This window comes from Paenarthrobacter sp. 10N417, assembly GCF_056394745.1.
In genome coordinates this window covers 56,197-113,867 of the sequence record NZ_JBFTIL010000006.1, presented here as the reverse complement: position 1 = coordinate 113,867, position 57,671 = coordinate 56,197, and the positions used below count along the sequence as shown (strand labels likewise).

Sequence of the window (57,671 nt, the reverse complement as noted above, 5' to 3'; positions counted from 1 at the left end):
CCCGTGCAAGCCCTTGCCACGTTTGACCTCTACGCAGATCTTCGGGGCGATTCCGTCCCGCCCACGCCGGATGAACTGGTGAGCCAGATTGCCACCATGGATTTGCTGCGCGCGGTAGTGGAACGCAGTGAACCGGGGTCCGTCTCCGTCACAGGACTGTCGCCAACACCGCACCCCACCGCGGTTCGCAACTGGGTGGATGCAATCGACGACGGCGAGTTGCGGCACCGGGTCAGCGAAGCCACCGGCATCGCGCCACAGAACTTCTCCGCCCACCTGACCGCCAACAGGCTTCCTCCCGAGTTGGCCATCGCGACGTCGCGGGCTGCCGGCGTCGGACCAGTGGGCGGGCTGGTTGCTGGAGGGCTGATCACGGAGGCGGAGGCCGGTTGGTCCCCCAACGGGCGGCAGGAGGCCCTTGACCGGATGACCTTGGGCGAGCTGGTGACCCTGGCCGGTGAGAGGCTTCAGGCGCTGGGCAAGACCTTGCGCCGCCAAGAACAAGACCACGAACGAACTGAACGAATTTGGGAGAATCTCGGATGACGGCTGTCCTGCCTTGGGCAACGCTGCTGGTGTGCCTGGCGATTACCATCGCGCGGATTCCGAGCCTGCTCAGGGGTGAGAACCGGGTGGTCTTCTACATTTTCGCGCTGATCACCCTGGATATCCTTCTCAGTATCGAGGCGCCATACCTCGCCATCGATGCCCTTCTCGGCGGGGTTAACGTCACCAACCTGATCCTGCGGTTCCTGCTGTATGGCACGTTCCTGCTGATGGGCATCAAAATTGCCATGGGTTTCGCTTCCAGGTCAGCGGAACGTGCCATTCGTGGCCCTTGGGGGCTGACAGTCCTCGGAATCACGGTAGCGTTGACCACGTTCTTCTTTGTCATCACGGACACCCGAGGCTCCACGGCGGGAATGACAGGACTGACCTGGGGACCTTCCATGGAGGCCTACGCGGCTCTGGGCCGGTTTTATCCTGGATACGTATCAGCCTGTTTGCTGCCCGCGATCTGGCGCACCATCATGGGCCGCTACCCCGCCTTGCTGCGTGCCGCCTCAGCCCTCCTGTTCGTTGGGCTGGCCTTGCTTTTGGTGTCCCAACTCTTCCCACTGATCCCGCTGGTGCACCTGTGGCTGCGTTCCCTGATCAACTACTCCGCCGTGCTGGCGACGGCCATTGGGCTCGCCGGGATCTGGTTTTCCAAGGCGTTTGCCCGGCGGAAAGCAAGACGCACAGCGTAAGACTTTCACAAAACCATTAGATCGTGGCACAATCATGAATGTGTGAACGCGGTTGCAGCCTGGCACCGGAATCAGAGAACGGGTTTCCGGTGAATGTGGCGCCCACGTGATCACAATTGGGGGGATGAGTGGTGGCGGGCTGTTGGGGACCGCCCCCACTCAGCCTTTTTAACCCCCCTTTCTACAAGCCCCCAAGCCTTCCCTGCCGGGAATCCGCAGTGGCCCGTGACTAAGATGGCTCCATGACCAGCCTTCGCTCCCGCCGTTCTCTTTTCGCCGCTACCCTGGCCGCCGCCGCCATTGCACTCGCTGCCTGCGGTGGCGGTTCCACACCAGCCCAGTCCGGTGGCGATACATCCTTGTCCGACGTGAAATCCAAGGGCGAACTCGTTATCGCAACGGAAGGAACCTACCGCCCGTTCAGCTTCCACGCCGAGGGCGCTGGTGAATTGACGGGCTACGACGTCGAGATTGCCAAAGCCGTGGCTGAAAAGCTGGGAGTGAAGGCGAGCTTCCAGGAGACGCAATTCGATGGCATTTTTGCAGGCCTGGACGCCAAGCGGTTCGATACCATCGCCAACCAGATCTCCATCAATGACGAGCGCAAAGCCAAGTACGAGTTCTCCAAGCCCTACACCGTCTCCACCGGCGTTGTGGTGACCAAGAAGGACAATTCCAGCATCAACAGCTTCGCTGACCTCAAGGGCAAGACCACCGCGCAGTCGCTGACCAGCAACTTCTACAAAATGGCCGTGGAGGCCGGCGCCAACGTTCAGGCCGTTGAAGGCTGGGCCCAGTCTGCCACCCTCGTACAGCAGGGACGCGTGGACGCTACTGTCAACGACAAACTCACTTACTTGGACTACGCGAAAACCACCCCGGATTCCGGTTTGAAGGTGGCCGCCGAAGCACCGGACAAGACCGAGAGTGCACTGGTGTTCCGCAAGGGTTCCACCGAGCTGACCAAGGCTGTAGACAAGGCGCTGGATGATCTCCGAGCAGATGGAACCTTGGTAAAGATCTCCGAAAAGTACTTCGGTGCGGATGTCACCAAATAAATGAACTGGGACCTCATTTGGAGTTCCTTCGGGCCAATCATCACGGGGGCCGTAACGGGCACCATCCCCCTTACCCTGGCCTCCTTTGCGTTTGGCCTGGTGCTGGCCTTGGTGGTGGCGCTGTTGCGGCTGAGCTCGAATTGGCTGCTGTCCGGCATAGGTCGTTTCTACGTCTCGGTCATCCGCGGAACTCCCCTGCTGGTGCAGCTGTTTGTGATCTTCTTCGGCCTTCCCAGCATTGGTATCCGGCTGGATCCCTGGCCGAGCGCCATCATCGCGTTCTCCTTGAACGTGGGCGGCTACGCGGCCGAGATCATCCGGGCCGCAATTCTTTCCGTCCCCAAGGGACAGTGGGAAGCCGGCCACACCATCGGAATGTCCCACCCCCAAACGCTGGTGCGGATTATCCTTCCGCAAGCGGCACGGGTGTCCGTTCCACCGTTGTCCAACACCTTCATTTCCCTGGTGAAGGACACCTCGCTCGCTTCCCTCATCCTGGTTACTGAACTTTTCCGCAATGCCCAGCAAATCGCTGCGTTCAGCCAGGAGTTCATGGCCCTGTACTTGCAGGCAGCCCTGGTTTACTGGGTCATCTGCCTGATCCTTTCCACTGCGCAATCCGCCGTGGAAAGGAGATTGGACCGCTATGTCGCCCACTGATGCACCTCAACAGAGCGAACCGCGCGTCACCTCAGTCCTGAAGGCCCGGAACCTCGCCAAAGCCTTCGGCAGCAACGTGGTTCTGCGCGACATCGATATCGACATCCGGCGCGGCCAGGTGGTGGCCCTGATCGGGCCGTCGGGTTCGGGCAAGACCACTGTTTTGCGTTCGCTCAACGGCCTTGAAATCCCCGACGCCGGTACCGTCACCTTTGGCGGCACCGGCCGGGGTCCACGCTCGGCTTCCGGCTCCGGCTCCGGGAGCGAGACGTCTGATGGCCTCTCCATCGATTTCGGCGCCAAAGTGGGCAAGAAGGAGATCGCAGCGCTGAGGGACCGCAGTGCCATGGTGTTCCAGCACTACAACTTGTTCCCGCACATGACGGTCCTGAAGAACATCATTGAAGGCCCAGTCCAAGTCCAGAAGCGGCCCAAGGCAGAGGCCATCGCCGAAGCCGAGCGATTGCTGGAGCGGGTGGGCCTGGCCGACAAGCGGGACGCATATCCGTTTGAGCTCTCAGGCGGACAGCAGCAGCGCGTGGGCATTGTCCGTGCTTTGGCGCTCCAGCCCCAACTGCTGTTGTTCGACGAGCCCACGTCGGCCTTGGATCCCGAGCTCGTCGGTGACGTCCTGGGCGTCATCAAGGAACTCGCCGAGGAAGGCTGGACCATGGTGATCGTGACCCATGAGTTGGCCTTTGCCCAGCACGTGGCAGACGAGGTCATCTTCATGGACGGCGGCGTTGTGGTGGAGCGCGGCCCTGCTGCCGAGGTGCTGCGCGCACCCCGGCAGGAACGGACCAAGCTGTTCGTAAAGCGGCTGCAGCACGACGTCTAACCTCGTGGCGCGGGTCCTCTTGGTGCTGGCCGGCCGTTATCGGGCGAACCGCAACGTGACCAATTGGAACGGGCGCAGGACCAGCTCAGCTGCGTCCTGCCCCACAGTCACTCCAGGGGCCTCTATCGGCCGTTCCAGCAGGTCCGTGGCCAGGACGCCATGAGCTTCAAAATTGGCCCTGACAACGCCGGCTGAGCGTTGTCCCAGGGATTCGTAAAGACGCACAATGACGTCTCCAGAGCCATCCTCGGCCAGCTTCACTGCCTCCACTGCCAAGGCAGGGTTGGACACGGACAGCAGGGGTTCCACTGGCTTGCTGCCAGTGACATAGCGGGGCTTCAGGTTGGTGCGGTAGCCCTCCTCCACGGCATCCCCGATCCCCGCTCCAGGCCTGATGGACAGTTCAAGCGTGTGCTCGCCGCGGTCTGCTTCGGGGTCCGGGAACCTGGCGGAGCGCAACAGCGAGACACGGACGGTGGTCGTCGTCCCTCCGTCTCCGCGGACAGCCCTGGTGACGTCGTGCCCATAGCTGGAAGAGTTGCTGACCGCCACGCCATAACCTGGCTCGGCAACGTGGATCCAGCGATGTGCGCAGATCTCGAACTTCGCAGCATCCCATGATGTGTTCGTGTGGGTCGGCCGGAACACATGGCCGAACTGGGTCTCGGAGGCCGAACGGTCCGCCCGGACATCCAGTGGGAAGGCGATCTTGAGCATCTTTTCGCGTTCCTGCCAGTCCACTGTGGTGGAGATCCCCAGGGACTCCGCACCGGCGTCGAGCGTTATCCGTTGCGTGATGGTGGAGGAACCAACCGTACGCTTGACCACCACGACGGCGCCTGCCGCCGTACGCTCAAGATCGATGGTTTCCGCCTGCGTCAGCTTGGTGACGTTGCGACGGTAGAACTCCTCGATGTCCCAGGCGTCCCATTCATTGGGAGTATCCCTGAACAGCTCAAGCAGGTTGCCGGGCTGATCGGGCGCAATCGCCTCACGGCCAGAGGAATGATCCATGAGCGAGGTCAACAAGCCATCACTGTCCACCACGGCTCGGATGATTCCGTTGTCCAGGACGTAGCCGCCATCCTTTTCGCCGGCATCAACAACTGCGTCCGGCTTCACGGCTTCCGCAGCGGCGAGTGCCGGCACGCCAGCCCGCTTGTGTGGGGCCGCGTTGAGCAGGAACTGCCTGCCTCCCTGGCCGACAAGTGCCTGAGCAGCCTGGGTGATGATGGCCTCGAGATCGCGGGCGATTGCCTCGTAGTTCCGCTCGGCGTCCTGGTGGACCCAGGCAATGGAACTGCCCGGCAGGATGTCGTGGAATTGCTGCAGGAGCACCAACCGCCAGAGCCTCTTGAGCTCCGCTTCGGGATAGGCATAGGCGTCGCCCAGACGCACCGCAGCTGTGGAGCACCACAGTTCTGCCTCACGCAGCAGGTGCTCGCTGCGCCGGTTGCCCCGCTTGGTCTTCGCTTGGCTGGTATACGTTCCGCGGTGCATCTCCAGGTACATCTCGCCCACCCACACCGGGAGGTTGCGATACTCGGCTTCGGCCGCCGTGAAGAAGTCCTTGGCCGTGCCCAACCTGACCTTGGGTGAACCCTCGAGATCTGCCGTGCGGTGTGCAGCGGCCACCATCTCGCGTGTGGGACCACCACCGCCGTCGCCATAACCGAAGGGAACCAGTGACATTGTGCCGCGCCCGTGCTCACGGTAGTTGCGTTCCGCATGAGCAAGCTCCCGGGCATGGAGCTCTGCGTTATACGTGTCTACCGGTGGGAAATGGGTGAACAACCGGGTGCCATCGATGCCTTCCCACGTGAACGTGTGGTGCGGCATCCGGTTCACCTTGTTCCAGGAAATCTTCTGCGTAAGGAACCATCGCAAACCTGCGGATTTAACGATTTGTGGGAGTGCGCCGGAGTAGCCGAACGAATCGGGCAGCCAGGCTTCCTGGCACTCCACGTCGAATTCCTTCAGGAAGAAACTCTTGCCTTCCACGAACTGGCGCGCCATGGCCTCGCCACCGGGCATGTTGGTGTCCGATTCAACCCACATGCCACCGACGGGAACGAACTGCCCGGCCCTGACCTTTTCCCGGATGCGGACAAAAAGCTCAGGGAAGAATTCCTTGATCCAGGCCATCTGCTGGGCCGAGGAACACGAGAAGACGAAGTCGGGGTTCTCGTCCATGAGAGCCACGACATTGGAGAATGTACGGGCACACTTGCGGATGGTTTCACGGACAGGCCACAACCAAGCGGAGTCGATGTGCGCATGACCGGTGGCCAGGAGTTCGTGGGCCGAAGCATAGGCGGGCCGGCTCAGTACCTCTGCCAGTGCCTCGCGGCCTGCGGCAGCCGTTCCCGCAACATCGTCCGGGTCCATGATGTCCAGCATCCGTTCCAGGGCCCGCAGGATTTCGTGGCGCCGCGGCAGCTCCATGGGGAGCTCGTGCATGAGACCACTCAGTGTCCACACGTCCTGGTTCAGTTCCCACACCGTCTCGTTGAGTTCGGCAATGGCAATCCGGCCGAGGCGATACCGGGGTTCGTCTCCGGATGTCGCCTTGTCCCCCAAAGGAGTAGGCGCAAATGACCAACCCTGCGACACATCCGGGTTGGCTGCTGCTTCCACATAGAAATCCACGGACAATCCCCCACCGAGCAGCTTCAGCGGAACGTGATAGTTACGTGGGGAGATGGCCTTGATGATGCTGGCATCGGCGCGCCAGGCTGTGCCTTCACACTGGAACCCCGGCACGTCGCTGTTGAAGCCAAGGTCCACGATGATTTCCACCGCCGTCCCCTCGGCAGAACCCCAGCCTTCTGGAACTTCACCCTGCAGGCGGAGCCATTTAGTGCTCCACGGCTTACCCCAAGGTGCGCCCGGCTCCTGGGGAGTGAAGAGCTGGCGCATGGCCTCGGCTGCGGGCACGGGTTCTCCAGGCGCATCCCAGCTGCTGAGCTGCAGTGGGACGGACCTGCCGTAAATGGCCGGAAGAAGGCGTTCCCGAACGAATCGATCGAGACGCTGTTCAGTGATCCGGCGATCGTCGTGCAATTAAATCCCCTTAGGCATTGGCTGGTGGCAAAGCGTCATGGCCGGCGGGCGAGCCGGCACTTTATGGACGGCGTTATTCGAGGACACAGCGATTCCAATCGATGGATAAAATCTACGTTGTTCCAGCTCAATAGCCAAGTGAACGAGGACTATCCACAGGGAATAGCGGCGCTAGCCAGCCTCTTCTCCCACGATCCTGTCCCTGCCCGCATACACGTTCAGGCTCGCACCGCGGCTGAAGCCCACCAACGTGATACCTGTTTCATCCGCCAGTTCGGCGGCGAGGCTCGATGGAGCGCTGACGGCCGCAAGGACTGGAATGCCCGCCATGGCAGCTTTCTGGACGAGCTCGAAAGATGCCCGGCCGGATACCTGAAGAACTGTTCCTTTCAGTGGCAGCTTGCCGGCCCGCAAAGCCCAACCCACCACTTTGTCCACGGCGTTGTGGCGCCCCACGTCTTCCCGCAGGCACAGCAGCTCGGAAGTTCCGTCGTCGTGAATCCGGAAAAGGCCCGCGGCATGGACGCCACCTGTTTTGGCGAAAACCGCCTGCGCCTCACGCAACCGGTCCGGCAGGGCGGCCAGCGCTCTTACGGGGACCGTGACGTCATCCTCGTGGGGACTATGCCGCGATGACTTCCGGACGGCGTCGATCGAGTCGGTACCGCAAATGCCGCAGGAGCTGGAAGTGTAGACGTTACGGCCGGTGTCCGGACGTTCGACGTCGGGCCGCAGCTGTGCGTCCACGACGTTGAAGGTCTGTACGCCGTCCTCGTCCTCCCCAGCGCAGAAACGCTCGGAGACCAGTTGCCCCGGCTCCCAGATGATGCCCTCCGAGACAAGGAATCCTGCCACCAGATCGAAATCGTCTCCAGGGGTCCGCATGGTCACTGAGAACGACATCTCACCAAGACGGATCTCCAAGGGTTCCTCGACGGCGAGGACGTCTTCCTTGTATCGGACAGGGTGTTCCAGGGCCTGGGGCGATCCGTCCAGGACGAACTTATGCAGCTTTCGGCGCTGGGTCACGCGTCCCATGTCAGGATCCGTTCTCCTCGGGGTGTTTCACGAACCGTACAGTCATCGCCTTGTAGCCGGGCGTGTTGGATTCCCGGGCCACAAGCTCGCGGTGGACCAGGGCGTTAGCCTCCGGGAAGTATGCGGCAGCGCAGCCCTTGGCCGTGGGGTACGCGATCAGCCGGAACTTATTGGCTCGCCGCTCAGTGCCGGCAAAAGTGGAAATGACATCCACCAGGTCACGGTCCTTGAAGCCCAGGCCAGCGAGGTCTTCCTCGTGGACCAGGATCACCCTTCTGGCGTCCGAGACCCCACGGTAGCGGTCATCCAGGCCATAGAACGTGGTGTTGTATTGATCGTGGCTGCGTACCGTCTGCAGGATCAAGTGGCCCTCTGGAGCTTCAAGATACTCAAGCGGACTGACGGAGAACCGTGCTTTGCCGATGTCAGTTGCGAAGGTACGGGTATCCCGTGGCGGGTTCGGCAGGACAAAGCCGTTCTTCGTCCGGACCCTGGCGTTGAAGTCCTCGAACCCCGGGATGACACGTGAGATGTGGTCCCGGATCACGTCATAGTCCTCTGCCATGGCGCGCCAGTCCACTCCGTGATCATCCCCGAGTGTCGCCTGCGCCATCCGGGCAACGATGACCGGTTCGCTCAGGAGGTGCTCGGAGATCGGAGCCAGCCTGCCCTGCGTCTTGTGGATGACGGACATTGAATCCTCCACCGACAGGAACTGCTTGCCCTTGGGGTGTTTGTCGTCCGTGTCCGTGCGCCCCAATGTGGGCAGGATCAGGGATGTCTTCCCGTGCACCACGTGGGCACGGTTCGGCTTGGTGGAGATGTGCACAGTCAGTCCAGCAGTCTTGAGCCCGGCTTCCAACGCTGCAGTGTCAGAACCGGCCGCAGCAAAGTTTCCACCCATGGACACGAAGACATCCACTTTCCCTTTTTCCAGGGCGTGCTGGGTCTCCACGGAGTCATATCCATGCTCCCGAGGCATCCGGAATCCAAACTCCTCGTCCAGCGCGGCAAGGAACGTTTCGCCCGGCTTCTCCCAAATACCCATGGTGCGATCGCCCTGCACGTTGGAGTGGCCACGCACCGGGCAGGCTCCGGCGCCCCGCTTGCCGAAGTTGCCTTGGAGCAGGAGCAGGTTGATGATCTCCTTCAGCGTATCCACGGAGTGCGGCTGCTGGGTCAAGCCCAGCGCCCAGCAAATAATGGTCGCCTTTGATTTGGCCATCAGCCCCGCCACAGTGACGATCTCCTCGCGGGACAGACCTGTTGCGCGCTCGGTTTCGTCCCAGTCCAGCTGGGACCGCGCCTTGGCGTACGCTTCGAAGCCTTCGGTCTGTTTCCCGATAAATGATTTATCGACGATCGTCCCCGGGTTCCGCTTCTCTTCCTCCAGGAGCAGGTGGCCCTGGGCCTGGAACAGTGCGAGGTCGCCACCGACCTTGATCTTAAGGAACTCATCCGCGATCGTAGTGCCACCGCCGATCACGCCATTGAGGGACTGGGGGTCCTTGAAGTTCAGCAGGCCAGCCTCGGGTAGCGGGTTCACGGCAACGATCTTTCCGCCGTTGTTCTTGCAGTCACGCAATGCGGACAACATCCTGGGGTGGTTGGTCCCGGGATTCTGGCCCACCACGAACACCAGTTCGGCGTGGTGGATGTCTTCCAGCGAGACCGTTCCCTTGCCGATTCCGATGGTCGGGTTCAGCGCGCTGCCCGAGGACTCATGGCACATGTTGGAGCAGTCCGGCAGGTTGTTGGTGCCCAGGCTTCGGGCGAACAACTGGTACATGAACGCGGTCTCGTTGGCCGTCCGGCCGGAGGTGTAGAAAACGCAGCGATCAGGTGTGGTGGCATTGATATGCTCCCCGATCAAGGCAAAGGCTTCAGTCCAGCTGATCGGGGAATAGTGGGTATCTCCCGGTTTGAGGACTACAGGCTCGGCGATTCGCCCTTGGCTCCCCAACCAGTATTCGGTCTTGTCTTCAAGATCGGCGATGGAATGTGCTGCCCAGAAATCTGCCCCCACTGTCCGTGTGGTGCTTTCCTCAGCGATTGCCTTGGCGCCGTTCTCACAGAATTCCGCGGGACTGCGACGTCCCGTGATGGATTCCGGCCAGGCGCAGCCCGGACAATCAAAGCCGTCATGCTGGTTGACCCTGAGCATGGAGCGGACCGTGCGGGCTACTCCTGCCTGGGAGTAGCCCCTTTCAAGGGCGACAGTGACAGCCTTGAGGCCTGCCGCAGCCTTCTTGGGCGGGTGGATTTGCAGGTCATCTTCATTGATGTCCTGTTCGGGAGCATGCCTGTTCATGGGTCCATCATTGCAAGCCCGGGCACCCAGTTGCCACCTGCGTCCACCCGGCGACCCCTAGGCTTCCAACGCGCTCCAGTCAACAGGACCGGACGGGGCCTTCTTTTGTTGCCGGGCCGGCGACTTGCGTGGTTTTCCTTCAGCGGCCTTGGGTGCGGGCAAAGGTTTACCCCACGGCAAGGGAAAGGCCGGGACCAGTTCGCCCATCTGGACACCATGCGGCGGCACCACCAAGACGCCATCTGCTCCCGCCAGCCCGCGCATCATCCCCGGGCCGGCATGCTGCGCGGGCGATGCCAATCCGTAGACCAGTTTGAAAGGCATCAGGCGCGTCCGTCCAGGATCGGCGTCGATCATTGCACCGCTGGGAACCTCGCCAACGTCCTCCAGCTTCCCGTGGCCAAGCGCTGCGAGCAGCGGGCCCCCAACGGTGAACAATGCCATCATGGCCGCCAGCGGATTCCCGGGCAGGCCCAGCACGAAGCGTCCGTCCGGAAGCTCCGCCAACACGGCCGGGTGGCCAGGGCGCATGGCAATGCCATCGATCAACAGCCAGCCGCCCAGTTCAGACACGGCCCTCCTGAAATGGTCCGTCCCTGAGCGTCCGGTACCGCCCGTAGTAATAACGACGTCGGCCGGCGGCTCCGGTGCTGCATATGGTTCCGCGGGTTCAGGCTCGGTGTCCTGCAAAGCTGCAAGCCAGTCGTCGTAGTTGTCGCCAACCTTGAGTTGCTCTCCTGCGATGCCACCAAGGAGTTCGACGACAGCGCCCAGCTGAGGTCCGAAGGTATCCCGGACCTTCCCCGGTAGGGGAACCCCCTGCGTCACCACTTCCGAGCCCGTCAGGAGGAATCGCACCAAGGGTTTCCCCAGGACTTCCAGTTCATCCAGGCCGGCCAAGGCAGCCAAGGCAATGTGCGCAGGATTAAGGATGGTCCCTGCTTTGAGCAGAACATCCCCTGCCGCAGCTTCCTCGGCTGCCTTGCGGACGTGCTGGCCATTACGTGGCTCCCCGGGCTTCGCGGCCCCGCCAAGCGCTAGGATCGGCAGGCCGTCGTCGTCCGTGGTAATAACGCCGCTTTCGGTGCGCAGAACGGCCTTGGCTCCTGGTGGAATGAGTCCCCCTGTGACGATGGGACTGGCCTGATGGGGAGCAAGTCTGTGGCCGGGCTCAACAAGAATCCATGGGCCGGATCCGTTGACGGCCCAGCCGTCCATGGCGGAGGACGCATAGTGCGGCATGTCCTGAATGGCCACCGCATCCGAGGCAAGCGTCCTTGCCAAGGCGGCCTTCAGTGGCACCGGACTTGGCGGGATGGGAGCAGCGACGTCGAAGGCGCGCTGCCGGGCCTCATGCCATGTGTGTGCCGCGTGGTGGCCCTGTCCGGGGGCCTCGGTCATTCCGCCTCAGTCCCGGGCTCCAGGTATTGCTTGGCGACCTGGCGGGCGAGATCCAGGGCAGCGCTCATGGCGGTGTCGTCCGCGGCTTGCCCGATCCCCCTGGCCATACCAGCCGCGTAACCGGCAATGAAGGTTGTCAGTGGCGCAGCAGGCCGCACCACGGAGTGGGCTGCAACTCCCGCCACTGAGAGGACTTCATTGATGTCCACTTCAACGCCCTCAAGCTCAAAGGCCTGCAACAGTGTGCGGCACCAGTCCTCGAGCGTCTCTTCCTGGCTCTTCATGTCCGCCTCCTGCTCGTTGTGTATGCCCAAGGCCTCAGCGTCCTCCCACGTGTCCACATCATCGGTAGACCCATCAGGAACTGTAACGGCCAGCAGGTTCAGCCTAGCAAGCAGCCGGAACACTGAAGAGTTCGTTAACGCCGTAGCTGCCGCAACTTCCCTTTCCAAAGCCCGGGTGCTGTAGATCCCCAGGAGAGGCTGTTGCCGGCCGACGGCTGAAACGGCCATGGCGCCTTCCACTTCAGGATGCGCACGCAACCCTTCCCATAGGGGCGCAATCCCCCTGGAAGCGTGCGGCATGTCGCATGCCAGGACGAGCGTCCACGGCGCTGGCTCCCCATTCTGGTGAAATGCCGCCAGACCCGCAGCAATCGCAGCGGCAGGGCCAGCAAAGGCAGGCTCCTCCCGGGCGCTAAGAACTCCATCAGGCAGGACGCCGCCGATTCCAGAGGTGTCCGGACCAACCACCACCACAGCGGAGGCACCCCGTGCCGCCTGCAGGGCATGCGAAAGGAGGCTGGCGCCGTCGAACGTTAAGCCGGGCTTGGGCACGCCACCGAGGCGGGTGGCCCTGCCACCCGCCAGAATCACGGCGTTGAACTCCATCCGCCCAGAGTACCCGGACAGCGGGAGGACAACAGAAATCGATCAGGCGGCGGATTCCGGCAACAGGAACGGGTCCCAGTCCGGCGCAGGTTTCTCGAGTTCTTTGATCTGCCACATGGTTCCTGTGGGCACGCCAGGTTTGAAACGAAGTTTCCAACCCATCTCGGCGAGCGTGTGGTCACTCTTGGCGTTGTTGCATTTCAAGCACGCCGCAACCAGGTTTTCCCAGGAATCCGCGCCGCCCCTGGATTTGGGGTGGACGTGGTCTATGGTGTGGGCTGTTTTCCCGCAATAGGCGCAGCGATGGCCGTCGCGGCGGAGTACCCCGCGGCGGCTCACGGCAGTGATCTTGTTGTACCGGGGCCGGATGTAGCGATTGAGAAGAATCACGGATGGTCTTCCGAGAATCTCCTGTGGCCCGACGACAGGCTCGTCGCCTTCGGCCACCACGCTAGCTTTTCCAGTCAGCACAAGGACCAGCGCCCGGCGGAAGGTTACTACCGCCAGCGGTTCATATCCAGCATTCAGAACGAGTGTGCGCATGCACGTACCTCTTCACGGCCGCACCCGTCAGGGGCACGAGGGCCGGCTGCCCTCTGCTTGTACGGGCTGTGGATCGACAACACAAGGGTAAGCACTCATATGCCATATCAACGAATTTTTCTGCCGTTTCACCTGCGGTGTTGGCGAAAGTTCATGCGCGGGACACCTTGCTCGTTAAAGCAGAACACCCCGCCGGCCTGAGCCTCGGGGTGTTCTGTGGAGTATTTGATCAGCCGTTGACGCGGATGAAAACGGGGCCGGAGCCAACGTTCACGCTGAACAGTGCCGTGGTGGATCCGTTCCATCCACCGTGGACTGCCATGCCGTTGCCGACGTAAACAGCGATGTGTGCCATTCCGCCGTAGCCACCGTTGGCGTAGTAAGCGAGGTCGCCGGGCTGCGCTTCAGCTGCACTGACCGTGCGGCCGAGGGAGAGGTAGCCGGCCGGCCAATCGTGGAAGTGAATACCGACGGCGGCCAGCGAGTTGGTCACCAGCATGGTGCAGTCCTGTGTGACACCGAGCTGTGCGTAGGCCGCTGCAGCGATGGCTGCACCGAGGCCGCTGGATGCAGCAGGCGCCTTGGCCGCGGAGTTATCCGTGTTGACCGCCAAAGTAGCGGTGCCGCCGGCAGCCGGAGCTTCCTTGGCAGGTGCCTTCTCGACGACGGGAGCCGGGGCTTCGACAGTCTTGACCACGGGGCGCTCGTAGGAGATGGCAACGCTGGAATCCGCAGCAATGGTGGCCTGGGCAACCGACTGCACATCAAGGGTGGACGCAGACGTGGATTCGCGCTGGACATTGGTATCCGCAGCATTTGCAGCCACGCCGCTGGTCAGGACAAGGCCTGATGCAGCTGCGATCACTGCTGCCTGACGGCCAACGCCACCGGCGTTGTCGCTGACAGCCTTGGCAATGACGGCAAGTGAGCTGGTCTTGGGGGCCTCAGCTCTATGCCGTGCAACCTTGTTTGCACTGGTCATGATTACTCTCTTTTCGTATCCGCGCACGGTGGGGACGCACGCGGGTTATGGGCGGCCAGCACTTGGGGGGCATGCTGGCTTACCCCGAATGGGATTTTCCTAGCGGAGGGTGAAGAACGAGGATGTGCCGGTGGCTGCGACCGGGGTCAGGAGCGTCCCCTGGCTGGGGTTCAGCGCGCTGATCATCATGCCGTTGCCGACGTAGATGCCCACGTGGGCTCCGCCGTTCTGCATGACGAGATCGCCGGGGGCCGGCGTGCTGGTGGGCTTCATGGCCGTCCAGGCATTGACCCGGGGGATGCTGATGCCGGCCTGGGCGTAGACCCACTGGGCAAATCCAGAGCAGTCCCAGCCGTTGGGGGAAGTGCCGCCCCAGACATAGGGGTGGCCAATGCCGGTGTAGGCAATTGCTGCGAGCCCGGAAGCTGCCGCGCTGGATGCGGCATCCTTGGCCGTGGAGGACAGGGCAGCGAGGGTGTCGCCCGTCTGGCCTTCGGCTGCCTGCGTGCGCTGGGAGGCGCGCTGAACCTTGGGGGCTTCCTTGGTAGCCACAACGGGGCTTTCGAAGGAAACGGTTGCCGTGGGCTCAGCGGTAACAACTGCGGTGGCGACCAACTGCTGGGTGCTGGAGGATTCCGACTTGGAAACGTCGGTGTCAGCGGCCTGGGCCGGGAGTCCAACGCTGAGAACAAGTCCCGAGGCTGCAGCCAGAACGGCGGCTTGGCGGCCTACGGTGCCTGCATTGGTTGAGACAGCCCTGGAAAGGGTGTTCAACGGGTTCGTACGAACCAATTCGGCGCGATGGCGCGCAGGGGTAGTGCGTGATGACACGAAGGTAGCCTCTCCCAATGCCTGCGAGGTGAGCTGTCGGATTCGGATGGGAGTCATCCGGCCGCGCGGCTTCAAGGAAGCTTTTGCGACTTAACCCCAAGGCCTTCTGATTCGAAGGCCAAAATTGGTTCCCCCGCCCCTGCCAGACGATTTTTGCGAACGGACCTCGAGTGGTGGCAGAGCTAGGCAATCCACTCAAGTGCATCGGCCCCCTAAAAAGCCGATGCGCTTTAGACGGTACAACAGATATTCGTGAATGTCACATTCTGGTCACGGGCGTGTCATGAATGCGATAGACAACCATCAACTGGCTCAGAGCCAGCCCATGGGATCTACGACTTCACCGTTTACCTGGACCTCGAAGTGGAGGTGGCAACCCGTAGATGCGCCTGTAGTGCCGCTCAGCGCGACAGTATCGCCACGGCTGACAGTCTGGCCCACCTTGACGTTGAAGGACGACAGGTGGTTGTACGTGGTCTCGAGGCCGTTGCCGTGGTCAATCACGACGCGGTTGCCTCCGCCGTACTCATGCCAGCCTGCGAACGTGACCTTGCCTGCGGCTGCGGCGTGAACGGCAGTACCGCACTGGGCTACGAAGTCCTGGCCCCGGTGGAAGTCACCGGTGCCGCCCGTAAGGGGGCTGACGCGGTAGCCAAACGGCGATGCCGTGACCAGCTTGTCCAGAGGGCTTCCCAGCGTGCCAAGTGAGGATGCGCGCTGGATGCTCCCCGCTGACTGGGCGCTCAGCAACTGCTTGAGCTTGCCGTCAGGATCAGCGGCGGTAGCGACTGCTGCGCGACTGAAATCGATTTTGGCAGAGGCTGCCGCAGAAACTTCGGGTTGGCTGCCACCCGGTACGGAGAGGGCCGCCTCGGCCTGGCCGGATTCGGATGTGGCCATGACGGGGCTTGTGGCAGGCAGGCCTACAGTCAGGGCAAGTCCGGTGGCGGCAAGCGCGACTCCGGCCTTCTGCCCGACACCACTGGCTGCGGCGAAGTCGGCTACCTGGCGCAATGGGCTCTTGCGGCGGCGCACTTGACGCGGGGTGTCGCGTGGCCGGATCTCCATTGCGGCGCGGGCTGGCCGCAGCTCAGCAGCGGGGCCGGACGCGCGGCGACGGCCCCTGACGTTCTGCGATGTCAAACTCTGTTCCTCTCTGGAAAGCCTGCGAAGTTAGCTGTCGGATTCGGGTCAGAGAGTTCAAAGACCCGGTCCGCACGAAGCGCAAACGGCACACAGGTATCCCCGGAAGGACTTGCGTTAGTAGGCACTTCTGCTGCGGACTTCACCCCAAGGCTGCTTCTTTAGGCAGCCGCTTGTGGTTCCCCCGCCTCTGCCAGTAGTTGATGACACACCTGATCTGCTGGCAGAGCTCGGCTCCAGATCAGGTAACGCTTTGGTATCGGCGCTAGTAGATAACTATAGGTGATTAAAGCCCGCAGTAATAAATTCGTTATCTTCCCAAACGACCGTGTTGTGGACGCCCCCATATCACCAGTCGCAGGAATCCGCAGGTCACACGCGCGCCAGCCGCCCCAAAGTGAGATCTGACACGCCTTAGGGTCAGCTGACAGCGACGAAGACGTGCGCAGCTACCTCGGGAGGCAGCTCCAGTGCTCCTTCAATACCGGGAACGCGGACGGAGATGTACTCCCCCACCCGTTCCAAGGAGACAGTTGCGCCTGGACGAATTCCGCCTTCATCGAGCTGGGTGAGGAGTTCGGGCTCAACCTGGATGGGTTCAGCAAGCCGGCTGACTACTACGCGGGAATCGGCAGCGTACCCGTCCATGGCATGCAGCAGGTTCACGTCCAAGCGGGCAAGGGGCTGGTTGGCGAGGCCGCCAAGCGCCTCCAAACCCGGGATGGGGTTGCCATACGGTGACTCGGTGGGGTGCTCCAACAACTCATACAGGCGCCGTTCCACCCGTTCACTCATGACGTGTTCCCAGCGACACGCTTCGTCATGAACGTATGCCCAGTCCAGACCAATGACGTCCGCCAGGAGCCTCTCGGCAAGGCGGTGCTTCCGCATGACTTCGGTGGCCCGCTTGCGCCCGACTTCGGTCAGTTCCAGGTGGCGGTCGTTGGACACAATCACCAGGCCATCGCGCTCCATGCGTCCAATGGTCTGGGAAACCGTGGGACCCGAGTGCCGCAGACGCTCCGCAATGCGTGCGCGAAGAGCCACGATGTTCTCTTCTTCAAGCTCCAAAATGGTCCGAAGATACATCTCAGTGGTATCGATCAGATCCGTCATCCAGCTCAGCTCTCCTCGAACGCATTTCTTGCGTAATCTCCACCGTACCGCGTCCCCGCCAAGGTGGATGGTGTGCAACCGACACCTCAGGAACGTCAACCCAAGCCTAGCTTATTTGGAATTACTCTGGATAATTTTTCCCTGGGTCGCAATGCCCATGGTGGTCCGGCATTCCACGTGGCGGACTATGACAACCGCAGATTCCTGACGGTGGGTCCGGTCAGGCAGAATGAGGGAGTCGAAGGGGCAGCCGATGCCACCTGCCCACCTCCCCCTCTCTAACCGATACCCATTGGAGCCACACGTGAGCGACAACAGCATCACAATTCCCGCCGACCTGCTGCCCAAGGACGGACGCTTCGGCGCGGGACCGTCCAAGGTGCGCCCGGAACAGGTCCAGGCCCTGTCTGACGCGTCGACCACCATACTCGGCACGTCACACCGTCAGGCACCGGTCAAGAACCTGGTGGGTTCGGTGCGCGAAGGACTCAGCCAGTTCTTCCGTGCACCTGAGGGCTACGAGGTTGTCCTCGGTGTCGGCGGCTCCACGGCTTTCTGGGACGTAGCGGCTTTCGGCCTGGTTGAGAAAAAGGCCCAGCACCTTTCCTTCGGTGAGTTCGGTTCCAAGTTTGCCGCGGCCACCAACAAAGCCCCCTTCCTCGATGCATCCTCCATCATCAAGTCAGAGCCCGGCACGCGACCGGCCTCCCAGGCAGAGGCCGGCGTTGACGTCTACGCCTGGCCCCAGAACGAGACATCAACCGGTGTTGCAGCCCCCGTCAAGCGCGTAGAGGGCGCCGACGCCGGATCGCTCGTCCTGGTGGACGCTACCTCAGCCGCCGGCGGGCTGGACGTGGACGTCGCCGAATCGGATGTCTACTACTTCGCCCCGCAGAAGAACTTCGCCTCTGACGGCGGCCTGTGGCTCGGCCTGTTCTCCCCCGCGGCATTGGAGCGCGCCGCCCGCATCAAGGCCAGCGACCGCTGGATTCCGGACTTCCTGGACCTGCAGACCGCAATTGAGAACTCCAAACTGAACCAGACGTACAACACACCTTCGCTGTCCACGCTGGTGACTTTGGACGCACAGGTGCAGTGGCTCAACAGCAATGGTGGTCTGGACTTCGCCAGCAAGCGCACAGCAGACTCTGCCAGCCGCATCTACTCCTGGGCCGAGGCTTCCGAGTACGCCACACCGTTCGTCGCAAAGGCTGAGGACCGCTCCAACGTGATCGCCACCATCGACTTCGACGACTCCATCGATGCAGCGGCAATCGCCAAGATCCTGCGGGCCAACGGCGTGGTGGACACTGAGCCGTACCGCAAGCTTGGGCGAAACCAGCTCCGCATCGCCACTTTCGTCGCTATCGAACCGGACGACGTCTCAGCCCTGCTCGCCAGCATCGACTATGTCGTGGGCGAGCTCAAGAAATAAAAACTCAAGAACTAACTGCCGCGGCTTTCCGCGAAAGGCAGGAAACGGCGTCGTCGGGGTTGTTCCCGGACGGCGCCGTTGCCGTTAATCCCCTAAGCGGGCGACGGCGTCGTCGTCCTCGTCGTCGGCTGGCTCGGCTTCATCGGCTTCAGGATCAGACGCTTCGGCGGCGTCGTCTTCCGCAGCCTGCACGGATTCCTCGGTCACTTCCTCTACCGTCTCCTCCACCAGGGGCGTCTCATCCTCCGGGCGGACACGCTTTGCCCAGGGGACCCATTCCGGGGCCAGGATGGAATCCTCAGAGGGCAGGAGGCCAAGCTCGCTGACTGTGACGATCTTTGACCGGGAATTGCGGGTGATCACGGCATACCACTGCCACCCGCCGTATCCCGCAAGCTTCGACTCGAACAAGTGCGTGACCACGCGATCGCCCTCGGACTTTGCGCCGATGTGGGCACCCACCTCACCCGGGTTCGCGATAGTCTCCACCGCTTCCCGCGCGACGTCGACGGCGGCAGCCAGGAACGCATCCGGCTTGCCAACGCGCCACACGGGGATGCCGGCCCGCTGCTTCGCTGCGACCGGCTTCCGCCCTGGGGTGTCGCTGTTTTCAGGGGCTTGCCCGTTGACAGGATTCTCCCCGGCGACAGGAACTGGGGCGGCGTCAGTGACGACCCCAGGGCTGGCCTGCGCGTCCCTTCCTGCCTGTGTATCCTGTGCGGATTCCGAAGTCATGGCAGTTCCTAGGCTTCCAGCTCGTCGGCAACCTTGCGCAGCGCCATACCGATAGCCTTGGCCTTGTTGCCCTCCGGGTACTTGCCGGAAGACAAAGTACCGGACAAGTTATCCAGCACGGTCACGAGGTCCTGCACCAAAGGCGCCAGGTCCTTGGCGTTCATGCGCTTGGCCTTGGCGATGGAGGGCGTCTTGTCCAGGACCCGAAGGCCCAATGCCTGGGCACCGCGACGGCCATCGGCCACGCCAAATTCCACACGCGTACCGGCTTTGAGCTCGGTTACGCCTGCGGGCAGCGATGTCTTGGGCAGGAATACCTCCTGGCCGTCCTCAGCCGCGAGGAATCCGAAGCCTTTTTCCTTGTCATACCACTTGACCTTGCCGGTGGGCACGTAATCAACCTTCTTCGTTCTTGCTTTGGAGACACGTCGTGCCGCCACCGCATCCGCAGGGATTTGCGGGATCGAGGGAGACAGCACGGTCCGTGTTGGTCTGTTACTTCAAGGTTATCCTGCCGGACCACCTATTCATGCTTTGCCGCCGCTTTGCGGCGCCTTGCTGCACCCGAAGCTTCACCCGTTTCTGCACCTTTCCTGCTCCTTTCCTGCACCCTGGCAGCGGTGCGGGCCGCGATGCCGGCCGCCGAAAAGCCCACAGGCCTGGTTTGTGTGCGCTGCTGCTAGCGTTAGGCGCATGACTTCCCCGGGTTACCGCCGCCCCCTGATGATCGTTGCCGCCGTGATCGCCGTCCTTTCCCTGGCTGCAGTGGGCGCGGTCATGGCTATCGCCTTCAACGGTGGAGTGGCACCAGTGTGGATCACGTCCATCGCGCTATATGGGCTGCCGGTTGCCTTCATGCTTGCCGTGGTCCTGGTGTTGGATGCCGTCCGTCAACGGCGCCGGCAATAGCCAATCAAGCGTCGGCAACAGCGAACCAGGCGCCGTCAACAGCGAATCAACCGGGACGGCTTTGCCTTGGCCACGCACGAGCGGCCCTGTGGCGGTAACGTTGGATTGATGTCCCTTATTCGCGCGCTCAGCAAGGAACTGGAAGCGCGCAGCGATAACTCGCTGCGGGCCTTGTTTGCCGCGCGGCCGGACCTGATTTCTCCCATGGCCCCGGACTTCGCTGCCTTGGCAGCCCGGGCAAGTGCGCGAGTCAGCGTGCAACGGGCGTTGGAGCGACTCACAAAGCCTGAAATGCAGGTTCTGGAGACGCTCCATCTGTGCACGAATGCCGATACCGGTCACAGTGTTTCCGCTGCCGGACTCAAGAAGGTCATTGCAGGGTCCACTCTCTCTGCACTGGAACCGATCCTCGCCAAACTTCAGGAGTTGGCGTTGATTCACCGGGCCGATCCGCCGGCGGCATCAAATTCACAACCGAATTCCCGGCAACGGTTCTACCTTCCCGTTGGAAGCCTGAAGGACGTGATCGGCATCTATCCGGCCGGCCTGGGCCGAAGCTACACAGAGCTGGTCAGGTTGCAGCCGGCTTTCGCCCAACGGGTGGTTCAGCTCGTAGCCGAGCTCCATCACTGTGGCTTGGACATCCACCCTGCCAGCACTCCCATGGACGCCGCCTTGTCCCTGCAACGCTGGACGTCAAGCCCCGAGAATGTGCGCGCTATTCTGGCCACGGCGCCCGAAAGGACCGTTGGCTTGCTGGACAAGTTCGGCAGTTGGGCCATGGGCGCAGTCCCCCAGGCTCAACGGCGGGCCTCCGTGACCCACGAAAGCGCCGACGTCGGGCCTGTTGATTGGCTGCTGGCCCGCGGCCTGTTGGTTCCCCTGGATGCCGGCCACGTCGAATTGCCACACAGTGTGGGCATCGCCCTGCGCGGTGGTGCGATCGTTGACGACTTCACCCTGAGCCCTCCGGTTCCAGAACTGGGCCACACGAGTGCTGCCCTCCGGCGAAACGCCGCGATGGGCGCCATCGCCGAGACTCTACGGCTCACCAGCGAGGTGCTGTTCGCAGTCCGTGAGCAGCCGCTGGCAACCCTCCGGAGCGGCGGCGTAGGCGTGCGTGAGCTCCGGCGCCTGGCTGAATCCATCCGCTGCGGCGTCCACGAAACTGCCCTCCTGCTGGAGTTCTGCGCGCTGGCCGGCCTTGTGCGGCTGGACGTTGACAGTTCCACGTGGATCCAGCCGCCACAGTTGGAATGGCTCTCCCTGCCGCGACAGGAACAGTGGCTCTGGCTGGTGAACGCCTGGTTGGCCAGCGAGCGGGCACCTTCCATGGTGGGCCAGTCCCTCCCGGGAGCGACGTCCGGCTCGCCATCCCATCCAGGTTCCGCCGGCAGCACCATCAATGCATTGTCCGCGGAGGCTCAAAGGCCCGATGCTCCAGTGGTCAGGCGCAGGATCCTGGAGATCCTCAATGAACTGACGGTTGAGGCCGCAGCTCCGGATGGCAAAGCACCTGTCCTTGACGCGCGCGCGGTGCTGCAACGGGCGGAATGGGCGCAGCCCCGCATGTCCCGCCGGTTCAGCTCCCTGGTGCGGGGGATCCTGGAAGAAGCCACCTTGTTGGGCTTGATGGGGTCCGGGGCCTTCACCCAGTTGGGATCTGCCATCGCGCTCGGCCATCCGGAGGAGGCGATGACCCTCCTCGGTGAACACCTGCCGGCCGCGGTCAACCACATCCTCCTTCAGGCGGACCTCACAGCAGTAGCGCCCGGTTACCTCGCCCCCGAACTCAGCGAAACGCTGCTGCTCATGGCCGACGCCGAGGGCCAGGGCCCGGCGTCGATCTACCGTTTTTCCACGGCAACTATCCGCAGGGCCCTCGACGCCGGACAGGATGCGGAATCGCTGTTGTCGTTCCTCCGCGAGCATTCAGCCACAGACGTGCCGCAACCTCTGGCGTATCTGGTGCAGGACACAGCGTCCCGACACGGACGTTTGCGAATCGGTTCCAGTGCCAGCTTCATCCAAAGCGACGACGATTCCGCCATCACCGACCTGTTGCACGAGGCCCGGACGTCTGCACTGAGCCTTGTTCGGATCGCCCCCACCGTCCTGACGTCCTCTGCCAGCCCCAAGGAGACTGCACGTGTGCTGCGCGAGCTGGGACTCTCACCTGCTGTCCAGGAGGCGGAACCCGCCGTCGTGCGCTTTAAACGAACAGCGGCAGTGCCCGGCAGCGCGCGTCCGGTCTACACGGCACCGCGGACGGCGCCACCGGACGACGACGTCGAAGCCCAGCTTTCAGTGTTACGGCAGCACCGCGCCGTCCCGGCTGATGCGACAGGCGAAGCCTCCACGCAGCTCGGCCTGGAAACGCTGCAGAAGGCCATCCGGCTCAAACAGGCGGTCACCATGAACGTGGTGGACAGCCTGGGGAATGCGAACACCGAAACCGTGGTTCCTGTATCCGTCTCCGGTGGCCGCGTCAGGGTCTTCGATCCTGGCAAGGAAACAGAACGTGTGCTGTCCATCCACCGGATCATCGATGTAGAACCAGCAGGAGAACTGCACAAGTGAGGATTCAAGAGTGACCGACGGTCCACTGATAGTACAAAGCGATAAAACCATTCTGCTGGAAGTCGATCACGAGCTCGCTACAGAGGCCAGGCACGCCATTGCGGCATTTGCTGAACTGGAGCGCGCTCCCGAGCACATGCACAGCTACCGGCTCACGCCCCTTGGGCTCTGGAACGCCCGGGCTGCGGGACTCGACGCCGAGCAGGTGTTGGATACGTTGCTGAAGTACTCCCGTTTCCCGGTCCCCCATGCATTGTTGATTGATATCGAAGAGACCATGTCGCGCTACGGCAGGCTTCGCCTCGAAAAAGATCCACAGCACGGTTTGGTAATGCGTACTGACGACTACCCCGTGCTGGAGGAAGTCATCCGTGCCAAGAAGATCGCCCCACTCCTTGGGCCCAGGATCGATGGAGAGACTGTGGTGGTTCACTCCTCGCAGCGAGGCCAGCTCAAGCAGTTGCTCCTGAAGTTGGGATGGCCGGCCGAGGACCTTGCCGGGTACGTCAACGGGCAACCCCACTTGATCATGCTCGACGAAACTGGCTGGCAGTTGCGCCCCTATCAGAAGCTCGCCACGGAGAACTTCTGGGCCGGCGGCAGCGGCGTCGTCGTTCTTCCTTGTGGTGCGGGAAAGACTCTGGTGGGCGCGGCCGCGATGGCGACGTCCTCCACTACAACACTGATCCTGGTCACGAACACGGTTTCGGCACGTCAGTGGAAAGACGAGCTGCTCAAGCGGACGTCCTTGACCGAAGATGAGATCGGCGAATATTCCGGGGCGGTCAAGGAAGTCAGGCCTGTAACTATTGCTACGTACCAGGTGCTCACCACCAAGCGCGGTGGACTTTACCCGCACCTTGAACTCGTGGACGGTCATGACTGGGGCTTGATCATCTATGACGAGGTGCACTTGTTGCCCGCCCCGATCTTCCGGATGACGGCGGACCTGCAGGCCAGGCGAAGGCTCGGCCTGACGGCCACACTGGTGCGCGAGGATGGCAGGGAAGGCGAAGTCTTCAGCCTGATTGGACCCAAGCGCTACGACGCTCCATGGAAAGACATCGAAGCGCAGGGCTACATCGCACCTGCGGATTGTGTTGAGGTCCGCGTGGACCTACCCCGCGACGAACGCGTGGCCTACGCCATGGCTGATGACGCGGATAAATACCGCCTGTGTGCAACCTCCGAGACAAAGACCCAACTGGTAGAGCAGCTCGTGGCGGCGCACAAGGGTGAGCAACTGCTGGTCATCGGCCAATACATAGACCAACTGGACGAGATCGCTGAGCGGCTGGATGCTCCCCTGATCAAGGGTGAAACCAGTGTCAAAGCCCGGCAGAAACTCTTTGATGCCTTTCGCAAGGGCGAGATCCAGACGCTCGTGGTGTCCAAGGTTGCCAACTTCTCCATCGACCTCCCGGAAGCTTCAGTAGCCATCCAGGTTTCGGGTTCCTTCGGGTCCCGCCAGGAGGAGGCCCAACGCCTGGGGCGCCTGCTGAGGCCCAAGCAAGACGGCCGTTCCGCGCGGTTCTACTCCCTTGTGGCCCGCGATACTTTGGATCAGGACTTCGCCGCCAAGCGCCAGCGTTTCCTGGCTGAGCAGGGTTATGCCTACCGGATCATGGACGCCAAGGATGTGGGCAAGGATGCTGCCACCGACGAATAATCGCCAGGGCATTGCTATTTATCTCCAGCAATTTTAGGATTCCAAGTGAAGCTCTCCGCCCTTTAGAGTTGCCCTTGGTCCAGGCAGCCCGGCGGCCAGTCGTCGGCAGTGGGGGTAGCCCGCAGCCAGGGTGCCGGCGATTCGAAGGCCTTGAAGAATCTGTGATTTTTTACCAGAGGACTCCCTATGCGTAAAACCCTCCTGGTCCTGGCGGCGATCATCCTGCTATCGGGACTTGCCCAGCTCTTTTTCGCGGGCTACTTCCATTTCCAAAACACCATTGAAGCCCAGCGCGAAGCGGGCGTTTATCACGTAATCAACGGCCAATTCGTGCTGCGCTATTCGGCGTTGCTGGCTGTGATTGTCGCAGTTATTGCCAAGGCCGGATCCCGGACCATCTGGCTTGCCGCCGGCATCTTCCTTATGACATGGGTCCAGCTGTTCATCTTCATCATTGGCGGAATGCTCACTGGCTCGTCGGAGGATTTCATCACGCCTTCGGGTTCGTGGGTGGCTTCCATCCACCCCGTCACAGGACTGCTGATTATCTTCATGTCCTACTGGTTGTTCAGACGTGCCCGCGCCCTTGCACTCAATCCCCAACCCCTTCCACCCAAGGCAGCAGCATCGGATGCTTCCGCCTCTTCCGCTACAGCTTGATAAGCGGCGGCTGTGAACATCTCACAGCTACTGGCCGTCGACCTGGTGCTGGCTATCCTTGCCGCCGGCGCCTGGATTGTCGCCGCTTGGATGGTCATTTCTTCCGGCAGGGGGCCCGCCAGGCCACGCGTTGTCGACTTGGCGCTTCTTCTGCTGGGTTTAGCCGTTCTTATGACGGCAGCGCGCTATGCCTTGCTCCCAGCTTTGGTGGCCGGCAGTTGGTGGTTTGCCAGCGAACGCACAACCATCAGCCTGCCTTTGACCGCCATCCCCGCGGCTTGGGCCGCGATGGCCGGTGTTCCGTATTTGCTGAGGAGGCGGAACACCGGCCCACCACCTTCGCGGGAGCAACCCGGACTCCTTGGCCGAACCCACGAATGGGCGGTTCTCGCCATGGTGTCGGCCGCGGCTTCGGCAATTGCCTCACTTGCCCTGATGTTCGTCCTCGGCCCATTCCCCGCTCCGTGGGCGCTGGCGGTTCTCATGTTCCTGATTGCAGGGACCGTGCTGTTAGCCAGGCTGGCGCTGTTCCCTGCGTTCCAGCGTCCGCCCACTCCGCCCGCCCCTCCCGCTCCGCCCGCCCCTCCCGGCGCCAGCCCCGCACCCGGCCGAGGCCGCCTGGTTCACAGGCGCACGACGGCGGCTGCTGCAGTTGCCGGACTCATGGCCTGCACCGCTTTGGGCTCGGGAGTCTTTGCGTGGCTGGGTAGCCGGTCCGCCGATGGCGCGGTGATTGCGGCCGCCGCCGGACATCACGGAGGTGTCACCGCTGCACCAGTGGTGGCCCCAACTCAGGTAACAAGTCTGGTGGGAGAGATCCCTGACAACGCCGTGGTCCGGCACTACGAACTCACTGCCCGCACGGAACACATAACCTTGCCCTCCGGGGAGTCCACTGATGCGTGGACCTTTGGCAGCCTCCCCGGGCCCGGCATTGAAGCACAACTGGGCGAGGTCATGGAAGTTGAGCTAAAGAACCAGGATGTGAGCGCTGGCGTGACCCTGCACTGGCATGGTTACGACGTCCCCAACGCCATGGACGGCGTGGCCGGGACAACACAGGACGCCATCATGCCCGGGCAGTCCATGACCTACCGCTTCCTTGCTGCCCAAGCCGGCACATATTGGTACCACACGCACCAGGACTCAGCCGAAGGTGTCCGCAAGGGCCTCTACGGCACATTCGTCGTGCACAACCCCACACTGCCTCGCGCAGATACTGACATTGTGGTGGCAGGACACGACCTCGGCGGTCTGGGGTTGCTGGGCTCCTCAGACCGTAACAGTGTGTACGCGGCCGTCCCGGGCTCGAGCGTTCGGGTACGACTCATCAACACTGATTCCCTGCCGCAGCGCTACCTTCTGGACGGAACAGCGTTCAAGGTTGCGGCCGTGGACGGAACGGACGTGAACCAGCCGCAGGAGGTGACAGGGAAGCTATTGCGGATTGGGGCAGGAGGACGGATGGACGTCACGTTCACTATGCCCGAATCCCAGGTGACTCTCCGCTCTGACTCGGCGGCCAGCGCCGTCGTCGTGGTGGCCCCATCCAGCCCGGACGGGGTGAATGCAGATGCTGCCGAAGGCGATGCCGCAGCGAAAGTGCCCGATGTCCCGGAGAAGGCGCCGGATGTTCCTGAGAAGGCGCCGGATGTTCCTGAGAAGGCGCAGCCGGGCGTCTTTGCCTCCACTCCTGTACTGGATCTGTTGGACTACGGCGAACCTGTGGCTGGCACGCCGGTACCCACAGAAAATGTCCGGGAGGAAGTGTTGGTGTTGGACCGGCAATTCCGCTTTGTTGACGGAGTTCCGCGCTACGCGTTTACGGTGAACGGCGCATCCTATCCCCTGGTGCCATCCATTGAGGTGGCCGAAGGGGACACCGTAAAAATAACGATCGTTAACCGCACCGCTGAGCCTCATCCCATGCATCCCCACGGACACCACGTTCAAGTACTCAGCAGGAACGGGGTTGCCCCCAGGGGATCGCCACTGATCCTTGACACCGTAGACGTGCTGCCGGGCGACGTGTGGGAGCTACTGCTGCACGCGAACAATCCGGGTATTTGGATGGACCACTGCCACAACCTGGACCATGCTGCAGAGGGAATGATGATGATGCTGAAGTACGAAGGCGTGTCATCTGACTTCGTCCACGGCGGCCATTTCCACAACCGGCCTGAATAGGACGGCTGGCGGGATAGGTCGGCTGGCGGGCGGACGTCCTCAGGCAACCATGCGGCTGGCGTGCTGGATTGCAACGTGATCCACTACGGCCCAGCAATCGGCGTCGTGGAGCTGCGCGCTCGCGAAGCGCTCGGCTGAGGCCAGGTCCGGAAATTCCTCGCGCCTGATGTGGCCCGAGTGTGTATCCAGGTATGTCACGTGGAACTCGAAGTCCGCGGCTTTTTCATTGTGATGAATGCTGATGGGGGCTGCTTCTTTTGCCATGTTTCCAGTGTGAAATGGGGCACTGACATTTTTAGGAGCATCCGTGGGCGTGTCGGATCCTTAGCCAGAACGTCCTGGGCTTCAGGGCGTCCGAAGGTACTCGGCAGAGACTTCCCGGACTGTGGAGCTAAGGACATCGAGCACTCTTGACGCCGTCTTCCAGCGCTGCCAGTAGAGCGGAACATCAAAGGGACGCTCTGGAGCGAGTTCAATCAAGCGCCCGTCGGCAATGTCGGGCCCGCATTGAACTTCGGGAATCAGTCCCCAGCCCAAGCCCAAGCGAACGGCATCGCCAAAGTCCTGTGAAGCTGGCACGTAGTGTCGCGGCCCCTTCTGTTGTGCTTGTGAAGCACCTGGCCACGATTCCACGAAAGCCCACTGATAGGTGTCCTTTCGGTCGAAATCCACTGCGGGTGCGATGTTGAGCCTGCCGCCGTCCACCCCATCTGCGAACCAACGATCCACAAAGGCTGGAGCTGCAACTGCCCGGTAGCGCATGACTCCGAGGCTCTCAACACGGCAGCCCTGCACCGGTTCGGGGGTGGCCGTGACTGCGGCCATGACAGTCCCCGAACGCAGCATCGAGGTGGAGTGTTGTTCGTCGTCACGGTGCAGGTCAAAGGTGATGTGGAGATCGCTCGGCACGCGGGCAAGTGCTTGCAGGAACCAGACTGCAAGCGAGTCCGCATTCACCACGATCGGCACAGCCAGCTGCGGACCGTCCGTGCCCAAACCCAACTCCACGCCTGCATCTGCTTCCAACTGGGCAACCTGCCGGGCGAGTCGAAGGACCACTTCGCCTGCTTCGGTGGCCTGCGCGGGATTACTCCGCTGGAGCAGGACCCTTCCGGATGATTGCTCAAGCGCCTTCAAGCGTTGGGACACAGCCGACGGCGTGATGTGCAGCCGGCGTGCGGCCGCATCCAATGTGCCTTCCGAAAGTACGGTGGCGAACGTTAACAACTGCTCTGAGGGAAACTGTGGCATAAGAAAATCTTACGGGGCATCAATAACATTAGCTGTCCTAAATGCCTTGCGGACCATAATTTGGAAGAGTGACTTTCTCTGACATCTTCAACTCCACTGGCCTCGGCCTTGCTACGGGCTTAGGCCTTATCGTTGCCATCGGCGCCCAAAACGCCTTCGTCCTTCGGCAAGGAATTCTTGGCAAACATATAGGCGCGGTTGTCGCAGTGTGCGCACTCTCAGACGCCCTCCTTATCGCTGCGGGCGTACTTGGCACGGGTGCACTGATCGCGGCCGCTCCTGCCGCCGTCGTGGTTCTGCGCTTTGTGGGGGCGGCGTTCCTGGTGACTTATGGGGTGCTTGCGGCTCGTCGGGCCCTTCGCCCGCAGGTGCTCCTTTCTTCCGATACGCCCTCTCCTGATGGCGACGCCAAACGTGGCCTCGCCGCGGTTCTCACCACCGTACTGGCGCTGACATGGCTGAACCCCCACGTCTATCTGGACATCGCACTTATCGGCTCGCTCGCCAGTGCCCAAGGCACTCTGTTGCAGTGGTGGTTCGGCGCCGGTGCGATGCTGGGCAGCATCCTCTGGTTCTGCTCCCTGGGCTTCGGCGCCAGATTCCTGCGCGGCTTCTTTGCGCGGCCCAAGTCGTGGCGAATCCTGGACGGCGGGATCGCTGTAACCATGGGAGCCCTCGGCGCAGGACTGGCGTTGGGAGCGTGAGGTGGCACGCAGTCTCCTCACATCAAACATCCAGATAACTCACAGAAACTGGGAGCATCATGGGTGTCATGAAAAAGAACGGCCCCGAAGCCAAGCTCCTTGTCGTCGACGACGAACCCAACATCCGCGAGCTTCTCTCCACGTCCCTGCGGTTTGCAGGTTTCGAGGTCGTTGCCGCATCCAATGGTCGCGAAGCCCTGGCCGCCGCCGACCTTCACTCCCCCGATCTCGCAGTCCTGGACGTCATGCTGCCCGACATGGACGGCTTCACAGTGACGCGTCGCCTCCGGGCTGCGGGCAAACACTTCCCCGTCCTGTTCCTCACGGCGAAGGACGACACCGAGGACAAGGTCACTGGCCTGACCGTGGGTGGCGACGACTACGTCACCAAGCCATTCAGCCTTGACGAAGTCGTGGCCCGCATCCGCGCCGTACTGCGCCGGACCCAGCCCCTTGAGGATGACGACGCGGTGATCCGCGTGGACGACCTCGAACTCGACGACGACGCCCATGAGGTCCGACGCGGTGGCACAGTCATTGAGCTGTCCCCTACCGAGTTCAAGCTCCTGCGCTACCTCATGCTGAACCCCAACCGCGTTCTCTCTAAGGCACAGATCCTGGACCACGTTTGGGAATACGACTTCAACGGCGACGCCTCCATCGTTGAGTCGTACATCTCCTATCTACGCCGCAAGGTGGACATCGACCCCGATGCCGCAGCCCTCATCCAAACGAAGCGCGGAGTGGGCTACGTGCTGCGAACGGCAGAGAAGCGCTGACCTTGCTGCAACGCTGGAAATCGGCGTCCCTGAGGTCGCAGCTGGTCGCCATCATCATGGGGCTGCTCCTCCTCGCTCTGGCCGCGACGGGAGCCGGCACGCTGACGCTCGTCAAGAGCTACCTGCAAGGCCAGGTAGATGACAAACTCAAGGCCGCCGTCGCGCTGGCACAGGACCAGCAGTCATTCGACAAGCTCTCCGAGCCGAACCCCGCCGTGCCCACTGATTATTCGTTGACCCTGTATGTTCCGGGGCTTTCGCCGTACCAGTTCGGTGGCATGCAAAGTGACCGTCCGGCGATCGCCAACATCACTCCTGCCGAGGCCAAGGCACGCGGCAATGCCCCGTTCCAAGTGAGTGGCACCGCCGGTAGCAACTGGCGTGTCGTCGCCGTGGGCGTCGTTGCCAACGGTCAGAACGGCGTGGTGATTATCGGCCTGCCGCTGACGCCCGTGGACAAAGTCATGGAACACGCCGTACTCGTAGTGGTGGGCGTTGGCCTGCTGACCCTGGTTCTGGCGTTCTTCATCGCTACATGGACTGTGGCACGTTCCTTCAGGCCCCTGGCCCGCGTGGAGAAGACAGCAGCAGCCATCGCGGCAGGTGACCTCTCCCGACGCGTGGAAATCGACAACCCCCATACAGAGGTGGGTCGGCTTGGCGCTTCGCTGAACGCAATGTTGGCCCACATTGAGGCCTCCTTCGCGGCGCGCGCCGCTTCTGAAGCCCGGATGCGCCGCTTCGCCGCCGATGCTTCCCATGAACTCCGGACTCCGTTGGTCACCATTCGAGGTTTCTCAGAGCTTTACCGCCACGGCGCGCTGGCCACCCCCGAAGACGTCGCCACGGCCATGGGCAGAATCGAAAGCGAAGCCAAACGCATGGGTTCCATGGTGGAGGACCTCCTCCTCTTGGCCCGGCTGGACGAGCAACGGCCGTTGCAACTCAAGCCGGTGGACCTGCAGTTGTTGGCGCACGACGCCGTGGTGGATACCAAAGCCTCGTCCGGCAACCGGAACATCACGCTCATCGGACTCGATGGATCCTCCCCGACGCCAGCCCCTGTTCAGGGCGATGAGGCAAAGCTCCGGCAGGTCATCGGCAACCTCGTGGGCAACGCCCTGCGCTACACGCCAGAGGGCACCCCTATAGAACTCGCCGTTGGTGTTCGGACCACTCCTGAAGGCGCCTTCTCGGTCATCGAAATCCGAGATCACGGAGCCGGTATTCCAGATGCCGAGACCAACAAAATCTTTGAACGCTTCTACCGGGCCGATACCTCGCGCACCCGCGAGACAGGCGGCAGTGGCCTCGGTCTGGCCATTGTGGCTGCCATCGTTGGCTCGCATGGCGGCAGCGTCCGGGTGAAAGAGACCGACGGCGGCGGCGCAACTTTGGTGGTCAGCCTCCCGTTCCGCGAGGAGCCCGCGGAGCTGATATCCCAGTAACGCTGGTGTCATCCATGGCGGCATTACCCAGGCAACGGCTCTTCAAGAGAGCTGTTATCCACATAGCGACGAATGGTTGTTCCCCGGCCCCAGGCAGCTGCCTAGGCTCAATGTTGTGGCCACGCACACCGCCGCGAGCAGCGGAACATCATCGTCGAAAGGCATCACCCATGAGCGTCATTTCCGTCGACACAGAGCTCCTTCAGCTCAAGTCGTCCAACGTCAAAGCAACCGTTGACCGCATCAGCACGGACGTGCAAGCCATGAAACACGGACTGGACGAGCTTCAAGCCACGTGGAGAGGCTCAGCTGCCACCAACTTCCAGTCGCTTGTCCTTGAATGGTCCCTGACGCAAAACAAGGTCGAGGCCTCGCTGGCTTCCATCAACATGGCTTTAGCGTCGGCCGCAGCAAGCTACCTCGAAGTGGAGCAGGGCAACACCCAGCGGTTCGCCTACTAGGGGCTGCACGCTTAAGGCACATTCGAGGTCCTGCTTCACATAAGCTCCTGCGGGGCTGGCTGTCTTCCCCCTGTGCAGCCGCCCCGCAGGTCACCAGGCTTTCTGTTTCCTGCTGTGAATTGATGTGCAGTGTTTCCGTTGGGTCAGTTTTCGGGGGTGCCCTGGTGGAATCGGAGCCGCCACTGGCCTCGGTCCAGAAGCCAAACGGAACTGCGGAGGACCGAACCCGAATGCGCGAAGCTGCGGTAGTTCAGCAGGATAGTGTTCTCACTCAGGCGATCGGCGCTAAGAACTTCTAGCTCAATCGGCTCGCCGGGGTCCTCCTCAAGGGCGACCATCATGGCGTCCCGGGTCCAAAAACGGCCGGAGCTGCCAATTTCGGCAAAGTCGGGATGAAGCAATACTCCAATCCTGCCGATGTCAGTGCGCACATCCGGGCGCAGGAGCTCGCGCTCCAAGGCAACCACGATTTCCTCTGCAGGCAATTCCTGGGTGGACGTATCCTCGTCCAGTTCACTGAAAAGATCCGGCTGACCGAAGATGCCCGACTCCCCAAACAACGTGGGTTCGGAGTGGGATTGGAAGCTGCGCCCGGCTCTGGCCGGGACAGGAAGAGGCGCGGCGAGGGCCTCGTCGGAGCCTGTAAACCCCGGTCCGCTTGGAGCTGCGGTGCCCTGCTGGAAGGCTGTGGCTACGGCGCGTGCGCGCTCGTCTGCTGCCTCGTTGAGGTCGTGTCCGGCGTGCCCCTTGACCCATTCAAACGTGTATTTGCGTCCGACAATTGCTTGGTCGATGTCCTTGAGGAGATCAACGTTCAGGACGGGCTTTCCGTCAGCCTTGCGCCAACCCTTCCGCTTCCAGCCGGGCATCCACTTAGTGATGCAGTTGATGACGTACTGGCTGTCGCAAAGGATCAGCAGTTCTTCTTGCGGAACGTGGGCAGTGGAGCGGAACAGGTCCAGGACAGCCATGAGCTCGCCCATGTTGTTGGTGCCGTGGGGCCAACCTCCTGCGCGCCAACAGGAGTCGTCAACATACCAGGCCCAACCGGCCGGCCCAGGATTGCCGAGGGCAGAGCCATCGGCGGCAGCAATAATCGTCATGCCTTCAATCCTGCCAGACCGCACAGACACTGAAAGCGTGCTAGGACCCAACCAAGTAGCAGCACATGTCCTTCTGAGCACTCGAACGGCCTGACCTGCTACTCACTTAGGCGATACAGCAAGACGGCGGCCCCCACCAAAATGGTGAGGACCGCCGTCGTTTGCTCTGAAGCGTGACGCTACAGCTTAGGAGGCTTAGAAGCCGCCCATGCCGCCCATGTCGTCGCCACCGGCAGCCGGAGCGTTCTTCTCAGGCTTGTCGGCAACTACAGCCTCGGTGGTCAGGAAGAGACCAGCGATGGAAGCAGCGTTCTGGAGAGCCGAGCGGGTGACCTTTACGGGGTCGTTGACGCCGGCAGCCAGCAGGTCTTCGTAGACACCCGTGGCAGCGTTCAGGCCGTGGCCGGAAGGCAGGCCGCGAACCTTGTCAGCAACAACGCCCGGCTCGAGGCCAGCGTTGAAGGCGATCTGCTTCAGCGGAGCGTCGATGGCAACCTTGACGATGTTGGCACCAGTTGCTTCGTCACCCTGGAGGGTGAGGTTGGCGAATGCCTTCGCACCAGCCTGGATGAGGGCAACGCCACCACCGGCGACGATGCCTTCTTCAACGGCAGCCTTGGCGTTGCGGACTGCGTCCTCAATGCGGTGCTTGCGTTCCTTGAGCTCAACTTCGGTTGCGGCACCGGCCTTGATGACTGCAACGCCGCCGGCCAGCTTGGCCAGGCGTTCCTGCAGCTTCTCGCGGTCGTAGTCGGAATCGGAGTTTTCGATCTCGGCGCGGATCTGGGCCACACGGCCCGCGATCTGCTCGGCGTCGCCGGCACCTTCAACGATGGTGGTCTCGTCCTTGGTGACAACAACCTTGCGGGCGGTGCCGAGGAGTTCCAGGCCTGCGTTTTCGAGCTTGAGGCCAACTTCTTCGGAGATGACCTGGCCACCGGTGAGGATGGCGATGTCGGCGAGCTGTGCCTTGCGGCGGTCACCGAAGCCCGGAGCCTTGACGGCTACAGACTTGAAGGTGCCACGGATCTTGTTGACGATCAGGGTGGCCAGAGCCTCGCCCTCGATGTCTTCGGCGATGATCAGCAGCGGCTTGTTGGACTGCATGACCTTCTCCAGAACCGTGACGAGTTCCTTCACGTTGGAGATCTTGGAGTTCACGATCAGGATGTACGGGTCTTCGAGGACCGTTTCCTGGCGCTCAGCGTCGGTGACGAAGTAAGCGGAGATGTAACCCTTGTCGAAGCGCATGCCTTCGGTGAGTTCGAGCTCCAGGCCGAAGGTGTTGGACTCTTCGACCGTGATGACGCCTTCCTTGCCCACCTTGTCCAGGGCTTCGGCAATGAGGCTGCCGATTTCCGGGTCACCGGCGGAGATGGAAGCCGTGGCCGCGATCTCTTCCTTGGTTTCGATTTCCTTGGCAGAGGCGAGCAGTTCTTTGATGACTGCCTCAACAGCCTTCTCGATACCGCGCTTCAGGGACAGGGGGTCGGCGCCGGCGGCAACGTTGCGCAGGCCTTCCTTGACCAGTGCCTGGGCGAGAACCGTAGCGGTGGTGGTACCGTCGCCAGCGACGTCATCCGTCTTCTTGGCAACTTCCTTGACCAGCTCAGCGCCGATCTTCTCGTAAGGGTCGTCCAGCTCGATCTCCTTGGCGATGGAAACACCATCGTTGGTGATCGTGGGGGCGCCCCACTTCTTTTCGAGGACGACGTTGCGTCCACGCGGGCCGAGGGTGACCTTGACGGCGTCGGCGAGGATGTTCAGGCCCCGCTCGAGGCCGCGGCGTGCCTCTTCATCAAATGCAATGATCTTGGCCATAACGGCGGTAGTCCTTTCGGGACAGTCGTTAAGAAGGAACCTGTCAGATGGGGTGCCCGCGACGGACGGTCCTTTGCTTGCGGCCTCTGTATGCCGCGCGCTCCGGACCTCACCCCACCAAGGTGTTTCTTGATCCCCCTGACGTTCCGAGAGCCATCCGCCGCCGGCGTAGGCCGGGCCGGAGTTAGCAGTCGAAGCGTAGGAGTGCTAAATCAATAATTAGCACTCGACCGGGGAGAGTGCAAGCAGAAGCGCCACTTTGCGCTATAAACAAAGGGGTTTCAGCCGTTAGCTGACGTGACGGCCAAAGGGACTATGCAACGCGGACGCTTTCGGCCTGCGGACCCTTCTGGCCTTCGCCTAATTCGAACTCCACCCGCTGGCCTTCCTCGAGGGCACGGAAGCCTTCCATCTGAATAGCGGACCAGTGCACGAAGACGTCGTCGCCGGAGTCATCCACAGTGATGAAGCCGTACCCTTTTTCGGCATTGAACCATTTGACGGTTCCCAAAGCCATGATGCCCACACTTTCACAGTAGCCAAGACCGGTTGCCGGGATCTCCGGATCGGAATCAATCCACTGTAACCACAGTCACTATCCGCGCGCTGCTGCCGAGGGGCCGACCATGACTTTTGTTATTGAGGCTTAACCGAGTTGCAGCTTTCGAGACTGAAACCACAGAAAAACGGTGGGGATTCAGCGAAATTACCGGTAGCCAGGTCCCACAACAACCACTAGAGGCTGCTGTATTTCAGGAGACTCAACAACCGCGGTGATACCGAGGAGTTTGCCCAGTGCTTCTGCATTCGCCTTCTGTCCAGGGACGTTGTAAAAGACCACGGAAGACTGTTGCGGCAGGCCGCCCCAGTTCCCCACAGATCCCAAAACCCAACCATCGCCTTGGACCAGGCCCGCGACGCGACTGGCAAGCCCAGCCGTAGCCGTGCCGTTGTAGACAGCCACTGCAACGGACTTGTCCACCGGCGCAGCAGAAGGAGTTGCCGAAGCTTCGCCTGAAGGCGTGGTTCCCGGGCTCGGCTCGCCGGAAGCGATGGGTGCGTTGCTTGATTCGGTAGGTGCAGCAGAAGGGGAGGTTTCGCTCTGCTGGGGCGCCGGCGTCGAGACGCTTGTGGACGCGCTGGGGGCCACCAGGCCAAGCCGCGGAAGTATCAGGAAAGCTACGAGTCCCAGCACCAGGGCGACGGCCCCTACTGTCAAGACCGGCCACAAATTGGGGCGGACTGTCTCTTGGGCGTCACGGTGCACCCCCTGCCGGGAGCTGTTCTGTGGGACCCGGTCGAATTCATCCTTGGCAAATTTGGTCATGGTGAAGCCTTGTCCTTGCTGGTTGCTGCTGACTATCAGCCGGGCGATTTACGCGTCGGACCCCAAACGGCGCGCTGTCCGCGCACGTTGGCGCGACGTACGTAGTCTACGCAATCTCTTCACCAGCATGGGATCGTGGGCCAACGCATCTTCGGTATCGATAAGTGCGTTCAGGATCTGGTAATAGTGCGTGGCGGAGAGATTGAAGAGCTCACGGATCGCCTGTTCCTTGGCGCCGGCGTACTTCCACCATTGCCGTTCCAAGGCCAACATTTGCTGATCTCGGTCACTTAGAGGTGAGTCGCTGCGGGTCTCGGCTGCCAGGTCTTCAAGTGCCAAACCGGTAGACTGCGGCGCCATTGGTTCCGGTGCTGGTTCAGCCACGGCACACTCCTTGACGCTGGTTGGGGGAAAATGTCCTACCCCCATGTTACGGGCGAATAACAACGCTGTCATTCGCACCGCCGATGCCATGGAGGAGACAATGACAGGGTGACTGGTGAGGATGCACTGTTTGACCTGGAACCCGCCGGCGTTGCCGATCCAGGCTTCGACGAGCTTATTGACCGACCCTTGGAAGAGCTGATGGCCGCTGATTGGGCGGACGCGTTGCGACCCGTGGAAGGCCAACTCCGTGAGGCTTTGGCCTTTGTTGCGGGTCAGGCTGCCCAAGGGATCCACGTCCTTCCTGCAGCTACCAACCTTCTCCGGGCTTTCCGCCGACCATTGGCTGACGTCAAAGTACTCATCCTTGGCCAGGATCCGTACCCAACCCCGGGACACGCCGTCGGGCTTTCCTTTGCCGTTTCGCGGCATACGCGGCCGATCCCCCGGAGCCTGGCAAATATTTATCGTGAACTCCACGACGACCTCGGGCTCCCGCCGCGCATCCATGGCGACCTCACGGCCTGGACGGACCAAGGCGTCCTGCTGCTGAACCGTGTCCTTAGTGTCGCAGCCGGAAGCGCTGGCTCACACCGCGGCAAAGGCTGGGAGGCCATCACGACGGCGGCTGTCAGTGCGGTAGCCCATCGCACCGACGGCGCGGGACGCCGGAGTCCCCTGGTCGCGATTCTGTGGGGGAAGGACGCCGAAGCGGTCCTGCCGCTGCTGGATGGCACACCGGCAATCACTTCGGTGCACCCGAGTCCCCTTTCGGCATCACGTGGTTTCTTTGGTTCCAAGCCGTTCAGCCGAACCAACCAGCTGTTGGCGTCACAGGGCGCAGAGCCCGTCGATTGGGAACTACCCATCTTGTAACCTTCGACTCATACCCAACTGGCACCCCACGAATTAGCTTAGGCTTGCCTATATGGCTGCTCTCCCCGTTTCTTCGTCCGCCACCCGGACCACACGCCCGCAGGTCAACCTGAGGGTCCAGCGCAAAGAATGGCTCTCACCTCACATGGTGCGGATCGTCGCCGGCGGGCCAGGGTTCAGCGACTACGTGAACAACGAATACGTGGACCGGTACGTCAAGATCGTTTTTCCCCAGCCCGGCGTTGATTATCAACTTCCGCTGGACCTGTGGGCCATCCGCGAGACGATGCCACGTGAGCAATGGCCGCACACCCGGACTTACACCATTCGCTGGGTGAACCTGGAAGAACGGGAACTGGCGATTGACTTCGTAGTCCATGGCGACGAGGGCCTGGCAGGGCCTTGGGCAGCGGCAGCGGAACCTGGGGACACTCTGATTTTTACCGGGCCCGGCGGCGCCTACAATCCTGCGCCCGACGCCGATTGGCACCTCTTCGCCGGCGATGACGCCGCGATTCCAGCCATCGCAGCCTGCATAGAGGCGCTCGCCCCGGAAGCCCGCGGATTTGCGTTCCTTGAGGTGGACAGCGCCGAGGACATCCTGCCTATCTCTGCTCCTGCTGGCCTGAAACTCCACTGGCTGCAGCGCAACGGAGTGCCTGCCGGATCAAGCGAGCTGCTGCTTGAGGCGCTTCGTGAAATGCAGTGGCTCCCCGGCCGGGTTGATGTCTTTGCACACGGCGAAAGAGGCTACATGAAGGGCCTGCGGCAGATCTTCTTCGCCGAGCGCGGCCTGGAGCGTTCGCAGGTTTCGCTCTCCGGTTACTGGGCTCAGGGCCGGGTAGAGGAAGTTTTCCAGGCCGAGAAGAAGCTTCCCGTAGGACAGATTTAGTCAGATCCAGCGGCCAGCGCAGATCTAGCGGCGCCGTACCCTGCGGCGCTCGTTGCTGGATAGGCCCTTCGTGAGCGGCCTGGCCAGGTTGTCACCGAGGACGATTCCTGCTGCCACTCCCAGGACGATCGCGCCTGCATTCAGCATGCCTCCGGCGCCCTGAACAATGTCCGCTTCCTCAATGGTCAATACATACATTGAACGGAATATGGTCAGGCCGGGGAGCAGGATGAGCGCGGCCGGAACAGCCACTACAAGCTGGGGAGCGCCAAGTTTCAGTGCCACTACCCGAGCCAACAGGCCGATGGCCACAGCCGATACTGCCGGCGACAAGCGGTCGCCGAACCCGGCAGTGGTAGCCCCCCACAACACGAAGAAGCCGACCAAGCCGACTGCCGCCGTCGGGAGTAACAGGCGCATCTGTGTCTGCTCGGTGACGCCGATAGCCACTACGGCGATGGCGATCAGAATGGCTTGGCCCCACAAAGGATACGCATCGGGGAATGTTTTGGTGACGTCCAGGACTTCGCTGCCCATGAGGGTCCCGACGACGACGGCGACGGCGATACCAGCGACGATCGCGCCGAAGGTGAGCAGCGTGGAGAGGAATCGTCCGGCCGCGGTGACCGGGAAGCCGTTGATGGCGTCCTGCACGGAAGATACAAGCCTGCCCGTTGGAAGCAACAACAGGATCCCGCCGGCAACCACAATGGACGGAGCGATGTCCGCACCCGCCCAACGCAGCATCAGGGCGACAAACGTGACCAGGAACGAGCAAGCCATGGTGATGAAGAAGTCGGGCGTCCGCCACCGGCTCAGTTGCCGCGCAACCAAACTGATCAGCAAGTTGGAGCCAAAAGCCAGGGCTGAAGCGCCGGGACCACCACCCAGGACGCCCACGAACACCGCCGCGAACACGGCAAAGGCAACCGTAACCATCCAGCGAGGGAAGGGCTTGGCGCTGCGGACGATGTCATTCAATCGACGGACGGCTTCGTCGCGGCCCACTCCCCCGGCCACGATGTCCGTGACCAGTTGATGCACCTGCGCGAGGCCGGCGTAGTTATTGGTCCACGAGCGCACCACACGCAACAACGTGATGGGGGTCTGGTCCTTTGGCGCATAGTTGATGGCTACCGACTGGTTGGTGATGTCCACTTCAACGTTCTTCAAGCCAAGGGCCGCGGTAACGGCAATCATGCTTGTCTCAACTTCAAGGGCGCCTGCACCGTATCGGAACATGACTTCGGCCAGATGCAGGGCGAAGTCGATCGTCTTACGCGCTGAGGCGTCGACACCAACAACCTGGATAGTCGGGTTGGCGTAGGGACTGCCCGCGAGCCGGTCCACGATGTTCATGGGGGCAGTGGGCGGGCTATCGCCTTGAACCAAGCGCATCAGCATGCGCTTGGCATTGGCGTTCTGCCGGATTTGCGATGGCCGCAACGGCTGGGTCTTGGGCAAGCCGTCAGTGTGAGGCCTGCCGCCGGAGCCCTCAGGGCGTTCAGTCACGCAGTGTTCCTCCCTTGGCTTTGGTTGATTAGTTCTTCCCCGGGAATTTCCTCAGCAGGTTTCCGGGCTCCGGCAATTTTGCCAGTATCGTCTTGGCGGCATCTGCGAGCTTCCTGACCGCCCGGTAAGCGGTGAAGACCGGCAGGTTCACCGGTGTCACGAAGTCGCCAACCAGCTGGACCACCTCGCCGCCGAAGCCCTTCTTGAATTCGTAGCCGCCGTGACCGGTTTCGTCCTGGCCCTGGATGCCGAAGGTGCCGTAGAAGTTATAACGCGAGTAGCCGTTGTTCAGAGCGTGCAACAGCATGCCCCAGTACAGCGACGTGGCTCCGTTGAAGTAGATGTAGTCCTGGACAGTCCCGCCGATCACGCACACGATTTCATCGCCGGAGCAAGCGAAGTGGATCGCCGCAACCGTAGCCACGCCAACCGAGTCGGGGAACCGTTCAATGTCCTTGAGGCTACGCTCGTAACTGTCCACGAGGTCCTGGACCACCTTGATGCGGTTGGCCTTCTTCTTGCTCCCGGTTTCCTCGACGTCGCGCTTGAGGTCCGCGAGTGTCTTGGACTCCGCATCCAGGCGCTCTGTGATGGAGGCCCGGTATTCGGGGATGTTGATCTTGGCCATCATGAGCTTGGTGAACTCATCCGAGGTATTGCGGAGCAGTTGCTCGTAGTACTCACGCTCGCGGTAGGTGAAACCCTTTTCGTCGCCGGCAGTGCTCAGCGCGTTGTAGAAGTCGTCCAGGGTTTCCAGCGTGGCCTGTTCCAGGTAAACGCCGTTCTTTTCGGCCTTCCGGATGGCCTTGCGCGTGCGGTAGTTCATGCCCATAATGAGCTCTTCGGAATCGGCGATTCCGTCCAGCTTCTTGACGAACATCCAGTTGATGTTCGCGAAATTCATGTCAAAGCCCTGGTGCTTGAAGCCCAACCCTGCCAGCTCCTTCAGCAGCGGACGGTTGTCCTCAACCTCCGGGTGCTCGGCGCCGTCCTCGTCACGGGCGATGTACTTGACGTTCGGTGAGATGCGCAGCTCAGCAGCCTTCTTCGAGGCCGCGTGCTTCTTCAACTGCTCGACGACGAACCGCACCGCTTCGGCGTCGTTGTGGTCCAGCAGTGGTCCCTTTGCGCAGTCGCAGACCTTGTAGCCAAAGCGATTGGTGGTATAGACGAGCTTTCCGGCAGCGATCAGGCTGCCACCGCGGGTCACGCCAAAGAGCTCCACTTCCTGGCCGCGGGCACGTTGGAAACGCGCCAGGTCCACGGACTGGATGAAGCTGCCTTGTGGGTGCCCCTTGGCGAATGTCTCGAAATCAGCGTCACTGAGAATCACGAATTCCATGCCGGTTCCAGCCTCAATCGGAGTCAAAGAAATTACCTCACCTAGATAGATTTGCACCCGTTGGTGGCCGGGGCGGGCCTGAAGTGTTGGGTTGGTGCCGGTTCTTTAGTAGAACTGTCCGCCTGTGCGCATAGTTTCCAGTCGGCGGAAGACGCGCTCTGCTCCCTTGAGCCAGAGCTTATGGCGGATAGGTCCGAGGACGAGGTCGTAGCAACCCACGAAGTCCGTAACCGTCTTGGTGAAACTCGTTTTGAACAAACCCATGCCGAACAGCGGGTGGGTCTTGTCCTTGATCCGGGCGGCCGGCGGCGTGCCGCAGAAATCGTACTCAACGCAGCCCAGATCCTGCATCCGCTGGATAGCCGCCCACTGGACCAAATGCGAGTCACCGTACTGCTTGCGGTTCTGGGTGGAACCGCCATCCTTGTAGGTTGCCTTGGAGCCATAGTTGATAACAAAAGCACCGACGCTGGGTGCACCGTCCTCGTAGACAAAGAAGAAGTGACCCTGGCCACGGCTGCAGAATTCGTGCCAGAAACGGGAGTAGTACTCGTAGCTCCGCAATGGCATGGCACCCTTGGCGTTCACTGTGTCTTGCATCAGTGCGTAGAGCTTGCGATAGGTCTCCTCGCCGGGCTCGGCTGGGAGGACCTCGCATCCTTCACGTTCTGCCCTGCGGACAGCGTTGCGGGCCCGCGATGAAATGCCCCGCAGCACTTCATTGGCGGGCGCGGAGATGTCCAGGAGTGCGGTGGAATCGTTGGATTGGATGTTCGGGGCCTTAACCAAGCCAGCCGCCTTCAGCTGGCCGGACACCTCAGGTGACTCCACGACGTCGGGCTCTATCTTGATGGTGAAGACGTTCATCTTCTGTTCCTTCGCCAAGGCGACGAGGGCGTTCAGCATAGGCTTGATGTCGCTTACCTCGGCTGCGTCCGGTCCCTTGATGAGGTACCAGAGCCGGCCAAGGACGGGGAACTTCTTTTCAAGAAGGAGGTTGTAGCTGGCGTAGTCAGCGGCCTCAATGACGAGCCGGCGGACCAACCAGCCGTTGCCATCCTTGACTGCCGCATAGGCGTCCGACTGCAGCATGTTGCCGCCATTGGGGTTGGCTGTGACGTGCTTGTCCCAGTTATCGATTTCCTCGGCGGTGGCAAAGCGGGCGGTAAATTCTCGCAAGGTGGCCGTGTCCAATCTCAGGGGTTTGGTGCAGTGTTCAAAAGCTGGGTGCGCATGCGGACATGCAGCCTCAAGTCTATCGGGCCGAGGAAAATAGCCCGACTCTGGGTGAGTTGCCCGCTCGAACTAGGCGCGAATAGCCTGAGCCGGATCCGCTTTGGACGCCGCAATGGCTGGATACAACGCTGAAAGAACACCAGTAGCTGCGCCAGCGGCAACTCCGGTCCACACTGATTCAGGCCCCAGAACCGGTGTCCACCCTTGGCCCAGGCAAAAGGTCAGAACTCCCAGCACTCCGACCGTTCCGCCAGCCAGTCCACCGCCCAATCCCACCAGCAAACCCTCAAAGATAAACATCCGGCCAATGCTGAAGCGACTCGTACCGAGGGCTCTCCGCAGAGCGATCTCCGATCTTCGCGTTTGCACAGTCAGATACATCGACGTAGCAGCGCTAAGACAGGCGAGTGCCAGCAACACCCACGAGATGACACTGATCAACACGCCCAGGTCGTTGTTGACTCCTTTGCGGAGCGAACGAAGGTCTGCCACCGTGTTGACGGTGAAGTGCTCCGGATGAGCTGCGTCGAGGGCCAAAGGAATCACGTCGGCCAATGGTGCTGGAAATCCAGGGAGAGTGCGGATCACAAATACAGGGTTGTCAGAAGCAGCGGATGGGTAGGCGCTGATCCCCAGGATGATGCTGTCTGCGAGAACCGGGTTCCTTCCGGCTTGGCGCAGTATGCCCACGACTGGAACGGACTGCCCACCGATCCAAATTTTCTGGCCCGGACCCGCAGAAGGAATCCCTAAACGGACGGCCGTATCTTGTCCCAATATTGCTACGGGCTTTCCGAAGGAATTGTCCAGAAGAGATAACGCAGAAGCAGGCTCAACTACGGCCTGGCTAATGTCGAGGAACGTCGAGTCCACGGCCAGGAGTGACCCTGCGAAGTCGTCCTCCTGGATTCCCCTATTTGGCTGAAAGCGTGTGGGCCGAAATTCAGAAGTCGCCAACTCCACTCGCAAACCAACCGCGACCACTCCGTGAAGATTCTCTATTTTCCTCTTCTGACCTCGCAAGGCTGCGATGTCAGCGTTCGTGGGTTGGACCCCAGATGGGCTTCTTGAGGCTTGCACTTCATCCAATGCGGCTTCGGCCAAGCGCTCGGAAACCTGCGCGGAGGCACTTTGGCTAAGGCCTACTGAGGCAACCAGTCCGCCCGATCCCAGCATGAACGCCAGAATGAGCAGCAGTGCCTTGCCTGCCCTGGAGGTAAGGGATGCCAATGCATCATAGACGTCATCCATCAAGAGATTGAGCCGTCTCCCCAGTGGGGCTGGGGAGAAAACTTCAGTTGGATCCGGGCGCCCAACCATGGGCTCGTGAACAGCTGTCGAGGCAGGGGAACCCGGCGCGTCGGGCTTTGCCAGTCGTCCGTCGTCGATGACGATCCGGCGGGCTGCTGCGGCGGCGACGATCGGATCATGCGTAATGACGACGACTGTCACCCCGGTTCGATTCAACGCCTTGAGATCCGCGATGACGCTCTGGGTATTGACACTGTCCAGGTTGCCTGTGGGTTCGTCTGCGAACAGGATCCTGGGCTTGGTCGCGAGAGCACGAGCCAAGGCAAGACGTTGCCTCTCCCCTCCAGAGAGGTTCTTGCCGAGCACGCTTGTCCTGTGCAGCAACCCAACGCGCAGCAGGGCCTGCGTTACTTCCAACTCCCGGTCCAGGTGGCGGACACCTTGCACACGAAGGCCGAGCGCTGCGTTCCGTGCGGACGATTCATCCAAGATCACGTGCGAGGCTTGGAAGACAAACCCAAACATCCGCGATCGCAACCAGTCACGCTGCTTCTCGGCCATCAGTGATACGTCTGCACCGTTGATCGAGTACGTGCCTTCTGATGCACGGTCCAACAGTCCAAGAATGTTCAGTAGCGTTGATTTGCCGGATCCTGAGGGACCAATGATCGCAACGAATTCACCCTCACAGATCTCAAGATTGACGTCTTGAAGGGCCGCAGTAGGCACATCGGCTCCTGCATAGGAGCGCCCGATGCCTTCCAACCGGAGCAGGGGAATCCTGCCGGGCCTTTGCGCAGGCAGGTTCACGATACGTCGACCGTGGTTCCAGGCTCCAGCTTCGAAGTCTCGGCCAAGGCAGCCCAGCCATCGCGCTGCCCTGTCACCGTCACGTCGATTCTTTCCGCCGAAGTATCCTCACCAGCGTCCTTTTTCGAACTTGGCACGGTCACATACGTCCCGATGTCATCCTGTTTGATGGCGGTCAGGGGAACTGCCAAGGTCTCTTGGACCGGCTCCTTCACGCTGACAGAGACTGGCTGACCCGGCTTTGGTTTGTTGGGATCGTCCGGAACAGATGCGATGATGTCCATTCCTGGAAGCGTCCCCTTTTCCGGATTGCCTTGGTCGAAAACCCCGATGCTCTGAATGACGCCCTGGGCGCTGTACCCACTGGCTTCGAGCGCAACGGCCTGGCCAACTGTGAGAGCTTCAGCCTGTGTAATTGACGCCCGTCCCACGGCCACGTCCGGGGCAGTTTGCGCTGTAGCCACCAAAAGATCGTCCGTCAGCACGGCTCCTGAAGCAGCAATGCTCGTCACAGAGCCCTCATCACCAGGAATTTGAACAAACTCCCTCCACCGGACCATGGCCTTCTTGTCGTCGGATTTTGGGGCTGACTGATCAACGTCACGGTACAAAGCCGCCACGGATTCTTGGGTGGACTTATCAAATATTCCGGTCATGTTGGGCCGATACCCTATGGATTGAAGCCAATTCTGCAAGGCGGAAACGTCTTGACCGTTGTCACCATCTTTCAGGTCCCGATACAACGGGACGGACGTTGATATGACAATGAGAGGGCGCCCGGACACAGTCGCAACGATTGTCCCCGGCTTTAGCGTGTCGCCAACAGCAACCAGCATGCGCGTTATGACGGCGCGTTCAGTCCCTGGCGGTACTGATGCTGCGATGCCCACCGACGTTCCCGGGGTCATGCTCCCGGGGATGATCAAAGTGCTCGCCAAAGTCCTACGCTCCACTGTGGCGGTCACCTTGATTGGAGTGTTGATGGAGTCGAGGGCAGCAGACTGGGGTGACTTTATGTAGCTTCCGGCAAGGAAGGAACCTGCCATTCCTGCCACAACTATGACCAAGAAGCCAATGATCCGCCGGAGTCGCGGAACTCGTGGGACCTTAACTACTGCGTCTTGCTGCAACGGCATCAAGCGGCGCCCTTGCCATGTTGCCGGAGAATCGTCCTCGCTTTGGCCAAAGCCTCGGTCTTATCCTCCGCGAGCCTGTTCATGGCAGCTTGGTTGGCGGCGATCAGGGCAGATTGATACTGCGCCCGGATATCCGAGATGCGTTGCATTACCTTGGTTTCCTGCTTGCAATTCGCGTCTTGAACAGCTGTCCTGATTTCGCCTTGCTTGTCCGAAGGGTACGAAGGCACCCACGCATCAGGTGAGTCCTGTCGCATTGAAATTCCGGCATCTTTGAGGCAAGCAATCCAGTCGTCGCGTGATTCCCTCCAGTCAGGATCCCGCTCAGATAATGCATTTGAGTCATTGCTAATGTTTGTTAGCAATGAGTCCGCACCGGCGATTCTGCTTCGGAATGGAGGTATCTGATTCGAGGTCGTGGCGTTATCGCATTCAAAGTACTTCTTGACATTTGCGTCCGCTGATTCCCTCGTCCTGGAATCGTAAATACCTGGGACGGTACGGATTATTGCCTTGTCATATCCGTACTTCGCCGCAAGTTCGGGAACCCAAACGCCATACGACTGGTCGGCTTTAACCGTCAGATCACCGTGCTTCTCTGGCATGGTCACACCGGCGTTTTTCATGCAATCCTCGATGACATACATGTTGGCCGCACTTATGACCATTGATTCGTCGGGCGTCGCTTCGTACGCATCCATGGGTAAGGAAATGGTCGCCGTAGCCGGATCCAGTTTTGCATGCACGCCGGCATATGCTGCTCGGTCGACGGAAGGCAAGGACGCGGCATCCACTCCGTCAGGCTGCGAATTGGCGCTGCATCCGGCCAATGCAACTACCAACACGAGCAGACTCAGTGGATACCGTGCCATTTTGCCTCCCTCAACTCTTCTATGCGGTGCGATAGCTGTATCCTGCGTTTGGCGGAATCAGTAGGCTTCGTCGTGACTTGAGATGCGATTGTCCCAGTTGCCGCCACCGGGGTAGGCAATATCGGCCAGATAGCTGATTGCTTGCCCTTCCTTCATATAGAAGGAGTTGCCGCCGAAGTTCAGGTGCTCATAGAACATGACGTACCTGTAGGCAGGATTAGTGGTGTATCCCACAATGTTTGATGTCGGATCATTAGCAGCGTCACCGACGTAAGTTGCCGCGTAGTTGTTAGAGTACTTCGTTCCATTCCACACTGAACTCTGGAACAAACAGACCTTACCGTTGGCGCAGGTCTGATCAGCCCAGGCATTTGCCGAGCCCGCACCCACACCGATTGAAACGGGAATTACTACGGCCGATGCGGCCAGAAATTTGGCAATTTTCCTCATGTCACCAGTCATCTCTCTAGTAGTGAATTTCTGGTGACCCGTTCATTGTCGAATCGTTCCACAATGGCGCCCCCCCAGCAAAACCGAAAATACAGAGCTGAGGACTGAACGTCAATCAGTATGATGATTCTGACAATTAAAGCTGAAATATTTAAGGATTTATCAGAAACAGTCATCTTTGGGCGTCACGAAACTCCCGGCCACGACACGTATTAAAGGGGAGCCATGTCCCCGTCCAGCGGGCGTCCCTTACAGCCGGATCTGCTCAGCGCTCTCCAACTTGATGGCTTTCGGTTCCCTCCCGAGTTCGCGCTGGCCCTTCACCAGACGGTCCGCGTTGGCGAGCCTACTGAGGCTCAGTCCGGTCAGGTCTGCGATCTGCGCGATAGGGACCTGGAAAGTCCGGTACGGCCCCAGCGGGGGTGGCTCACCTTCAAGGAGCCGCTGGTCGATCGCCTTTTTCAGTTCAACTTTGCCCAGTAACGGCGATTGATCCAGTACAAAGCCCGCGGCGCCGAGCTTGGCGTCGTTGGTCCATACGGCGATTTTCCAGAACTTCCGCGGAACCTGTACGCCCCTGTACGGGAGGTCGTCGTCGAGAAGTACTGGCCCGGTGAACACGGAGAGCTTGGCGTCATACGCATCCGCGTGACCCAGCACGTGGTCCTCGAGCCCCACCCACAGTTCCTTGCCTTGGTTGAAGTCGTCCACCTGCGGTGCGGCATTGGTAAAGACGAAGGTCTCCTGATTCGCCGTTTTAGCCGTGGCCGGATCGCCCCACACGGGATCCAGGCGACGGACCAAGTGCCCACGATCGAACGCGTTGTTCTTGTAGACGTCCGGGCCGGCCTGCTGTTCTTTAGGGATCCTGCTATCGAAATGCCAGGTTCCCTCGCGGGCCAGCGGGCTCAGCTCACGGCCACTGATGTTGACCCCCACGATCGCCGCGAGCTTCCGGGCAACCCGGAAGCGCACGGAGAAATGCGTGTAGTCCAGAAGAATCGTCGTTGCCGACGGACTGGGCAGTTCAAGGCGTGCCCGCAAAAAATCCCTGTCGTATCCCCCGCTCATGGATACATGATGGCACTAGGCACCGACAGTAAACAGACTCAGCATTCGACGACGTTCACGGCCAGGCCGCCCATCGCTGTTTCCTTGTACTTGGAGGACATGTCCTTGCCCGTCTCGCGCATCGTCACGATCACCTCATCCAGCGACACCCGGTGCGTCCCATCGCCCCACAACGCCATCTTCGCCGCGTTGATCGCCTTCGCCGCAGCAATCGCGTTCCGCTCAATACACGGAATCTGCACCAACCCCCCGATCGGATCACACGTCAACCCCAGGTTGTGCTCCATCGCGATCTCCGCCGCGTTCTCCACCTGCCCCGGCGTACCACCCATCACCTCAGCCAACCCGGCAGCAGCCATCGACGACGCCGACCCCACCTCACCCTGGCACCCCACCTCAGCCCCCGAAATGGACGCCTGCTCCTTATACAACACACCCACCGCACCCGCGGCGAGCAGGAACTTCACCACCACATCGTCCCTGTCCTTTTGGCTGGCCTGATCCATGCCCGGGGCATAATTCAACGCGTAATACAACACCGCCGGAATGATCCCCGCCGCACCGTTCGTCGGGGCCGTGACCACCCGCCCGCCCGTGGCGTTCTCCTCATTGACCGCCAACGCGATCAGGTTCACCCACTCCTGCCAATACTTCGGATCGTTGCGGTCCTTGTCTTCCTTCAACAACCGCTCCAGCCAGTCAGGAGCACGACGGCGGACCCTCAACCCCCCGGGCAACACACCCTCACGCTTCAACGACGTCTCAACACACGCCTCCATCACATGCCAGATATGAAGCAAACCCTCCCGGATCTCCTCCTCACTCCGGGACGCGCGTTCGTTGATGAACATGATGTCGCTGATCCCCAGGCCCTTGGACGAGCAGCGGCCCATCAACTCAGCAGCCGTCCGGAACGGGAGCGGCAACTCCGCCTTCGTCTCCTCCAACTCGGCCCGGGCCGCGTCCTCCTCACCCTCGCGGACAATGAACCCGCCCCCGACCGAGAAAAACGTCGCCTCCCGCAGGATGTTGCCCCCGGCATCAGCCACGGCGAACTTCATCCCATTCGTATGCCGCGGCAACACCGTCAACGGATGCAGGATCATGTCCTCCACGGCATATGGCAACTGAACCCCGGCACCCGCTTCACCGGCTCCCGCCAGATTCAGCACACCCGTCTCAGCGATCGACGCGAGCCGCTCCTCCACCTCATCGGGCAGGATCAGCTCGGGGTGATATCCCTCCAAGCCCAGCAGCGTGGCCGTCATGGTCCCGTGCCCCCTGCCGGTCGCAGCCAAGGAGCCATACAAATCAACCCGCAAAGAGGCCACCTGGTCCAGCAGGCCGGACTCACGCAGCTCACCGGCAAACACCGCGGCAGCCCGCATCGGCCCCACAGTATGGGAACTCGACGGGCCAATACCCACAGTGAACAAATCGAAAACACCAACAGCCATGGTCGGGATTCCTTAATACAGTTTGAAACGGTCCGCCAGATGGTCCTGGCGGATGGTCTCCCCCGCTCGTGGCGGAAGCGACCGAACAACGACGCCGGGCGGCCCCTTTTGGCGGCAACCCGGCGTCGCGAATTATTTAGTTCCTACAATCCCACGCTACGCCACAGTGGGCGCTGTGTGGGCCCATGGGGTCGACGCCCTCCGCGGGCTCCAGCGGCCATTTCGGGGCTCCGCTGCCAAACATGCCGTGCGCACGGCATCTCCGGCAGCGTACCCCCGAAACGGGCAAGGCAACCCCTCACCGCCCGCCCAGAAACCGGCCCCTTTGGAACCGGCATCCGGCAGCGGCCGTCCAAGGGAGCATCCCAACCCCTCACCGCCCGCCCAGAAACCGGCCCCATGGGACCGGCGTCCGGCAGCGGCCGTCCAAGGGAGCATCGCGTCCGCACGAAACGGCACCTGACCGCTGGCCCCTTTGGAACCGGCGTCCGGCAGCGGCCGTCTAAGGGAGCTTCGCGTCCGCCCAGCGGGCGCCTGAGCGACCGAGGCCGCAAAGGATGGCGGCCCCAACGGGCCCACCCGACCAAGGACGCGTGGGTCAGAGCAGTTAGGACAGATCTCCGCCATTCTTGGAGGCGTACTCCTCGGCCGAGAGCAGCGGGCCCTCGGACTCAGCGGCGACCTTGAACAACCAACCAGCACCATAGGGGTCGTTGTTGATCAGGGCGGGATCGCCCACGACGGCGTCGTTGATCTCGGTGACCTCACCAGTGACCGGCGAGTACAGGTCCGAAACGCTCTTTGTGGACTCAACCTCGCCACAGGTCTCGCCAGCAGTCACGGCGGAGCCAACCTCGGGCAGGTCAACGTACACGATGTCACCCAGCGCGTCGGTGGCAACCTCGGAAATCCCGACGGATACCAGGTTCCCCTCCCCGCGGGAAACCCACTCGTGCTCGTCGGAGTACTGAAGTTCGGGCGCTACTTTGGGCATTCTGTTTTCCTATTCTTTGGTTGGCAAAATCTTTGTACTGCGTGTGCGGCAGTCTTGGCGTCGTTGGGGGCGTGGAACCGGGTTCCTCCGCGGGCTCGGTCGCGAGGACGCCCGCTGGGCGGACGTGCCGCTCCCTTGGACGCCCGCTCCCGGAACCCGCTCCCCCCGCCGTCGGCCCGCCTTCCCTGGCGAGAACCCATAACATATTTGGATCCGAACCATAGCGCGGAGCCAGCCTTGCGGCGTGCCGCCAAGTCGAACGGAGCCAAGTCCTGCGGGCAAGGTGACCAACCGGATCACCTTCGGCAGGTTGCCACTCCCCCAGCATTCAGCGGTTCGAGGGGCGCCAGAGTGGCCGCGCGTCCTGGTGATGTGCGCAGCCCCTTCGGGTCCGGTGACCGGCAGCATGCGTCTAAGAGAGCATCGCGTCCGCTCAGCGGGCGCCCATGCGACCGAGCATGCAGAGGTCGCCGGCCCCGACGGGCCAAAAGGCGACCCGTCGGGACAACCCCCGCTTACTTCTGGCGCTTGTAGAACGGCAATGCGACAACTTCGAACGGCTCGCTCTTGCCCCGCAGGTCAATGTCCAACGCAGTTCCGATTTCGGCGTGTTCGACGTCGACGTAGGCCAACGCTACCGGGTAGCCAAGCGTCGGGCTGGGCTGGCCGGAGGTGACTTCGCCTACCACTGCGCCGTCTTTGAGGACCGGGTAGTGGCCGCGACCAGCACGGCGGCCCAGGCCCTTGAGGCCCACGAGCTTACGGCCACTGGTGGAGCCGGCGCCGGCTGCTTTGAGGGCAGCGAGTGCGTCCTTGCCGACGAAGTCGCCTTCCTTGGAAAGTGCGACGACGGGACCGAGCCCTGCGGCGAACGGGTTGCCTTCGCGGGACAGTTCGTTGCCGTAGAGCGGCATGCCGGCTTCCAAGCGCAGGGAGTCGCGGGAAGCCAGGCCTGCGGGGACGAGCTCGCCTTCTTCAGCGGCGTCGGCGATGGCCTGCCACAAGGCAGCAGCGGAGTCGTTGGACACAAAGATCTCGAAGCCGTCTTCACCGGTGTAGCCGGTGCGGGCGAGCAGCAGGTCCTGAGTGCCGCCGTCGAACGTGAACGGCACCTCAACAGCGGCGTAGTACTTCAGTTCGGTGACCAGGGCGTGCTGCTCTGCGGGCACAAGGCGCAGGAGAATTGCTTCCGCGCGCGGACCCTGGACGGCGATGAGCGACGTCTCGGAAGAGGCGTCCTCCACAACCACGTCAAAACCAGCCGCGCGCTCCAGCAGTGCCGCCGCCACAACCGCAGCGTTGCCCGCGTTGGGGACCACCAGGAACTTGTCCTGGCCTTCTTCGGGAGAGGGGCGACGGTAGGTGATGAGGTCGTCGATGATGCCGCCGTCTTCCTGGCAGATCAGCGAGTACTTGGCTTTGCCTTCGGCCATGGCGGAAATCTTGCCTACCAGCGCATAGTCCAGGAACTTTGCAGCGTCAGGTCCGGTGACCCAGACTTCGCCCATGTGCGAGAGGTCGAACAAGCCAGCGGACTTGCGGACTGCGTGGTGCTCGGCCAACTCGGACGAATACTTAAGGGGCATCTGCCAGCCACCGAAGTCGGTGAAGGACGCGCCCAGTTTCTTGTGCTCTTCGTAGAGAGCGGTGTAGTTCTCGTTCATTTGCAGGGCGTCCTTTAGTTTTCGAAGTCTTCGATCGGCGGGCAAGAGCAGACCAGGTTGCGGTCTCCTGCTGCGCCGTCGATGCGGCCAACGGGCGGGAAGTACTTGTCCTGCTTGAGGTGGTGGACGGGGAACGCGGCCTGCTCACGCGGGTATGCGCGGTCCCAGTCAGAACTTACGACGGCGGCAGCCGTGTGGGGTGCCTTGCGCAGCGGGGAGTTCTCAACAGTGAAATCGCCTGTGGCAACCTGCTCGATTTCGGCACGGATGGTGATCATGGCTTCGATGAAGCGGTCGATCTCCACGAGGTCCTCGGACTCTGTGGGCTCCACCATGAGGGTTCCGGCGACAGGGAACGCGAGGGTGGGAGCGTGGAAGCCGAAGTCGATCAGGCGCTTCGCAACGTCCTCAGCTGTAACGCCTGTGCGGGCAGTCAGTTCACGGAGGTCCAGGATGCATTCGTGGGCGACGAGTCCGCCTTCCCCGGTGTAGAGCACGGGGAAGTGCTCGTTGAGGCGGGAAGCGATGTAGTTCGCCGCCAGCAGCGCGGACTTGGTGGCTTCCGTGAGCCCCTGGCCGCCCATGAGCTTCACGTAAGCCCAGGAAATTGGGAGCACACCGGCCGAACCGAAACGGGAGGCCGAGATCGGGACGTCGTTGCCTTCGGTCCAGGAAGCAGCGTCACCGGGCATGAAAGGTGCCAGGTGGGCCTTGGCCGCAACCGGGCCAACACCCGGTCCGCCACCGCCGTGCGGGATGCAGAACGTCTTGTGCAGGTTCAGGTGCGAGACGTCGCCGCCGAATTTGCCCGGCTGCGCGAGTCCAACGAGGGCGTTGAGGTTTGCCCCGTCAATGTAGACCTGTCCGCCGGCTTCGTGGATGGCGTCGCAGACTTCCCGGACGTCGGCGTCGTATACACCGTGCGTGGACGGGTAGGTGATCATGATGGCCGAGAGAGCGTCCCGGTTGGCTTCGATCTTGGCCTTGAGGTCAACGTGATCGATGGTGCCGTCAGGAGCGGTGGCCACGACAACAACCTTCATGCCGGCGAGCACTGCGGAAGCAGCGTTGGTGCCGTGCGCAGATGCAGGGATCAGGCAGACGTTTCGCTGCTCGTCGCCACGGGACAGGTGGTAACCACGGATCGCGAGCAGGCCGGCGAGCTCACCCTGCGAACCGGCGTTGGGCTGGATGGAGACCTGATCGTAGCCGGTGATCTCAGTTAGCTGGGACTCAAGATCGGTGATCAGCTCGCGCCAGCCCTCTGTCTGGGAATCCGGAGCGAACGGGTGGATCGAGGCGAACTCCGGCCACGAAATGGCTTCCATCTCGGCGGTTGCGTTGAGCTTCATGGTGCAGGAACCCAACGGAATCATGGTGCGATCCAGTGCAAGGTCACGGTCCGAGAGCTTGCGGATGTAGCGCAGGAGCTGGGTTTCGGAGCGGTGCGTGTTGAATACGGGGTGCTGCATGAAGTCGCTTGAGCGCTCCACGGAAGATTCCAGCGCGAAATCTTCTGCTGATTCGAGCACCGAAGCGCCGAAGACCGCCGCGACGTCGGCGACAACCGCCGTCGTTGTGGTCTCATCAACAGAGATGCCCACCAGATCAACGTCAATGCCGCGCAGGTTGATGCCCTTGGCCTCGGCGGCGGCCACAATCTCAGCCGCTTTGCCGGGGATGCGGACTGTGATGGTGTCAAAGAAGGAAGTGTGAAGGACCTCGACGCCGGCAGCCTTCAGCGACGCTGCAAGGGTGCGGGCGTGACCGTGGGCGGTTTCGGCGATTGCCTTCAGGCCTTCCGGGCCGTGGTAGACGGCGTACATGGACGCGACGATGGCCAGCAACGCCTGCGCGGTACAAATGTTGGACGTGGCCTTCTCGCGGCGGATGTGCTGCTCGCGGGTCTGCAGCGCCAAGCGGTAGGCGGGGACACCGGCGTCGTCCTTGGAAACGCCCACCAGACGGCCGGGCATGGAACGCTCGAGACCCTTCTGGACGGCCATGTACGCGGCGTGCGGGCCGCCGAAGAACAGCGGAACGCCGAGGCGCTGGGCGGAACCGACGGCGATGTCCGCACCTTGCTCGCCCGGAGGGGTGATGAGCGTCAGGGAGAGCAAGTCTGCTGCGACCGTGACCAGTGCACCGCGTTCCTTGGCCTCAGCGATGACGGCGGAGTGATCAAACACGCGGCCCGAAACGCCGGGCTGCTGCAGGACGACGCCGTTGATGACGCCCTCCGGGAGACCGAGCGAAAGGTCAGCAACCTCAACCTCGAAGCCGAGGGCCTCAGCGCGGCCCTTGACGATGGCAATGGTCTGAGGAAGGCAGTCGGCGTCGAGGACGGTCTTCCCATCATGGGCTGCCTTGTTTTTGTTGGCACGGCGCATCATGAGCACGGCCTCTGCCACGGCGGTTGCTTCGTCCAGCAGGGAGGCGTTGGCGATCGGCAGGCCCACGAGGTCCTGGACCATCGTCTGGAAGTTCAGCAGGGCTTCGAGGCGGCCCTGCGAGATTTCCGGCTGGTACGGCGTGTATGCCGTGTACCAGGCCGGGGATTCGAGGATGTTCCTGCGGATAACCGGCGGCGTGACGGTGTCGTAGTAGCCCTGGCCGATCATCTGGACGGCAGTTTTGTTCTTGGACGCAAGCTTGCGCAGCTCAGCCAGCACCTCGACTTCGCTGAGCGCGTTTTCAAGGGTGAGGGCAACGTCCTGGCGGATGTCGTTGGGGACGGCCGTATCAACCAGCGAATCAACGGTGTCGTAGCCGACCGTCTTGAGCATGGTTTCAATGTCGGCCTGGCGGCGGGCGCCAATATGCCGATCGACGAAGGTGGTGGAGGCTGAACTAACCGTCACGAAGGAACTCCATTACTTGGGCGGCGTTTGGGTACGCCACAGTGGCTGGGTTCCTCCCCACTCTGTATTGGACCTGAGAGTTTCCGCGTGTTGCTTGCACAACGATCGCTTGCACCGTCGGTGAGCACAGCATTTCGTCCGCGCCAAAGGACGCGGCAAAAGGCCTGCTACTTTCCAGAGTTGCCTCGCCGCGGCGGTGCGTGGGCCTGAGAGATTCCTGGGGAGGGTTTGCTCCTACGGCGCCCGCATCACTTGCTTGCAGGACTCTCCCGCCGCAGATCAAAGGCATATTCAATTGTTTGCGTGCCCCAGTAAAGGCGCACCACAAGGCTCAATTGTCCTACGTCGCGGGCGTCGCCGCAAATGGATGACCCGCTACTTGCGGAGCCGGTCCAGGACGCCCAGCAGGATCTCGACGTCGGCCTCCCGCCCGGCCTTGCCGCCTTCCCGGCCACCCTCGAACATGGCGTTGAAATACAGGCCGTCGCCCATGTAACTGACGGCCTTGGCAACCTCCGGACCAACATCCTCGGCCAGGACGTCCAACCACTGCTGCTGGATTCCGGCAAACCTGTGGCGGGTCTCCTCATGGGCAACTTCGGCCAGTCTCGTGGCAGCAACGAATGCCCGATCCATGGGAGTTCCGGCCCACAGTGAGGTCCGAATGAAGTAAGCAGCGCTGCCATCTGGTGCCGTCTTCATTTTTTCGATGTCTGCCTGGGCCAACTCATCCAAGCGCTCCAACAGAGCGCTGATCAGCGATTCCTTGTTGGGGAAGTGGTAAAGCAGTCCGCCCTTGGAGACCCCTGCCCGCTTGGCGACTGCGTCAAGCGTGGCAGCCCGCTCCCCCACTTCGATAAGGAGGGCTTCGTAGGCATCAAGGACTGCATCCCTGGCAACTGGCTTTCGTGGCATGACTACATCATTCCCTACGGGGTTGGCGGTGCTGAATTTGAAACTGTACCGTCTAGACGGTACAGTAAACTTTATGTTCACGCCGTCCTCAACCCAAGCGCCCCGCTCCACTCGTACCTTGACTGGTCAGGCAGCACCGTGGCGCGATTGGACGGCCCTGGCACTCCTGATGTTCCCGGTGCTGCTGGTGGCCGTCGATAACACCGCGCTCACGTTCGCCCTGCCGGCAATTGCCCGCTCCTTGGATGTGGGTGGCGTGCAGCTCCTATGGGTCATTGACGCCTACCCGCTCGTGTTGGCGGCGCTGCTGGTTTCCATGGGCAACCTCGGCGACAGGATCGGACGACGGCGGCTGCTGCTGATCGGCAGCACGGGCTTCGCCGCGGTTTCGGCTGCTACAGCATTCGCGCCTTCCGCGGAATGGCTGATTGCGGGCCGCGCCGCACTGGGCGTATTCGGCGCCATGTTGATGCCTTCAACGCTGTCCTTGATCCGGAACATCTTTGCTGATCCGAACCGTCGGCGGCTCGCAATTGCCGTCTGGGCTGCCGGATTCTCGGGTGGCGCAGCCCTTGGCCCGATCTTTGGCGGCTGGCTGGTGGAACACTTCTGGTGGGGTGCCGTCTTCCTCGTGGCGGCCTTCCTCCTCCTGCCCCTCCTCGCCTTCGGCAGGGTCCTCATTCCCGAATCCAAGGACGCCAACCCTGGCCGTGTGGACGTGCCCAGCATCGCGCTGTCCGTGATCACCATGGCTCCGTTCGTGTACGGCATCAAGGAATTCGCTGTTCACGGATTCGGGGCGTCGGCAGCGGCCTTCATGGTCTTCGGCCTGGTGATGGGAATTCTGTTTGTCCGTCGCCAGCGGCGGATCCAGAGCCCCATGCTGGACGTCTCTTTGTTCAAGAACAAGGTGTTCAGCACAGCGATAGTGGCCAACGTCCTGTCCTTGTTTTCCATGACGGGCTTCATCTACTTCTTCGCCCAGCACCTGCAACTTGTTGAGGGCCAGTCCCCCATGGAAGCAGGCATCGCAATGATTCCGGCGCTCCTGGCAACGGTCATCGCCGGCCTGGTAGTGGTCCCGCTGGTAAAGCGCGTCCGGCCAGGATTCGTGGTCGCCGGCGGACTTACCCTCAGCGCGGCGGGCTATTTGGTGGTCGCTGTAGGTGACCACGGCAGTGGACCTGTGTTCCTGTTGTCAGCTTTGACTGTCCTCGCCGTTGGCGTAGGCGCAGCGGAAACCATTTCCAACGACCTCATCCTCGGCTCGATGCCGGCCGACAAATCCGGAGCGGCGTCCGCGATCTCCGAAACCGGCTACGAGCTGGGTTCGCTCCTGGGAACGGCCGTGCTGGGCTCTATCCTCACTGCGTCCTACCAGCACAACCTCGTCATCCCGGAGGGGTTGTCCACGCAGGCAGCCGGTAAATCGGGAGAAACCCTGGCGGGCGCAGTGGATGCTGCTGCGGCGCTACCCGCTCCGCTATCGGATGCCCTGACAGCCGCCGCCCGGGTAGCGTTCGAATCCGGCGTCCACATCACTGCGGCGATTGGGCTGGTATTGATGGCTGGCGCGGCAGTGCTTGCCGCCGTCGTGCTCCGCCGGGTTCCCAAGGCGCAGTAAGCACCGCGGGAATCAGTGGCCGTCCGTAGGTGCAGCCTTGGCATCTACGTCCGCCACCAGCTGGTCGATCCGGTCCAGGGCATCGCTGAGCCGCCCTACCGTTGCCCACAATTCAGGATGCTGTTCCTTGA

Annotated in this window: 51 protein-coding genes and 3 riboswitches (2 of these 54 only partly in view); of the genes, 18 read left to right on the top strand and 33 right to left on the bottom strand. The window is 61.8% G+C overall.

Annotated features, from left to right (window positions below; genetic code table 11):
* From AC1DCM_RS09440 to AC1DCM_RS09420, 5 genes are all read left to right on the top strand, one after another.
* Positions 1-546, top strand: the 3' portion of a protein-coding gene (locus AC1DCM_RS09440) for a hypothetical protein (RefSeq protein WP_477518086.1). The gene continues 177 nt to the left of window position 1, outside the view; the window shows 546 of its 723 coding nt (coding positions 178-723); the start codon falls outside the window, past its left edge; the stop codon is at positions 544-546.
* The gene (locus AC1DCM_RS09435; RefSeq protein ID WP_477518085.1) at positions 543-1,250 is read left to right on the top strand and encodes a hypothetical protein; all 708 of its coding nucleotides are present in this window, start codon (positions 543-545) and stop codon (positions 1,248-1,250) included. The genes AC1DCM_RS09440 and AC1DCM_RS09435 overlap by 4 nt, the downstream gene beginning before the upstream one ends.
* A gap of 242 nt (positions 1,251-1,492) precedes the next feature.
* Positions 1,493-2,308, top strand: a complete 816-nt coding sequence (locus tag AC1DCM_RS09430) for an amino acid ABC transporter substrate-binding protein (protein ID WP_477518084.1) — start codon at positions 1,493-1,495, stop codon at positions 2,306-2,308.
* The gene (locus AC1DCM_RS09425; protein ID WP_477515960.1) at positions 2,309-2,968 is read left to right on the top strand and encodes an amino acid ABC transporter permease; all 660 of its coding nucleotides are present in this window, start codon (positions 2,309-2,311) and stop codon (positions 2,966-2,968) included. It begins immediately after the preceding gene.
* Positions 2,955-3,806: an amino acid ABC transporter ATP-binding protein gene (locus AC1DCM_RS09420; RefSeq protein ID WP_477518083.1), complete on the top strand. Its 852-nt coding sequence runs from the start codon at positions 2,955-2,957 to the stop codon at positions 3,804-3,806. The genes AC1DCM_RS09425 and AC1DCM_RS09420 overlap by 14 nt, the downstream gene beginning before the upstream one ends.
* A 36-nt stretch (positions 3,807-3,842) precedes the next feature.
* Here the strand turns inward: AC1DCM_RS09420 and AC1DCM_RS09415 are convergent, their stop codons facing one another.
* The 10 genes from AC1DCM_RS09415 to AC1DCM_RS09370 form a co-directional block, all read right to left on the bottom strand.
* Positions 3,843-6,869, bottom strand: a complete 3,027-nt coding sequence (locus AC1DCM_RS09415; protein WP_477518082.1) for an alpha-mannosidase — start codon at positions 6,867-6,869, stop codon at positions 3,843-3,845.
* A 171-nt stretch (positions 6,870-7,040) separates the two neighbouring features.
* Positions 7,041-7,907 carry a formate dehydrogenase accessory sulfurtransferase FdhD gene (gene fdhD, locus AC1DCM_RS09410; RefSeq protein WP_477518081.1) on the bottom strand — a complete coding sequence of 289 codons (867 nt, stop codon included), beginning with the start codon at positions 7,905-7,907 and terminating at the stop codon, positions 7,041-7,043.
* A gap of 1 nt (position 7,908) precedes the next feature.
* On the bottom strand, positions 7,909-10,218 hold the full coding sequence (locus AC1DCM_RS09405) for an FdhF/YdeP family oxidoreductase (protein ID WP_477518080.1): 2,310 nt from the start codon (positions 10,216-10,218) through the stop codon (positions 7,909-7,911).
* Between the two features lie 57 nt (positions 10,219-10,275).
* The gene (locus AC1DCM_RS09400; protein ID WP_477518079.1) at positions 10,276-11,619 is read right to left on the bottom strand and encodes a molybdopterin molybdotransferase MoeA; all 1,344 of its coding nucleotides are present in this window, start codon (positions 11,617-11,619) and stop codon (positions 10,276-10,278) included.
* A complete protein-coding gene (locus tag AC1DCM_RS09395; RefSeq protein WP_477518078.1) occupies positions 11,616-12,509 on the bottom strand; it encodes an NTP transferase domain-containing protein in 894 nt (297 codons plus the stop codon). The genes AC1DCM_RS09400 and AC1DCM_RS09395 overlap by 4 nt, the downstream gene beginning before the upstream one ends.
* Positions 12,510-12,551: 42 nt before the next feature.
* Positions 12,552-13,052: an HNH endonuclease gene (locus AC1DCM_RS09390; RefSeq protein WP_442005939.1), complete on the bottom strand. Its 501-nt coding sequence runs from the start codon at positions 13,050-13,052 to the stop codon at positions 12,552-12,554.
* Between the two features lie 229 nt (positions 13,053-13,281).
* Entirely contained in the window at positions 13,282-14,034 is a 753-nt protein-coding gene (locus AC1DCM_RS09385) for an NlpC/P60 family protein (RefSeq protein ID WP_442018466.1), read from the bottom strand.
* A gap of 99 nt (positions 14,035-14,133) precedes the next feature.
* Positions 14,134-14,865, bottom strand: coding sequence for a C40 family peptidase (locus AC1DCM_RS09380; RefSeq protein WP_477518077.1), 732 nt, complete (start codon positions 14,863-14,865; stop codon positions 14,134-14,136).
* Positions 14,866-14,869: 4 nt separating this feature from the next.
* Positions 14,870-15,033: riboswitch (cyclic di-AMP (ydaO/yuaA leader) on the bottom strand.
* Between the two features lie 144 nt (positions 15,034-15,177).
* A complete protein-coding gene (locus AC1DCM_RS09375) occupies positions 15,178-16,008 on the bottom strand; it encodes a M23 family metallopeptidase (protein WP_431118572.1) in 831 nt (276 codons plus the stop codon).
* A gap of 6 nt (positions 16,009-16,014) precedes the next feature.
* Positions 16,015-16,244: riboswitch (cyclic di-AMP (ydaO/yuaA leader) on the bottom strand.
* Positions 16,245-16,428: 184 nt separating this feature from the next.
* Positions 16,429-17,124: an iron-dependent transcriptional repressor DtxR gene (locus AC1DCM_RS09370; protein WP_442018464.1), complete on the bottom strand. Its 696-nt coding sequence runs from the start codon at positions 17,122-17,124 to the stop codon at positions 16,429-16,431.
* Positions 17,125-17,428: 304 nt separating this feature from the next.
* On the opposite strand from AC1DCM_RS09370, the gene serC reads away from it, so the two are divergent.
* Entirely contained in the window at positions 17,429-18,559 is a 1,131-nt protein-coding gene (serC, locus tag AC1DCM_RS09365; protein WP_442005934.1) for a phosphoserine transaminase, read from the top strand.
* A gap of 84 nt (positions 18,560-18,643) precedes the next feature.
* Here serC and AC1DCM_RS09360 read toward each other — a convergent pair whose 3' ends face one another.
* The gene (locus AC1DCM_RS09360; RefSeq protein WP_477518076.1) at positions 18,644-19,294 is read right to left on the bottom strand and encodes a DUF3027 domain-containing protein; all 651 of its coding nucleotides are present in this window, start codon (positions 19,292-19,294) and stop codon (positions 18,644-18,646) included.
* An 8-nt stretch (positions 19,295-19,302) separates the two neighbouring features.
* Entirely contained in the window at positions 19,303-19,686 is a 384-nt protein-coding gene (locus tag AC1DCM_RS09355) for a cold-shock protein (RefSeq protein ID WP_216926040.1), read from the bottom strand.
* A 301-nt stretch (positions 19,687-19,987) separates the two neighbouring features.
* Between AC1DCM_RS09355 and AC1DCM_RS09350 the strand changes: the two genes are divergently transcribed.
* The 5 genes from AC1DCM_RS09350 (at position 19,988) to AC1DCM_RS09330 (ending at position 27,299) form a co-directional block, all read left to right on the top strand.
* The gene (locus tag AC1DCM_RS09350) at positions 19,988-20,203 is read left to right on the top strand and encodes a hypothetical protein (protein WP_442005932.1); all 216 of its coding nucleotides are present in this window, start codon (positions 19,988-19,990) and stop codon (positions 20,201-20,203) included.
* 108 nt (positions 20,204-20,311) lie between these two features.
* Positions 20,312-22,783: a helicase-associated domain-containing protein gene (locus AC1DCM_RS09345; RefSeq protein WP_477518075.1), complete on the top strand. Its 2,472-nt coding sequence runs from the start codon at positions 20,312-20,314 to the stop codon at positions 22,781-22,783.
* A 10-nt stretch (positions 22,784-22,793) separates the two neighbouring features.
* On the top strand, positions 22,794-24,452 hold the full coding sequence (locus tag AC1DCM_RS09340; RefSeq protein WP_216926037.1) for a DNA repair helicase XPB: 1,659 nt from the start codon (positions 22,794-22,796) through the stop codon (positions 24,450-24,452).
* A gap of 186 nt (positions 24,453-24,638) precedes the next feature.
* Positions 24,639-25,112, top strand: a complete 474-nt coding sequence (locus AC1DCM_RS09335; RefSeq protein WP_477518074.1) for a hypothetical protein — start codon at positions 24,639-24,641, stop codon at positions 25,110-25,112.
* Between the two features lie 12 nt (positions 25,113-25,124).
* The gene (locus tag AC1DCM_RS09330; protein ID WP_477518073.1) at positions 25,125-27,299 is read left to right on the top strand and encodes a multicopper oxidase family protein; all 2,175 of its coding nucleotides are present in this window, start codon (positions 25,125-25,127) and stop codon (positions 27,297-27,299) included.
* Positions 27,300-27,338: 39 nt separating this feature from the next.
* Here AC1DCM_RS09330 and AC1DCM_RS09325 read toward each other — a convergent pair whose 3' ends face one another.
* Both AC1DCM_RS09325 and AC1DCM_RS09320 read right to left on the bottom strand, forming a co-directional pair.
* A complete protein-coding gene (locus AC1DCM_RS09325; protein WP_477518072.1) occupies positions 27,339-27,563 on the bottom strand; it encodes a hypothetical protein in 225 nt (74 codons plus the stop codon).
* Positions 27,564-27,644: 81 nt separating this feature from the next.
* A complete protein-coding gene (locus AC1DCM_RS09320) occupies positions 27,645-28,550 on the bottom strand; it encodes a LysR family transcriptional regulator ArgP (RefSeq protein WP_477518071.1) in 906 nt (301 codons plus the stop codon).
* A gap of 68 nt (positions 28,551-28,618) precedes the next feature.
* Here AC1DCM_RS09320 and AC1DCM_RS09315 point away from each other — a divergent pair, with 68 nt between their 5' ends.
* The 4 genes from AC1DCM_RS09315 (at position 28,619) to AC1DCM_RS09300 (ending at position 31,942) form a co-directional block, all read left to right on the top strand.
* Positions 28,619-29,254: a LysE/ArgO family amino acid transporter gene (locus tag AC1DCM_RS09315; RefSeq protein ID WP_477518070.1), complete on the top strand. Its 636-nt coding sequence runs from the start codon at positions 28,619-28,621 to the stop codon at positions 29,252-29,254.
* 68 nt (positions 29,255-29,322) lie between these two features.
* On the top strand, positions 29,323-30,033 hold the full coding sequence (locus tag AC1DCM_RS09310; RefSeq protein WP_089597209.1) for a response regulator transcription factor: 711 nt from the start codon (positions 29,323-29,325) through the stop codon (positions 30,031-30,033).
* Between the two features lie 2 nt (positions 30,034-30,035).
* Complete coding sequence (locus AC1DCM_RS09305) at positions 30,036-31,481, top strand: sensor histidine kinase (protein ID WP_442005925.1); 1,446 nt, start codon at positions 30,036-30,038, stop codon at positions 31,479-31,481.
* Positions 31,482-31,651: 170 nt separating this feature from the next.
* On the top strand, positions 31,652-31,942 hold the full coding sequence (locus AC1DCM_RS09300) for a WXG100 family type VII secretion target (protein ID WP_431118557.1): 291 nt from the start codon (positions 31,652-31,654) through the stop codon (positions 31,940-31,942).
* 143 nt (positions 31,943-32,085) lie between these two features.
* Here the strand turns inward: AC1DCM_RS09300 and AC1DCM_RS09295 are convergent, their stop codons facing one another.
* The 5 genes from AC1DCM_RS09295 to AC1DCM_RS09275 form a co-directional block, all read right to left on the bottom strand.
* Positions 32,086-33,045 (bottom strand): RNase H family protein, encoded by a 960-nt coding sequence (locus tag AC1DCM_RS09295; protein ID WP_477518069.1) that lies wholly within the window; start codon positions 33,043-33,045, stop codon positions 32,086-32,088.
* 195 nt (positions 33,046-33,240) lie between these two features.
* Positions 33,241-34,866, bottom strand: a complete 1,626-nt coding sequence (gene groL / locus AC1DCM_RS09290) for a chaperonin GroEL (protein WP_442005923.1) — start codon at positions 34,864-34,866, stop codon at positions 33,241-33,243.
* Positions 34,867-35,179: 313 nt separating this feature from the next.
* Positions 35,180-35,383, bottom strand: a complete 204-nt coding sequence (locus AC1DCM_RS09285; protein WP_216926027.1) for a cold-shock protein — start codon at positions 35,381-35,383, stop codon at positions 35,180-35,182.
* A 189-nt stretch (positions 35,384-35,572) separates the two neighbouring features.
* On the bottom strand, positions 35,573-36,193 hold the full coding sequence (locus tag AC1DCM_RS09280) for a LytR C-terminal domain-containing protein (RefSeq protein ID WP_477518068.1): 621 nt from the start codon (positions 36,191-36,193) through the stop codon (positions 35,573-35,575).
* Positions 36,194-36,241: 48 nt separating this feature from the next.
* Positions 36,242-36,577 (bottom strand): DUF3263 domain-containing protein, encoded by a 336-nt coding sequence (locus AC1DCM_RS09275; protein WP_396133470.1) that lies wholly within the window; start codon positions 36,575-36,577, stop codon positions 36,242-36,244.
* 108 nt (positions 36,578-36,685) lie between these two features.
* Here AC1DCM_RS09275 and AC1DCM_RS09270 point away from each other — a divergent pair, with 108 nt between their 5' ends.
* Positions 36,686-37,453 (top strand): uracil-DNA glycosylase, encoded by a 768-nt coding sequence (locus AC1DCM_RS09270; protein ID WP_477518067.1) that lies wholly within the window; start codon positions 36,686-36,688, stop codon positions 37,451-37,453.
* Between the two features lie 52 nt (positions 37,454-37,505).
* Positions 37,506-38,345 (top strand): siderophore-interacting protein, encoded by an 840-nt coding sequence (locus AC1DCM_RS09265; RefSeq protein ID WP_477518066.1) that lies wholly within the window; start codon positions 37,506-37,508, stop codon positions 38,343-38,345.
* A 24-nt stretch (positions 38,346-38,369) separates the two neighbouring features.
* On the opposite strand, the gene AC1DCM_RS09260 is transcribed toward AC1DCM_RS09265, so the two are convergent.
* The 13 genes from AC1DCM_RS09260 to AC1DCM_RS09200 all read right to left on the bottom strand — a co-directional run bounded on the left by AC1DCM_RS09260 (position 38,370) and on the right by AC1DCM_RS09200 (position 55,916).
* A complete protein-coding gene (locus tag AC1DCM_RS09260) occupies positions 38,370-39,857 on the bottom strand; it encodes a threonine/serine exporter family protein (RefSeq protein ID WP_477518065.1) in 1,488 nt (495 codons plus the stop codon).
* A 28-nt stretch (positions 39,858-39,885) separates the two neighbouring features.
* Positions 39,886-41,199: a peptidoglycan bridge formation glycyltransferase FemA/FemB family protein gene (locus tag AC1DCM_RS09255; RefSeq protein ID WP_477518064.1), complete on the bottom strand. Its 1,314-nt coding sequence runs from the start codon at positions 41,197-41,199 to the stop codon at positions 39,886-39,888.
* A 105-nt stretch (positions 41,200-41,304) separates the two neighbouring features.
* Positions 41,305-42,393, bottom strand: a complete 1,089-nt coding sequence (locus AC1DCM_RS09250; protein WP_477518063.1) for a lipid II:glycine glycyltransferase FemX — start codon at positions 42,391-42,393, stop codon at positions 41,305-41,307.
* A gap of 111 nt (positions 42,394-42,504) precedes the next feature.
* On the bottom strand, positions 42,505-44,415 hold the full coding sequence (locus AC1DCM_RS09245) for an ABC transporter ATP-binding protein/permease (RefSeq protein ID WP_477518062.1): 1,911 nt from the start codon (positions 44,413-44,415) through the stop codon (positions 42,505-42,507).
* A gap of 77 nt (positions 44,416-44,492) precedes the next feature.
* Positions 44,493-45,632, bottom strand: a complete 1,140-nt coding sequence (locus AC1DCM_RS09240; protein WP_477518061.1) for a peptidoglycan-binding protein — start codon at positions 45,630-45,632, stop codon at positions 44,493-44,495.
* Entirely contained in the window at positions 45,632-46,504 is an 873-nt protein-coding gene (locus AC1DCM_RS09235) for a hypothetical protein (RefSeq protein WP_477518060.1), read from the bottom strand. The genes AC1DCM_RS09240 and AC1DCM_RS09235 overlap by 1 nt, the downstream gene beginning before the upstream one ends.
* 57 nt (positions 46,505-46,561) lie before the next feature.
* Positions 46,562-46,954: a hypothetical protein gene (locus tag AC1DCM_RS09230; protein ID WP_477518059.1), complete on the bottom strand. Its 393-nt coding sequence runs from the start codon at positions 46,952-46,954 to the stop codon at positions 46,562-46,564.
* 249 nt (positions 46,955-47,203) lie between these two features.
* The gene (locus AC1DCM_RS09225; RefSeq protein WP_477518058.1) at positions 47,204-48,025 is read right to left on the bottom strand and encodes a DNA/RNA non-specific endonuclease; all 822 of its coding nucleotides are present in this window, start codon (positions 48,023-48,025) and stop codon (positions 47,204-47,206) included.
* Positions 48,026-48,063: 38 nt separating this feature from the next.
* Entirely contained in the window at positions 48,064-49,482 is a 1,419-nt protein-coding gene (locus AC1DCM_RS09220) for an L-serine ammonia-lyase (protein ID WP_477518057.1), read from the bottom strand.
* 607 nt (positions 49,483-50,089) lie between these two features.
* Complete coding sequence (gene gcvH / locus AC1DCM_RS09215) at positions 50,090-50,476, bottom strand: glycine cleavage system protein GcvH (RefSeq protein ID WP_477518056.1); 387 nt, start codon at positions 50,474-50,476, stop codon at positions 50,090-50,092.
* Positions 50,477-50,991: 515 nt separating this feature from the next.
* Complete coding sequence (gcvT, locus tag AC1DCM_RS09210) at positions 50,992-52,140, bottom strand: glycine cleavage system aminomethyltransferase GcvT (RefSeq protein WP_477518055.1); 1,149 nt, start codon at positions 52,138-52,140, stop codon at positions 50,992-50,994.
* 14 nt (positions 52,141-52,154) lie between these two features.
* Positions 52,155-55,001, bottom strand: coding sequence for an aminomethyl-transferring glycine dehydrogenase (gcvP, locus tag AC1DCM_RS09205; protein ID WP_477518054.1), 2,847 nt, complete (start codon positions 54,999-55,001; stop codon positions 52,155-52,157).
* Between the two features lie 184 nt (positions 55,002-55,185).
* A riboswitch (glycine riboswitch) is annotated at positions 55,186-55,283 on the bottom strand.
* 93 nt (positions 55,284-55,376) lie between these two features.
* Positions 55,377-55,916, bottom strand: a complete 540-nt coding sequence (locus tag AC1DCM_RS09200) for a TetR/AcrR family transcriptional regulator (protein ID WP_442006961.1) — start codon at positions 55,914-55,916, stop codon at positions 55,377-55,379.
* A 73-nt stretch (positions 55,917-55,989) separates the two neighbouring features.
* Here AC1DCM_RS09200 and AC1DCM_RS09195 point away from each other — a divergent pair, with 73 nt between their 5' ends.
* The gene (locus tag AC1DCM_RS09195) at positions 55,990-57,540 is read left to right on the top strand and encodes an MFS transporter (RefSeq protein ID WP_477518053.1); all 1,551 of its coding nucleotides are present in this window, start codon (positions 55,990-55,992) and stop codon (positions 57,538-57,540) included.
* Between the two features lie 12 nt (positions 57,541-57,552).
* On the opposite strand, the gene AC1DCM_RS09190 is transcribed toward AC1DCM_RS09195, so the two are convergent.
* On the bottom strand, positions 57,553-57,671 hold the 3' end of the coding sequence (locus tag AC1DCM_RS09190; RefSeq protein WP_477518052.1) for a cyclodeaminase/cyclohydrolase family protein. Its footprint extends 532 nt past the window's final position; the window shows 119 of its 651 coding nt (coding positions 533-651); its start codon lies off the right edge, out of view; its stop codon occupies positions 57,553-57,555.

Coding starts and splice junctions, on each gene's coding strand:
- AC1DCM_RS09435 (WP_477518085.1), top strand. CDS start 543: ATGACGGCTGTCCTGCCTTGGGCAACGCTGCTGGTGTGCCTGGCGATT.
- AC1DCM_RS09430 (WP_477518084.1), top strand. CDS start 1,493: ATGACCAGCCTTCGCTCCCGCCGTTCTCTTTTCGCCGCTACCCTGGCC.
- AC1DCM_RS09425 (WP_477515960.1), top strand. CDS start 2,309: ATGAACTGGGACCTCATTTGGAGTTCCTTCGGGCCAATCATCACGGGG.
- AC1DCM_RS09420 (WP_477518083.1), top strand. CDS start 2,955: ATGTCGCCCACTGATGCACCTCAACAGAGCGAACCGCGCGTCACCTCA.
- fdhD (WP_477518081.1), bottom strand. CDS start 7,907: ATGGGACGCGTGACCCAGCGCCGAAAGCTGCATAAGTTCGTCCTGGAC.
- AC1DCM_RS09405 (WP_477518080.1), bottom strand. CDS start 10,218: ATGAACAGGCATGCTCCCGAACAGGACATCAATGAAGATGACCTGCAA.
- AC1DCM_RS09400 (WP_477518079.1), bottom strand. CDS start 11,619: ATGACCGAGGCCCCCGGACAGGGCCACCACGCGGCACACACATGGCAT.
- AC1DCM_RS09395 (WP_477518078.1), bottom strand. CDS start 12,509: ATGGAGTTCAACGCCGTGATTCTGGCGGGTGGCAGGGCCACCCGCCTC.
- AC1DCM_RS09390 (WP_442005939.1), bottom strand. CDS start 13,052: ATGCGCACACTCGTTCTGAATGCTGGATATGAACCGCTGGCGGTAGTA.
- AC1DCM_RS09385 (WP_442018466.1), bottom strand. CDS start 14,034: ATGACCAGTGCAAACAAGGTTGCACGGCATAGAGCTGAGGCCCCCAAG.
- AC1DCM_RS09370 (WP_442018464.1), bottom strand. CDS start 17,124: ATGACGGATCTGATCGATACCACTGAGATGTATCTTCGGACCATTTTG.
- AC1DCM_RS09360 (WP_477518076.1), bottom strand. CDS start 19,294: ATGACTTCGGAATCCGCACAGGATACACAGGCAGGAAGGGACGCGCAG.
- AC1DCM_RS09350 (WP_442005932.1), top strand. CDS start 19,988: ATGACTTCCCCGGGTTACCGCCGCCCCCTGATGATCGTTGCCGCCGTG.
- AC1DCM_RS09345 (WP_477518075.1), top strand. CDS start 20,312: ATGTCCCTTATTCGCGCGCTCAGCAAGGAACTGGAAGCGCGCAGCGAT.
- AC1DCM_RS09335 (WP_477518074.1), top strand. CDS start 24,639: ATGCGTAAAACCCTCCTGGTCCTGGCGGCGATCATCCTGCTATCGGGA.
- AC1DCM_RS09325 (WP_477518072.1), bottom strand. CDS start 27,563: ATGGCAAAAGAAGCAGCCCCCATCAGCATTCATCACAATGAAAAAGCC.
- AC1DCM_RS09320 (WP_477518071.1), bottom strand. CDS start 28,550: ATGCCACAGTTTCCCTCAGAGCAGTTGTTAACGTTCGCCACCGTACTT.
- AC1DCM_RS09310 (WP_089597209.1), top strand. CDS start 29,323: ATGAAAAAGAACGGCCCCGAAGCCAAGCTCCTTGTCGTCGACGACGAA.
- AC1DCM_RS09300 (WP_431118557.1), top strand. CDS start 31,652: ATGAGCGTCATTTCCGTCGACACAGAGCTCCTTCAGCTCAAGTCGTCC.
- AC1DCM_RS09295 (WP_477518069.1), bottom strand. CDS start 33,045: ATGACGATTATTGCTGCCGCCGATGGCTCTGCCCTCGGCAATCCTGGG.
- groL (WP_442005923.1), bottom strand. CDS start 34,866: ATGGCCAAGATCATTGCATTTGATGAAGAGGCACGCCGCGGCCTCGAG.
- AC1DCM_RS09285 (WP_216926027.1), bottom strand. CDS start 35,383: ATGGCTTTGGGAACCGTCAAATGGTTCAATGCCGAAAAAGGGTACGGC.
- AC1DCM_RS09280 (WP_477518068.1), bottom strand. CDS start 36,193: ATGACCAAATTTGCCAAGGATGAATTCGACCGGGTCCCACAGAACAGC.
- AC1DCM_RS09265 (WP_477518066.1), top strand. CDS start 37,506: ATGGCTGCTCTCCCCGTTTCTTCGTCCGCCACCCGGACCACACGCCCG.
- AC1DCM_RS09255 (WP_477518064.1), bottom strand. CDS start 41,199: ATGGAATTCGTGATTCTCAGTGACGCTGATTTCGAGACATTCGCCAAG.
- AC1DCM_RS09240 (WP_477518061.1), bottom strand. CDS start 45,632: ATGCCGTTGCAGCAAGACGCAGTAGTTAAGGTCCCACGAGTTCCGCGA.
- AC1DCM_RS09235 (WP_477518060.1), bottom strand. CDS start 46,504: ATGGCACGGTATCCACTGAGTCTGCTCGTGTTGGTAGTTGCATTGGCC.
- AC1DCM_RS09230 (WP_477518059.1), bottom strand. CDS start 46,954: ATGAGGAAAATTGCCAAATTTCTGGCCGCATCGGCCGTAGTAATTCCC.
- AC1DCM_RS09225 (WP_477518058.1), bottom strand. CDS start 48,025: ATGAGCGGGGGATACGACAGGGATTTTTTGCGGGCACGCCTTGAACTG.
- AC1DCM_RS09220 (WP_477518057.1), bottom strand. CDS start 49,482: ATGGCTGTTGGTGTTTTCGATTTGTTCACTGTGGGTATTGGCCCGTCG.
- gcvH (WP_477518056.1), bottom strand. CDS start 50,476: ATGCCCAAAGTAGCGCCCGAACTTCAGTACTCCGACGAGCACGAGTGG.
- gcvT (WP_477518055.1), bottom strand. CDS start 52,140: ATGAACGAGAACTACACCGCTCTCTACGAAGAGCACAAGAAACTGGGC.
- AC1DCM_RS09200 (WP_442006961.1), bottom strand. CDS start 55,916: ATGCCACGAAAGCCAGTTGCCAGGGATGCAGTCCTTGATGCCTACGAA.
- AC1DCM_RS09195 (WP_477518053.1), top strand. CDS start 55,990: ATGTTCACGCCGTCCTCAACCCAAGCGCCCCGCTCCACTCGTACCTTG.